Source organism: Lentzea cavernae (genome assembly GCF_014653695.1).
In the GTDB taxonomy this organism is placed as follows: domain Bacteria; phylum Actinomycetota; class Actinomycetes; order Mycobacteriales; family Pseudonocardiaceae; genus Lentzea; species Lentzea cavernae.
In genome coordinates this window covers 55,687-113,357 of record NZ_BNAR01000021.1, presented here as the reverse complement: position 1 = coordinate 113,357, position 57,671 = coordinate 55,687, and the positions used below count along the sequence as shown (strand labels likewise).

The window sequence follows — 57,671 nt, the reverse complement described above, 5'->3', positions numbered from 1 at the left end:
TCACGCTGGAGGTCAAGGGCGACCTCGCCGTGCCGGAGGGGATCGGGCTGTCCGCGTACCGGATCGTGCAGGAGGCACTGACGAACGTCGTGAAGCACGCCGCCCCCGCGTCGTGCGCGGTCCTGGTAGACGTGACACCGGAAGCCGTTCGCGTCGAGGTCGCCGACGACGGACCTGGGGTGAGGGAGCTCGGAGTGGGACACGGGTTGATCGGCATGCGCGAACGCGTGGCGGTGTACGGCGGCACGTTCAGCGCCGGACCGGGTGCCGGCGGCGGTTTCCGGGTCGTCGCGGAGCTGCCGCAGCGATGACCGGTGTGCTGATCGTCGACGACCAGGCGTTGCTGCGCGCCAGCTTCCGGCTGCTGGTCGACAACGAACCCGGCCTGACCGTGGTGGGCGAGGCCGGCACGGGCGCCGAAGCCGTGGCGCTGGCCGCCTCCCTGGAGCCCGACGTCGTGCTGATGGACATCCGCATGCCCGAGATGGACGGCATCGAGGCCACGCGGCTGCTGGACGGCCCGCGCGTGCTCGTGCTGACGACGTTCGACCTCGACGAGTACGTCTTCGGCGCGTTGCGGGCCGGAGCCTCGGGTTTCCTGCTCAAGGACACCCCGCCCGCCGACCTGCTCGCGGCGATCCGCGTGGTGGCGTCCGGGGAGTCGCTGCTCTCACCGACGGTCACGCGCAGGCTGATCTCGGAGTTCGTCCGGCAGCCCGCCTCGCCGGTGGTGCGGGGGCTGGAGCGGGTGACCGAGCGGGAGAAGGAGGTCTTGCTGCTGATCGCCCGCGGGCTGTCCAACGCGGAGATCATGGCCGAGCTGCACGTCAGCACCGGCACGGTGAAGACGCACATCGGGAACCTGCTGGCGAAGCTGCACGCCCGCGACCGGGCGCAGCTGGTGATCGCGGCCTACGAGTCCGGCCTGGTCCGCTAGATCACGGCGTCGCGCAGGAGACGACCGCCCGCGTCGTAGGCCCGGACGCGCACGAAGGTGATCTTCTCCGGAACGCGGCAGAGGTAGACGTCGCCGTGCAACTCGGCCTTCACGACCTTGCCGCTGGGCAGGACGAACTCGAGGACGGCGACCTCCGGGGCGACCCGCCCGGCCTCGACGCTCCCGTCGTCCCAGACCAGGCCCGTGCGGCCGTTGAAGTACTCGGCACCGGGCGCGCCGGCCTTGCCGGCCGAGGAGGTTCGTCCCCCGCCGTCGACGGTGCAGACGACGAACTCACCGGCGGTGACGCCCACCTCCAGGACGCTTCCGCGATGCATCTGGAGGGTGCCGGCGCGGTATCCGGGTGGCCGTTCGCAGGCGTCGTCCGCGATGGCGCGCATCGACTCGATCGACAGCGGTACGGGTGTTCCGGCGACGGCGACCGGGTCCGCCACGTCGCGGGCGTAGGCGAGCGCGGTGACGACCCCCAGCGCTCCCAGCACGTGCCAGATGCCTCTCATGTCTCCCCCCGAACGGGATCCTAGGCCGGTGCGCACCACCGTCGGGGCGGAAAAGCCGAACCGCCCCGGCCGTGGGAAACGACCGGGGCGGTTCGGTGAAGCGGTCCTACAGGTACGTGCCGGTGTTCGTGGCCGTGTCGATCGCGCGGCCCGCGTCCTGGTTCTTCCCGGTGACGAGCGTGCGGATGTAGACGATCCGCTCGCCCTTCTTGCCCGAGATGCGAGCCCAGTCGTCGGGGTTCGTCGTGTTCGGCAGGTCCTCGTTCTCGGCGAACTCGTCGAGGATGGCCGCCTGCAGGTGCCGGACGGAGAGTCCGGGCTGCTTGGTGTCGAGCAGCGACTTGATCGCCGCCTTCTTGGCCCTGTCGACGATGTTCTGGATCATGGCGCCGGAGTTGAAGTCCCTGAAGTACAGGACCTCCTTGTCACCGTTGGCGTAGGTGACCTCCAGGAACCGGTTGTCCTCGGACTCCTCGTACATGCGCTCCACGGTGTGCTGCACCATGCCCTCGATGCAGGCCTTCGGGTCCCCGCCGAACTCGGCGAGGTCGTCGGCGTGCAGCGGGAGGTTGGGCGTCAGGTACTTGTTGAAGATGTCCTTCGCGCCCTCGGCGTCCGGTCGCTCGATCTTGATCTTCACGTCGAGTCGGCCGGGGCGGAGGATCGCCGGGTCGATCATGTCCTCGCGGTTGGAGGCGCCGATGACGATGACGTTTTCCAGGCCCTCGACGCCGTCGATCTCGGCGAGGAGCTGGGGCACGATCGTCGTCTCGACGTCGGACGACACACCCGAACCACGGGTGCGGAAGATCGAGTCCATCTCGTCGAAGAACACGATCACGGGGGTGCCGTCGGACGCCTTCTCGCGAGCCCGCTGGAAGATCAGGCGGATGTGCCGCTCGGTCTCACCGACGAACTTGTTGAGGAGCTCGGGGCCCTTGATGTTGAGGAAGTACGACTTGGCCTGCTTGTCGGTCTCGCCGCGGATCTCCCGCACCTTCTTGGCCAGCGAGTTCGCCACCGCCTTGGCGATGAGCGTCTTGCCGCAGCCGGGAGGGCCGTAGAGCAGCACGCCCTTGGGCGGGCGCAGCTCGTACTCGCGGAACAGGTCGGCGTGCAGGAACGGCAGCTCCACGGCGTCGCGGATCTGCTCGATCTGCCGGGAGAGGCCACCGATGTCGTTGTAGTCGATGTCCGGGACCTCCTCGAGCACGAGGTCCTCGACCTCGGCCTTGGGGACCCGTTCGTAGGCGAAACCCGCCTTCGAGTCGACCAGCAACGAGTCGCCGGGCTTCAGCGGCGAGTCGAGCAGGGGCTGGGCGAGCCAGACCACCCTCTCCTCGTCCGCGTGGCCGACGACCAACGCCCGCGCGATGGTGTCGTCGTCGTCGGTGAGCACCTCGCGCAGTGCGCAGACCTCACCTGAACGCTCGAACCCACCGGCCTCGACGACCGTCAGCGCCTCGTTGAGACGGACGGACTGGCCGTAGGCGATCTTCTCCGGCTCGACCGCGGGGGACACGGCCACCCGCATCCTGCGGCCGGAGGTGAAGACGTCCACGGTGCCGTCGTCGAACCGCGCCATGAAGACGCCGTACCCGCTGGGCGGTTGCGCCAGCCGGTCGACTTCCTCACGCAGCGCGAGCAGCTGGCTTCGTGCTTCGCGGAGGGTGTCTATGAGCTTCGTGTTTCGCTCGGTCAGCTGGCTGACGCGCTCTGTCGCCTCAGCCAAGCGCTGCTCGAGCAACCGCGTGTGCCGCGGCGACTCGGTCAGCTTGCGACGCAACGACGCAATCTCGTCCTCGAGGAACCTGATCTGCGCTGTCAGCTCAGCAGAATTGTTGCCCTGGTTCAGCTCGCCACCCTCATCGGGTTGGCTGCCGGGATGACCGTGCTGCATGTCGGCACCCTCCTCCCGTGTTCGTACCGATTACGGTACCGGCGATCACCGACAAAATGGGGTACCCACAACATCATCTTCGCTCGTGTGACGCAACGGCACTGCCTCCAACAGAGGTCAACTGCTCCATCTCGGTGTCCGGTTCGCCCGCCCACCCGCTACGGTGCGTCTCAGAAACCACCACCGGCGTTTCGCACCACGACACGCCAAACTACCTGCGAGAAGCCCGAGGAGGGGATCATGGGCGCACCTGTGCGGGCACCCGGTCCCCACGGTCCGCGACCACCCGCGGGCGACCGCGGACACGCCTGGTGCGGCTCGCGAGCCGGTGACGGGCGGCAATCCGCCATCGTCCCACCAGGTGGACCAGCGATTGACCCGTTCGGTGGTCACGCACCGCAACTCACCCCGTTCGTACCCGTCCGAGGCCCCGTTCGAGCGGGCCTCCGGTGCGACCGGAAGGCCTGCGGCCAACCGGGTGGTTCCGCCGGCGCGACCGGCTCACCACACCGACAGCGCAGTGCATCGCACTCGATTCCCGGTGGAGTTGCCACAATCGTTATCAGACACGGCCTTCGCGCGCCCAGAACGCAACTCAGGGCGTGTGCATAACCACTCGTGCGTGTCGATAGGCACCATTCGCCCGCGAGTCACAGGGCGACGTACGACAATGTCCAGCGAAAGATCACCTCATCCACTTCGGGGGAGTTCCGATGACCTACCCGCCGCAGCAGCCCGGTCCCTACGGGCAGCAGCCGCCGCCCGGCGGGCCGTACGGGCAGCAGCCGCCGCAGCAGCCGGGTCACGGCCAGCAGCCGCAGCCCGGTTACGGCCAGCAGCCGCCCCCCGGCTACGGCCAGCAGCCCGGTCAGTACGGCCAGCCGCAGCAGGACCCGTTCGGCGGGCAGAACCCGCAGAGCGGCGGCTTCCCGCAGCAGGGCCAGCAGGGCCAGTACGGCCAGCAGCAGGGTCAGTACGGTCAGCCCGGCCCCTACGGCCAGCCCGGTCAGTACGGCCAGCAGCCCTACGGCCAGCCCGGCGGGTTCGGCGGCCCGCCGCCCAAGAAGAGCAACACCGGCCTGATCATCGGCGTCATCGTCGGCGTGCTGGTGCTCGTCGGCGGTGGCATCACCGCCGCGGTCCTGCTCACCGGCGGCGACTCGAGCAACTCCAGCAGCTCCGGCACCTCGGACTCCGGTTCGAGCGGTGGCGACGAGGCCGACCTCAAGAAGGTCGTCGACGAGTACATCGACGTGGCGGTCTCCAAGAACGAGAGCAAGGCCAAGTCGATGGCCTGCAAGGAGATGCTCGACGAGGCGGCCGAGGCCGAGAAGAGGCTGACCCCGGAGCAGCGGAAGCTGGCCGAGGAGGCCAAGAAGCTGCCGGTGCCGAAGATGACGTACAAGAGCTCGAAGATCTCCGGCGACGAGGCGACCGTCACGCTGACCATCACCGGCGAGTACGGCGGCCAGTCCCAGACCATCGACTCCGACGTGAAGTTCAAGAAGGTCTCGGGCGACTGGAAGGTCTGCATGCTGATGAAGGACATCAAGGTCCCGACGACCCGCTAGCCGGTCCGGTTCATCCATCTTCGGGGGAATTCCCATGACCTACCCGCCGCAGCAGCCAGGGCCCTACGGGCAGCAGCCGCCGCAGCAACCCGGCCACGGCCAGCAGCCGGGCCCGCTGCCCCAGCCCGGCTACGGCCAGCAGCCCCCGCCGGGGTACGGCCAGCAGCCCGGTCAGTACGGCCAGCCGCAGCAGGACCCGTTCGGCGGGCAGAACCCGCAGAGCGGCGGCTTCCCGCAGCAGGGTCCGCAGAGCGGTGGCTTCCCGCAGCAGGGCCAGTACGGCCAGCAGCAGGGTCCGTACGGCCAGCCCGGCCCCTACGGCCAGCAGCCGTACGGCCAGCCCGGCGGGTTCGGCGGTCCCCCGCCTCCCAAGAAGAGCAACACCGGCCTGATCATCGGCGTCGTCGTCGGCGTGCTGGTCCTGGTCGGCGGTGGCATCACCGCCGCGGTCCTGCTCACCGGCGGCGACTCGAACAGCACCACCGCCGCGCCGACGTCCACGAGCTCGAACTCGGACCCCTCGGACGGCAGCACGAAGCCGGCGCCGTCGTCGAAGAGCTCACCGAGCGGTGGCGACAGCGCCGCCGAGGACGTCGCGCAGGAGTTCACCGACAGGGTCCTGAAGGGCGTCCGCGCGGGCAGCAGCTCGCCGAACGACGTCAAGGACCTCGTGTGCACGGCGGAGTTCCCCAAGCTCAAGGCCCAGACCAGCACGCCGAACCCGAGCGTCAAGGCGACCGTGTCGGAGGTCAGGACGTCGGGCAGCACGGGCACGTTCCGGCAGAGCCTCACCGGGCTCGCCGATCCGGCCAACCCGGGCAAGACCGCCTCGGGCGCCATCATCTACAAGCTGTCCAAGGAGGGCGGCAAGTGGACGGTGTGCGGCATCGACAAGCTCGAGAGCAACTGATCTGACGCAGAAGGGCCTCGCACTTCCGTGAAGTGCGAGGCCCTTCGCGTCGGTGCGGTCAGCCCTTGCTGGGGCGGCGCTGCGGCCTCGGCGCCGTCACGCCCTCGGCGAGCCTGCGCGTGGTCAGCAGGAACGCGGTGTGCGCGATCATCCGGTGCTCCGGGCGCACGGCGAGGCCGACGACGTGCCACGGGCGCACGAGCGTCTCCCACGCGTGCGGCTCGGTGAAGCACGTCATCTCGCGCAGCGCCTCGGTGACGACGGAGAGCTGCGTGGTGGTGGCGACGTAGACGACGAGGACGCCGCCGGGGATGAGGTTCTTGGCGACCGTGGGCAGGACCTCCCACGGCGAGAGCATGTCGAGGATGACCCGGTCGACCTCGCCCTCGTGGTTCTTCACGTCGTCGACGGTGATCGACCAGTTGCCGGGGCGCTCGCCGAAGAACGTCTCCACGTTGCGGATGGCGTGGACCGCGTGGTCGTCGCGCACCTCGTAGGACTGGACGCTGCCCTTCTCCCCCACCGCGCGCAGCAGTGAGCACGACAACGCGCCGGAGCCCGCACCGGCCTCCAGGACGCGCGCGCCCGGGAAGATGTCGCCGTACATGCAGATCTGCGCGGCGTCCTTCGGGTAGATGACCTGCGCGCCGCGCGGCATCGACAGCACGTAGTCCGGCAGCAGCGGGCGCAGCGCCAGGAAGTTGGTGCCGCCGACCGACTGCACCACGGACCCCTCCGGCTGCCCGAGCAGCAGGTCGTGCGGGATGGCGCCGCGGTGGGTGTGGTACTCCTTGCCGGGCTCGAGGACGACCGTGTAGTGCCGGCCCTTGGGGTCGGTCAGCTGTACCCGGTCACCCGGCTGGAACGGTCCACTTGCGCTAATCACCGCGCAATGGTGTCAAACGCCCTTCTCAATGGCCGCACGCAGGTCCTCCCTGCGCAGCACACCGGCCGGGCGGCCTTCGAGATCGACGACGAGGAACTGCCACGCGGCGGTCTCCTGCACCTGCTTCACGATCTCCTCACCGGCCTCGCCGGCGAACAGCACGGTCTCCGGCCGGATCGGTTCCGCGGCCTGCTCGGCGGGTGCGAAAGGGCTTGCGGCGGCGAGCTTGCGCGCCAGTTCGGCGTCGAGCAGACCGGCGGCGACGCCGTCCGCCCGCACCAGCACCACGCCCCGCCCGGCCGACGTGCTCAGCGCGTCCGCGACGGGACTCTCCGCCGGGAGCTGGAGCACGGGGCGGATGAGGTCGTCGAGGGTCACCCCCGCGGGCCACGTGCGGCGGCGCTCGCTCGCGAGCTCACTCCTCGCACCGGCGACGACGCCCCACGCCGTGAGCACGCACACGCCGAAGCGCAGCCAACGGTCCTGTGCGCCTTCCGCGACGCCGTACAGCGCCCACACCACCAACGCGATGGCCACGGCGATACCACCGACCACGGCGACACGAGTGCCCGTCGCCCGTTGCCCGGTCATCGCCCACACGCCGGCCCGCACGATCCGGCCGCCGTCCAGCGGAAGGCCGGGCAGGAGGTTGAAGATCGCGACGGCGGCGTTGGCGGCGGCGAGCTGGAAGACCAGCACCCACAGGACGCCGTCCTGGTTCATCACCGTCGCGCCGATGCCGAAGGCGGCCGCCAGCGCGACGGACACGACGGGTCCCGCGCCCGCGACCACGCCCTCGTGGCTGGGTTTGCCGGGCGTGCGCAGGATCTCGGTCGACCCGCCCAGCAGGAACAGGTGCAGTCTTCTGACCGGCAGGCCCAGCCGGAGCGCGGCGACGCAGTGGCCCAGTTCGTGCGCGAGCACCGACAGGCCGAGGAACACGGCCAGCAGCACCGCCATCACCAGGCCGACGCCCGGCGGCGTGCCTGGGGCCAGGTCGTCGACGAACGGGGCGTAGAAGGCCACCACGATCGCCGAACCGATCCACCACGACGGCGCGAGCAACACGGGGATGCCCGCCACCCGGAACAGCAGCAGGCCACCCACTCGATCACTGGTCCGCGCGGCCACGGGAGCACTGTAGAGCGGTAGGTGTGATCTCGCGGTTCGGTGCCGTCTCCAGGATTGTCAGACCCCTGTCCTATGGTGCGAACCATGAGCACCACGTTGCGCAGGCCCGCGCTCTCGCCTTCCCGGGCAGGGGACTTCAAGCAGTGCCCGCTGCTCTACCGGTTCCGCGCCGTCGACCGGCTGCCGGAGAGGCCGACGAAGGCGCAGGTGCGCGGCACGGTGGTGCACGCGGTGCTCGAGGACCTGTTCGCCCTGCCCGCCGCCGAACGCGTGCCCGACCGAGCCCGTTCGATGATCACGCCGGCCTGGGAGCGCGTGAAGGCCGAACGCCCGGAGTTCGCCACCCTCTTCGAGGAGCCCGGCGGTGCCGAGGAAGCGGAGTGGCTCGAGTCCGCCACGAAACTCCTCGACGGCTACTTCGGCCTCGAGGACCCCCGCCGCCTCGAGCCGGAGTCCCGCGAGCTCCTCGTGGAGTCCGAACTGCCCTCCGGCGTGCTGCTGCGCGGCTACATCGACCGCGTCGACGTCGCCCCGACGGGCGAGATCCGCGTCGTGGACTACAAGACCGGCGCCGCGCCCCGCGAGATCGGCGAGGCGAAGGCGTTGTTCCAGATGAAGTTCTACGCCCTCGTCCTGTGGAAGCTGCGCGGCGTCGTCCCCCGCCAGCTGCGCCTGATGTACCTCGCCGACCGCCAGGCCCTCGCCTACACCCCCGACGAGTCCGAACTGGCCCGCTTCGAGCGCACCCTCGACGCGATCTGGCAGGCCATCATGCGCGCGGCCCCGACGGGCGACTTCCGCCCGAACCCCGGCCGCCTGTGCGACTACTGCGACCACAAGGCCTTCTGCCCGGCCTTCGACGGCACCCCGCCGCCCTACCCGGGCTGGCCGGAGCCCGACGACACCGAGCCCCTGCAGGACCGCGACTGATGCCGGCCTTCTACCTCCCGCTGGGCGGCGACACCTACCGCTCCACACCGCACACCGTCGGCCCGTGGGGCCCCGACAGCCAGCACCTCGGCCCACCCTCCGCGCTCCTGGTGCGCTCGCTGCTGGGCCTGGGCAACCCCTCGTCCGCCCTGGCCCGCGTCACGTTCGAGGTGCTGGGCCCGGTACCGGTGGCCGACCTGACCGTCTCCACCTCCGTCGAACGCCCCGGCCGCTCCGTCGAACTGCTGGCGGCCTCGCTGTCGCACGAAGGCCGCGCGGTGCTGACGGCCCGCGCCTGGCGCATCGTCACCTCCGACACCACCTCCGTGGCAGGAGGCGAGGTCCCCGCCCTGGCACCGCCGTCGTCGGCCGTCCCGATGGAGATCCCCGAGCACTGGGGCGGCGGCTACCTGGCCGCCGTGGAGTGGCTCTCCGTGTCGGGCGGCATCTTCACGCCGGGCGACGCCCAGGTGTGGGCGCGCCCGCGCGTGGCCGTGGTCGAGGGTTCCGAGCCCTCACCGGAGGAGCGGGTGTTCGCCGTCGTCGACTCGGCCAGCGGCGTTTCGTCCCGTGTGGACATTCGCAAGTGGTACGCCATCAACACGGATCTGACGGTCCACCTGCACCGCCGGCCCGTCGGCGAGTGGGTGGGGATGGACGCGCGGACGACCATCGGGCCGGACGGGGCCGGGCTCGCGACCAGCGTGGTGCACGACGTTCAGGGGCCGGTGGGGACGACGGCGCAGGCGCTGTTCGTCCGCGAACGCTGACACCACTCGTCTTACCGCTCGCGTCCGTCGACGGCGTGCGCGTAGCGTCAGCAGGACTGTGAAGAGGTTCGCGAACCGGCGGGAAGCGGGCCGCGCCCTGGCAGCGCGACTCGCCGATCTCCCGTGGCACGACCCGTTGGTCCTGGGCCTGCCCCGCGGCGGTGTCCCGGTCGCGAAGGAAGTGGCGAGCCACCTGGAAGCCGAACTCGACGTCGTCGTGGCCCGCAAGATAGGTGCCCCAGGCCACCCCGAGTACGGCGTGGGAGCGGTGACGGCGGACAGCGAGCCCATCTACGACCCGAGGGCGCTCAAAGCCCTGAACCTCACCGAAGAACAACTGGGCCGCACCTGCGACGAGGAACGAGCCGAAGCGAAGCGGCGCACGGTCCTCTACCGCGGCGACAAGCCGTTCGTCATCAGGGACCGCGACGTCATCCTCGTGGACGACGGCCTGGCCACCGGCGTCACAGCCCGCGCGGCACTGCTCTGGATCGCGAAACACGACCCGAGGAGCGTCACCCTCGCCGTCCCGGTGGCGGCCAGGGAATCGCTGAGCAGGTTCAAGACGCCGGTCATCGCCGTGCTCACGCCCAAGCACTTCGGAGCCGTGAGCCGGTGGTACGAGAGCTTCGCTCAGACCACGGACGACGAGGTGCTCAGCGCGCTCTCGAAGTGGGAGACCACCGGGAACGGCGAGTAGAAGCGGTGCAGCAACGAAGACCACCGCTCGTACGAAGGCCCCTGGCGGAACCCGATCGTGTGGTCTTCGAGGGTCTCCCAGCGCACGAGGAGCAGGTAGCGCGACGGCGTCTCCAGGCCGCGCAGCAGTTCGAGGCCGCGGAAGCCCGGCGAGGCGGAGATCAGCTCCCGCGCCTCGCCGAACGCCCACTCGAACTCCTCCGAGGAACCCGGAAGCACGTCGAGCAGGGCGTGCTCCGTGATCACAGGCGGCAGAACCTGATGTCCGAGGCCAGCACGGCCTTGGCGCCGATGGCGGCCAGCTCGTCCATCACCTTGTTCGCCTCCTTGCGCGACACCATCGCCCGCACGGCCGCCCAGTCGGGGTTGGCCAGCGGTGCGACGGTCGGCGACTCCAGGCCCGGGGTGAGGGCGATGGCGTCGTCGAGGATCGAACGCGGGCAGTCGTAGTCGAGCATCAGGTACTGCTGCGCGAACACGACGCCCTGCAGGCGGGCGGTCAGCTGTTTCTTGGCCGCCGTCAGCTCCGAGCCGTGGCGGTGGACGAGGACCGCCTCGGACTGGCAGATCGGGTCGCCGAACGGCACCAGGTCGTGCTGCTTGAGCGTGCGGCCGGAGCCCACGACGTCGGCGATCAGGTCGGCGACGCCGAGCTGGATCGAGATCTCCACGGCGCCGTCGAGGCGGATCACCTGGGCGGTGATGCCGCGGGCCTTGAGGTCGCGGTTCACGAGCTTCGGGTACGCGGTGGCGAGGCGCTTGCCCTCCAGGTCCTCGACCTTCCAGTCCGTGCCGCGGGGCCCGGCGTAGCGGAAGGTCGACGAGCCGAAGCCCAGCGCCAGCAGCTCCTGCACCGAGGAGCCGTTGTCGTCGGCGCCCGAGTCGGCGGCCAGGTCGCGGCCGGTGATGCCGAGGTCCAGGTCGCCGGACGCCACGTAGATCGCGATGTCCTTGGGGCGCAGGAAGAAGAACTCGACCTCGTTGTTGTTGTCGAGAACGGTCAGGTCACGCGGCTCGTGCCGCTGCCGGTAACCGGCCTCGGTGAGCATGGCGGAGGCGCGTTCGGCGAGCGCGCCCTTGTTCGGGACTGCTACGCGCAGCATGTGGAAGTCTTCCGTCAGAGGTACTTGTACACGTCTTCGAGGGTGAGCCCACGGCCCAGCATGAGCACCTGGAGGCGGTAGAGCAGCTGCGAGATCTCTTCGGAGAGCTTCTCGTCGGACTCGTACTCGGCGGCGATCCAGACCTCGCCCGCCTCCTCCAGGACCTTCTTCCCCTGCGCATGGACCCCGGCCTCGAGCGCGGCGACGGTGCCGGAACCTTCCGGCTTGGTGGCGGCTCGTTCGGTCAGTTCTGCGAACAGGGAGTCGAAGGTCTTCACGGCTCCACATCCTCCCATCCCACCGACCCCCGTCCACACCGCGGTCGCATCTGTCCCGGCCCGTGGACGTGATCTGTCCTGCATGGACACCCGGTAGCGTGAATTCCCGTGTCCGAATTCGCGGAGGTCCTCGCAGCGCTGCGCCGGGTGCGCGGAATCAACCCGTTCTTCGCCCTCGACGTGGGCCGCCCGGACGAGTCCTGGCTGCCGGGAACGGCGCTCCTGGACGGTCCGGCGCTCAAAATCACCATCGACGCCATCGCGAACCGGTACAAAGCCGACGAACCACGCGTAGCGGCCAGTCTGTTCTTCCTCAGCTACACCGCACGGCTGCTCAGCCCGCTCACCGCCGCGAACCTCCCGATCGACGTCCGCCCCCAGAACCTGTGGTGGCACCACCACCCGGCGAACGGCCTGAGCGTCCGCCTCGACGAGCCGCGGCTCGGTCCTCCGGCCGCGGAAGCGCTCGCGCCTGTGGTGGAGGCGATCCAGGCGGTCACCCCGGTGGCGCGCGGATTGTTGTGGGGCAACGCGATGTCGAACATCGCGGGCGCACTGAAAATGGTTGTGCGCGCACGCATGCTCACGGAGGAGGAAGCGGAAGAACGCGGCGAACGGCTCATGAGCGCACCGCCGTTCGAACAAGCGGGAGAATTTCTGAGTTTTCCCGGCGAGGTCACGTTCCGGCGTCGGAGCTGTTGTCTTTACTACCGCGTCGCCGCAGGTGGGAAGTGTGGTGACTGTCCACTCGTGAAGTGAGGAACGCAACAACTCTTATGGCCGGTTGTGCTTCACAGCCGCCTCAACTTACGGTGCACGCGCCGCAGTGACGGGAAGCCGGTGGAAATCCGGCGCGGTCCTCGCCACTGTGACCGGGAAGCGATCCCCGCCGAGCACGTCACTGGTCCCCCGGGACTGGGAAGACGCGGGGGCAGCGTTGATCCGGGAGTCAGGAGACCGGCTGCGGCGCCGCAAGGAGAGTTGACCTTCCACGAGGTATGGAGGAGCCCGTCATGACGAGCCCCGCAGCAAGCCTGTCCGCCGTCCGCGTGCCCAAATGGGCCTTCGCCGTCTCACTGCTCGGCCTGATCGTCACCTACCTGGTCCTGCAGGAGAACGGCCTCGCGCTCGGCGCGGGTTCCGAGTTGCTGCACGAGTTCTTCCACGACGGCCGCCACGCCCTCGGCGTCCCCTGCCACTGATCAGATCCCACCGGTCGAGCAGATGACGACGTACAAGTCCATTGCCCTGCGCGGAATCGCGGCCGGCGGCATCGCCGGCGTCGCGTCCGCCCTCGTGCAACTCCTGGTGACCGAGATCCCGATTCGTGCCGCGCTCGCGGTCGAGGAGGCTCGCGCACCCGCCGGCGAAGAGGCCGGCCACTCCCACGGCGGCGAGGACGAGCTGGTCACCCGCGGCGCCCAGGTCCTGGGCGGCATGCTCGGCGTGGTGATCGTCGGCATCGCGGTGGGCCTCGTGTTCGCCACGGCCTACGCGCTGTCGAAGCGCTGGTTCGCCGACAGCACGCCGTTCACCCGCAGCTTCACGTTCGGCGCCGCGGTGTTCGGTGCCGTGGCGCTGCTGCCGTGGATCAAGTACCCGGCCAACCCGCCCGCCGTGGGCGACCCGGAGACGGTGAACTACCGGACCGCGCTCTACCTCGGTGTGGTGGTGGCCGGTCTGGTGATCGTGTGGGCCGCCAGCTGGCTCGCCGCGCAGCTGCGCGCGCAGTCGCAGCCCGTGCGGACGACGGCCGTGCTGCTCGCGGTGGCCGCGGCCACCGCGGTGGTGCTGCTGGCGTTCCCCGCGCCGCCGGACACGATCCCCGCGGACATGCCGGTGAACGTGCTGTGGCAGTTCCGCCTCAGCTCGCTCGCCCAGCTCGCCACGCTCTACGTCGGCATCGGCGTGGTGTTCGGCCTGCTGGTCGACCCGGCCACCCGCAGGACCAGGGCAGTCGAGAAGGCTTCGGTCTAGAGGGCTTTCAGCACGTCGAGGTCGACGCCGGCGAGGGAGTCGCGGAACACCCGCCGCTCCCCCGCCGGCACCTCGACGTCACAGGGCACGACCAGCACGGTGCACCCGGCCGCGACGGCGGCCGAGACGCCGGTCGGCGAGTCCTCGATCGCGACGCAACGCCCGGCGTCCACGCCCAGCAGCCGCGCCGCCTTCAGATAGGGCTCGGGCAACGGCTTGTTCAACCCGTCGACCTCGTCGCCGCACACGGTCACGTCGAACAGCTCACGGCCGATCGTGTCCAGCGCGACCTCGGTCAGCCCCCGCTCGGTCGACGTCACCAACGCCATCGGCACGCCGGAAGCACGCACCGCGCGCAGGGCCTCCTGGGCGCCCGGACGCCACGGCAGGCCCGTCCGGAAGACCTCCTCGGTGCGGCGCAGGATCCACGCGGCGCCGTCGGCCATGTCGGCCTCGGTGGGCTCGATGCCGACGTCGCCGAACAGCAGGCGCATCGTCGTGGGGACGTTGCTGCCGACCATGCGCTCGCGGGTCTCCAGGGTGAGCACGCCGCCGAGCTTCTCCGCGTACTCGTAGAGCGGGATGTCCCACAGCTTCTCGGAGTCCAGCAGCGTTCCGTCCATGTCCCACAGCACGGCCTGCAAGTCAGACATTGAAGTACTTCGCCTCCGGGTGGTGCGCCACGAAGGCGTCGGTGGACTGTTCCGGGTGTAGCTGGAGTTCCTCGGACAGCGAGACCCCGATGCGCGCCGGGTCGAGCAGCTCGACCACGCGCCGGCGGTCCTCCATGTCGGGGCAGGCGCCGTAGCCGAACGAGTACCGCGCGCCGCGGTAGCCGAGCTTGAAGTACTCCTCGACGGCGGCGGGGTCTTCCGAGGCGACGGAGTCACCGCCCGGCCACACGAGCTCCTCGCGGACGCGCCGGTGCCAGTGCTCGGCCAGCGCTTCGGTGAGCTGGACCCCCAGTCCGTGGACTTCCAGGTACTCACGATACGCGTTCTTGCCGAACAGCTCGTTGGCGTGCTCGGCGATCGGCTGGCCCATCGTCACGAGGTGGAACGCGATGACGTCGACCTCGCCGGCCGAGCGAGGACGCCAGAAGTCGGACAGGCAGAGACGCCGATTCCTTTTCTGGCGCGGAAAACGGAACCGGAAGCGTTCAACTGAATCGGGCGACGGCTCTTCCAGGATGATCAGGTCGTCGCCGTCGGAGACGCACGGGAAGTAGCCGTAGACCACGGCGGCGTGGGCAAGAACACCTTCCGTGGCAAGACGTTCCATCCAGTACCGCAGGCGTGGACGGCCTTCGGTCTCGACCAGCTCCTCGTAGGTCGGTCCGTCGCCGCGAGCGCCCTTCAACCCCCACTGGCCCATGAAGGTGGCGCGCTCGTCCAGCAACGCGCTGTAGTCCGCGACCGGGATGCCCTTCACGACCCGGCTGCCCCAGAACGGCGGCGCCGGGATCGGGTTGTCCTGAGCCACGTCGGAGCGGCCGGACACGGGTTCTTCTTCCACCGCAACGGCTTTGCGGGCGGCGGCGATGCGCAGCGAACGTTCGCGGCGCGCCTTGCGTTCCGCGGCCTTGGCTTCGGCTTCCGGGTCCACGAGAGGTGCCTCGCCGCGTTTCGCCGCCATGATCGCGTCCATCAGCCGCAGGCCCTCGAAGGCGTCGCGGGCGTAGCGGACGTCGCCGAAGTACATCTCCGTCAGGTCGTTCTCGACGTACGCGCGCGTCAACGCCGCGCCGCCCAGCAGGACCGGCCACCGCGCCGCGACACCCCGGGAGTTCATCTCCTCGAGGTTCTCCTTCATGATCACGGTCGACTTGACCAGCAGGCCGGACATGCCGATCGCGTCCGCGCGGTGCTGCTCGGCGGCCTCCAGGATGGTGGTGATCGGCTGCTTGATGCCGATGTTCACGACCTCGTAGCCGTTGTTGGACAGGATGATGTCGACGAGGTTCTTGCCGATGTCGTGGACGTCGCCCTTCACGGTGGCGAGCACGATCCGGCCCTTGCCACCGTCGTCGGACCGTTCCATGTGCGGTTCGAGGTGCGCGACGGCGGTCTTCATGACCTCGGCGGACTGCAGCACGAACGGCAGCTGCATCTGCCCGGAGCCGAAGAGCTCGCCGACGGTCTTCATGCCCGCCAGCAACGTGTCGTTGATGATCTGCAACGCCGGGCGCTCGTCCAGGGCGAGGTCGAGGTCGGCCTCCAGGCCGGTGCGCTCGCCGTCGACGATCCGGCGCTGCAGGCGTTCGAACAACGGCAGCGCGGCCAGTTCCTGAGCACGCGTGGCGGAGTTCGACTTCGTCGTGACGCCCTCGAACAGCCCCATCAGCTTCTGCAACGGGTCGTAGCCCTCGCGGCGGCGGTCGTAGACCAGGTCCAGTGCCACGGCGCGCTGTTCGTCGGGGATGCGCGCCATCGGCACGATCTTGGACGCGTGCACGATCGCCGTGTCGAGACCGGCCTGCACGCATTCGTGCAGGAACACGGAGTTCAGCACCTGGCGCGCGGCCGGGTTCAGTCCGAAGGAGACGTTCGACAGCCCCAGAGTCGTTTGCACGTCCGGGAAGCGGCGCTTGAGCTCGCGGATCGCCTCGATCGTCTCGACGGCGTCGCGGCGCACCTCCTCCTGCCCGGTGGAGATCGGGAACGTCAGGCAGTCCACGATGATGTCGTCGACCCTCATGCCCCAGTTGGACGTGAGGTCCTCGATCAGCCGGGTCGCGACGCGCACCTTCCACTCGGCGGTGCGGGCCTGGCCCTCCTCGTCGATGCACAGCGCCACCACGGCCGCGCCGTGCTCGGAGGCGAGCCGCATGATCTTCTGGAACCGCGAGTCCGGGCCGTCGCCGTCCTCGTAGTTGACCGAGTTGACCGCGCTGCGCCCGCCGAGGCACTCCAGACCGGCCTGCAGCACGGCGGGTTCGGTGGAGTCGAGCACGATCGGCAACGTCGACGCGGTGGCCAGCCGCGACGCCAGCGCCCGCATGTCCGCCTCGCCGTCGCGGCCCACGTAGTCGACGCAGAGGTCGATGAGGTGGGCGCCCTCGCGCGTCTGGTCGCGGGCGATCTCGACGCAGTCCTCCCACTTCCGCGCGAGCATCGCCTCGCGGAAGGCCTTGGAGCCGTTGGCGTTCGTGCGCTCGCCGATCATCAGCACCGAGGTGTCCTGGGTGAACGGGACGGCCTGGTACAGAGAGGACACACCCGGTTCCGGACGCGGCCGGCGCGACGAGGGACCGAGGTCGCGCACCGCCTCGGCCACCTGGCGCAGGTGCTCGGACGTCGTGCCGCAGCAACCGCCGACGAGCCGGGCGCCGAACTCCGTCACGAACCCGGACAAGGCCTGCGCCAGTTCCTCCGGCGACAACGGGTAGACGGCGCCGTGGGGGCCGAGTTCGGGCAGACCGGCGTTCGGCATCACCGACAACGGGACGCGGGCGTGCTTCGAGAGCGTGCGCAGGTGCTCGCTCATCTCGGCGGGACCGGTGGCGCAGTTGAGGCCGATCAGGTCGATGCCCAGCGGTTCCAGCGCGGTCAGCGCCGCGCCGATCTCCGAGCCGAGCAGCATCGTGCCGGTCGTCTCGACGGTGACCTGCGCGATGATCGGGACGAACCGGCCCTCGGCGGTCATGGCGCGCTTCGCGCCGACGACGGACGCCTTGGTCTGCAGCAGGTCCTGCGAGGTCTCGACGATGATCGCGTCCACGCCGCCGGCGAGCAGTCCCTGGCACTGCTGATGGTAGGCGTCGCGCAACGTCGCATAAGGAGCGTGGCCGAGCGTGGGCAGCTTCGTGCCGGGACCGACGGAGCCGAGCACGAACCGCGGCTGCCCGGACGTGCCGAACTCGTCCGCGACCTCCCGCGCCAGCGCCGCACCGCGTTCGGACAGGTGGAAGATCTGGTCCGGAATGTCGTACTCGGCCAGGTTCGCGAGGTTCGCGCCGAACGTGTTCGTCTCCACGGCGTCGCACCCGGCCTCGAGATAACCGCGGTGAACGGCCTTCACGACGTCCGGGCGGGTGACGTTCAAGATCTCGTTGCAGCCCTCGAGACCGCGGAAGTCGTCGAGGGAGAGGTCGGCTGCCTGGAGCATGGTGCCCATGGCACCGTCAGCGACGACAACACGGTTCACCAGCGCTTCCAGCAACGGCGACTCTCCGCGATCACGCATGGGCCAAGCCTACGATGAGTTGACCGGCGGAACCCGTAGTCTGGCGCCGTGAACGATCCGTCCCAGGAATCCCCGACCCCCTCGAACCCGCGCATCCCGCTCACGGCTCCGATCATGGTCTGCGCGTTCGAAGGCTGGAACGACGCAGGCGACGCCGCCAGCACCGCGATCGAGCACCTCCAACTCACCTGGGACGCCACCCCGCTCGCCGAGATCGACCCGGACGACTACTACGACTTCCAGGTGACGCGCCCGTCCGTGCGCCTGGTCGACGGTGTCACGCGCAGGGTCGACTGGCCGACGACGCGGCTGTCGGTGTGCCGCCCTCCCGGTTCCGACGTGGACGTGATCCTCGTGCACGGCATCGAACCGAACATGAGGTGGCGCAAGTTCGCCGCCGAACTGCTGGGCCACATCGACGCCCTCGGGGTGACGACGGTGGTGACGCTGGGCGCTCTGCTGATGGACACGCCCCACACGCGCCCGGTCCCGGTCACCGGCACGGCCTACGACGCGGACGCCGCCGAGAAGTTCGGCCTGGAGCACTCGAAGTACGAGGGCCCGACCGGCATCGTCGGCGTGTTCCAGGACGCGTGCGTGCAGGTGGGCATCCCGGCGATCTCGTTCTGGGCCGCCGTGCCGCACTACGTCTCGCAGCCGCCCTCGCCCAAGGCCACGCTCGCGCTGCTGCACCGGGTCGAGGAGGTCCTCGACATCGAGGTCCCGCTCGGCGCGCTGCCGGAGCAGGCCGAGGAGTGGGAGCGCACGGTCTCCGAGATGGCCGACGAGGACGAGGACGTGCGCAACTACGTCCGTGCCCTCGAGGAGCGCGGCGACGCGGCCATGCAGATCACCGAGGCATCAGGTGACGACATCGCCGCGGAGTTCGAGCGCTACCTGCGCCGTCGCGGGCGTGGTCCCGGCTGGCCCTCGACCGGCCCGCGCCAGTAGCCAGAAGGCCCCCGCCAGGGGGCCTTCTTCGTTTTCCGGGTGTGACAGCCACGGCCCTGCCGGACAGGTAGGAGGTGAAGGGTCACGACCGAGAGGACGACATGAGCGAATCCCCACCGGGCAGCAGGGAGGACCGGTTCCGGGACCTGCACCGCCGGACGTACCCGGACCTGTTGCGGTTCGTGGAACGGCGGGTGCCTCCCGCCGAGGCCGAGGACGTCGTCTCCACCGTCTACCTGACCGCGTGGCGGCGGTTCGGCGACGTGCCGGACGACGCCCGGCCGTGGCTGTTCGCGGTGGCGCGCAGGACCATGGCGAACCAGACCCGCGGCCTGCGGCGCAGACGAGCGCTGGACGTGCGGGTGGCGTCGTCGTTCGACGAGCTCACGCCGGACGGGTCGGCCGGGGTCGCGGCACGTCTCGACCTGGTCCGCGCCTGGCGGACGTTGAGCGCCGCCGACCGCGAGGTGCTGGCGCTGGTGGCGTTCGACGGCCTCACCGCCGACCAGGCCGCCACGGTGCTCCGGTGCCGGCGCACGACCTTCGCGATGCGGCTCACACGCGCCCGGCGGCGACTGGAGCAGGCCTTGAACCCCATGCCCGAACGAGCAGGAGCGCGCGCGTGATGACCGAACTGAAGGACCTGGACCCCGCCCGCGACCGCGAGCCGAACCAGGTGGAGTGGATCCGCTCCACCGCCCACGTCGAGCGCGTCATCAGCGGCACGCACGCCTCCCGGCGCTCCGCCTGGCCGCGGCGGACGCTCGTCGGACTCGCCGGGGCCGCGGTCGCCGCGGGGGTGCTGGCGGGGATCGCCCTCGTTCCCGGTGCCACCGACGAGGCGTTCGCGAAGTGGACACCCACCCCCGGACAGCCCGGCTCCGACCTGGTGCTCCCCCAGGCCCGCGCGTGCGCCTCGGAGTGGGGGGCGAGCGCGCCGGCGGCATCGGACGTCGTGCTGGCCGAACAGCGCGGGACCGCGACGATCCTGGTCCTGAAGAAGGGCGCCGGCCTCGCCGAGTGCATGGCCATCGGCGAGGAGGTCTTCAACTACCAGGTGCTCGCGGACGGACCGGTCGAGCCTCTCGCAGGAGCCCGGGCGAAGACCGAGACGTGGAGCTCGAGCGGCAGCGGCGACGAGCAGTACTCCCGGGTCGTCGGCCGGATGGGACCCGACGTCACCAAGGTCGAGATCCGGCTGGCCGGCGGTCAGGTGATCACGGCGGGGACCGGCGCCGGGTGGTGGACCGCGTGGTGGCCGGGTCCTGAGGGCGGCGAGGTCGGCACGTTCGAGGTCGTGGTGCACACCGCGCGGGGCAGCAGCAGCCACGATCCGATCGACCTCACCCGCTGACGGTCCTCCGCGCTGGTCAAGAGCCGTCTCGGTCATTTGGATCGGGACGGCTTTTTCACGCTTCCGAGTGATCGAGTTGAGGTTTCCACACGCCGAGGAATGGGTAGCAAGATCCATCTCAAGACAGGAACCTCCGTGTCTCTCGTGCGCAAGATCGCTGTCGGTCTCGCTGCGGGTGGCGGCGTGCTGTTGGCCGTGTCCCCCGCCAGTGCAGCTCCTCTCTCCTCCGTCGACTCCGTCGGGGAGAACGGTCCCCACACGGCCATGAACGACGTCCGGGAGTCGTTCCAGGACAACTTCTTCGACGTGCAGGACCAGACGCGGAAGTTCACCACCGGGCTCGGTGGTTAAAAACTTAGCGACACTAACCACTTTCGGGGATCACCGCCGCTCATCCGTCCTAGGGTGGGCGGCGGAGGTGTCCGTTGGGACGGTTGGCACGCGCCGGGTTGTACGCGGGCGCATTGATCGGGCCGTTCGGCGGTGCCGTGACGACGTCGATCCTGCCCGAGATCGGCGACAGCTTCGGCCGGTCGGCGGGTTCGGCGGCCTCGACGCTGACGTACTACCTCGTGCCGTTCGCCGTGCTGATGCTGGCCTCCGGCACGCTCGCGCAGCGCTGGGGTCCACAACGGACTGTCCGGATCGCTTACGTCGCCTACGCGCTGACGTCCCTGCTGGCCGCCTCCTCGTGGACGTTCGAGGTGCTGCTGGCCTCCCGCACCCTGCAGGGCGCGGCGAACTCGTTCACCACCCCGGTGCTGCTGGCGGTCATCGCCGCGTCGACGCCGAAGGAGAAGCTCGGGCGCGCGCTCGGGCTGTTCGGGTCGATGCAGGCGGCCGGGCAGACCTCCGCCCCGCTCGTCGGCGGGCTCACCGCCGAGATCGACTGGCGGCTGGCGTTCGTGGTGATCGCCGTCGTGGCCGTCGGGCTGGCGGTGCTGGGGGTGCCCGCGACGGAGGCCGAGCCGGAGCGGGACGCGAGCCTGCGCAGCGCTTTCGTGCCGAGCACGCTGCGGCCCGCGATCATCGCGTTCGTCTGCTGGGGGTGCCTGGGCGGGTTGTCGTTCCTCGTGGCGTTCCGGCTCGACGACGTGTTCGGCCTCGGCGCCGGTGAACGCGGGCTGCTGCTCACCGGCTTCGGCATCGTCGGGTTCCTGACGGCCCGGCAGATCGGCAAGGCGATCGACAGGTTCGGCGCGGCGACCACCGTGGTCGTCGGCGCGACGCTGGGCGCGGGGCTCGTCGCGGCGGTGGGCACGGCGCCGGTCGCGGCGGTCGCGGTCATCGCGTGGGCGTTGACCGGAGCCGCCGCGCAGGGCGTGCTGGTGAGCCTGAACGCCCTGGTGCTGCAGAGCGACAACGCCAACAGGGGCGGCAGCGTCAGTGTCGTGCAGTCACTGCGCTTCATGGGCGCCGCCGCGGCCCCGCTGGCGTTCGTGCCGCTCTACCAGTCCCATCCGCTGCTGGGGTTCCTCGTCCCGGCCGCGCTGCTGATCACCGTGCCCGCGGTGGTCACGTGGTCAGGTCGCGCCGGCGGAACCCGGCGAACCCCGCCGCCAGGAGCACCACCGCCACCGCTGTGAGCCACGCCAGCGGCCCGAAGGTGATGTCCGGGTACTTCGGGACGTGCGTGAACGGCGAGACGTCGACGAGCCACTGGTCGAGCTGCAGGGCCGGGCCGAGCAGCGTGATCACCAGCGACACCGACACCACCGCCCAGCTCACCCCCGTGAGCTGCGGGAACAGCCCGAACAGCACCAACGCCACGCCCGCGATCACCCACGCGGCGGGGAGCTGGACCAGTGCGGCGCCGAGCAGCTTCGGCAGGACGGTGCCCACGTCGTCGATCTGCAGGCCGTAGACCAGGCCCAGCCCGAGTCCGGACGCGGCGAGCACGACCGCGCCGCCGACCAGGGCGAACACCGCGTGCGACGCGACCCAGCCCCAGCGCGAGACCGGGGTGGCGAGGATCGGCTCCGCGCGGAACGAGGTCTCCTCCGAGCGCAGCCGCAGGATCGCCTGCACCAGGTAGATCGACGTGATCAGGCCCAGGACCTGCGTGATGGTCGCGAAGAACGCGTCGACCATCGCGTCGGCCCCGCCGATCTTGCTGACGATCTGCCCGAGCGTCGGGTTGTCCTGCACCATCTGCCCCACGGCCTGCGCGACGCTGCCGTAGATCACGCCCACCGCGAACAACGCGACGGACCAGCCGATCAGCGAGCCCTTCTGCAACCTCCAAGCCAGCCCGAACGGCGTGCCGATGGTGCTGTTCGGCGGCCCGAGCCGGGCCGCGAGCAGGCCGAGGCCCACGTCGCGGCGGCTCACGACGGCCGACGAGACGCCCACCAGCAGGACGAACGCGGCCAGCGGGAGCAGCAGCACCCAGAACCTGTTGTCCGCGAACGACCGCACGTGCTCGGTCCAGCCGATCGGCGAGAACCAGGTCAGCCACTGCGGCCCCGACTCGCCCGCCGCGTCACCCGCCGCGCGCAGCAGGTAGACGACGCCGAGGAACCCGCCCGCGAGCGCGTTGGACACGCGCGAGTTCTCCGAGAGCTGCGCGGTGAGCGCGCTGACCCCGGTGAACACGAGCCCGACCGACGCCGTGGACAGGCCGAACGCGAACGAACCTCCCGCGTCGAGGCCCTTGCCGACCAACGCCAGCGCCTGGAGCAGGCCGATCAGCAGGCTCGTGCCACCCGCGACGACCACCGCGGCGGCGAGCGGCGCGTGCCGTCCGACGACCGTGGCGGCGATCAGCTCCGTGCGGCCCGCCTCTTCTTCTGCGCGCGTGTGCCGGGTGACGACGAGCATGGCCATGATCGCGACGAACAGACCGGAGAAGACGCCCCAGCGCCACACCACCAGGCCGCCGAGCGACGACCAGTCGTGCAGCGGGCCGAGCATGGCGAGGAAGGCGGAGTTGGCGTTCGCGGTGACACCGAGCAGTGCGCGCGACTCGGCCGTCGCGTACAGCTCCTCGAGCGCGGTCGTCGTCGAGTACGTGATGCCGACCAGGAACAGGACCCACACGGGCAGCAGGATCCGGTCGCGGCGCAGTGCCAGCCGCACGAGGTTCCCGGTGCCGATCATTTCGCGTCCTCGTAGTGGCGCAGGAACAGCTCCTCCAGCGTGGGCGGCTGGGAGGTCAGCGTGCGCACACCTGTCGACACGAGCTGCTTGAGCACGGGGTCGAGTTTGTCCGAGTCGACCTCGAACTTGACCCGGTTGCCCTCGGCGACCAGGTCGTGCACGCCGGCGAGGTTCGCGAGGCCGTTGGGCGGGGCCGCGAGCTCCGCCGAGATCGACGTGCGGGTGAGGTGCCGCAGGTCGGCGAGCGTGCCGGTCTCGACGACGTGGCCGCTGCGGATGATGCTGACCCGGTCGCACAGCGCCTCGACCTCGGCGAGGATGTGGCTCGACAGCAGCACGGTGCGGCCGCGCCGGCGTTCGTCGTTGATGCAGTCCTGGAAGACGGCCTCCATCAACGGGTCGAGGCCCGAGGTCGGCTCGTCGAGGATCAGCAGTTCGACGTCGCTCGACAGGGCGGCGACCAGCGCGACCTTCTGCCGGTTGCCCTTGGAGTAGGTGCGGCCCTTCTTGCGCGGGTCGAGCTCGAAGCGCTCGAGGAGCTCCGCTCGGCGGGCGGGGTTCAGGCCGCCGCGGAGCCGTCCGAGCAGGTCGATGACCTCGCCGCCGGTCAGGTTGGGCCAGAGGTTCACGTCGCCGGGGACGTAGGCGAGCCGGCGGTGCAGAGCCGCGGTGTCCTTCCACGGGTCGCCGCCGAGCAGCCGCGCGGTGCCGGAGTCGGCACGCAGCAGGCCGAGGAGGATCCGGATCGTCGTCGACTTGCCGGAGCCGTTCGGCCCCAGGAAGCCGTGCACCTCACCGGTCTGGACGTCCAGGTCTAGATCGTCCAGTGCACGCGTCGGGCCGAAGGTCTTCACCAGGCCCGACACGGATATCGCAGATGTCATGGCCGGTAAGCTACGCTTGTTTCACAACTTCGTGAAGCATGTAAATTTTGCCCGATCGGCTGACGAAAGGGATGATGCCGCCGTGACGAGTGCTACGGAGCGTGACACGCAGGCGGTGAGCCAGTTCGTCGAGAGGTTCGGCGGAATCCTGGCGGACACCGGCGTGCCCCGCATGCCGGCTCGCATCCTCGCGGCACTGCTGACGACGGACTCGGGACGGCTCACCGCGGCCGAGATCGCCGAGCTCCTGCAGATCTCCCCGGCGGCGGTGTCGGGCGCGGTGCGCTACCTGACCACCGTGCAGATCGTCAGCCGTGAGCGCGAGCCGGGGTCACGCCGCGACGTCTTCCGGATGCGCGACAACGTCTGGTACGAGACGACGTTCCGCAAGGACCAGATGCTCGGCATGATCGACGAGGTGCTCGGCGAGGGCGTCTCGGCGCTCGGGTCCGACTCCGCGGCGGGGGCACGGCTGGACGAGACGCGCGAGTTCTTCCGGTTCGTGCACGGCGAGCTCGGCACGTTGCTGGACCGGTGGCGCGTGCACCGCGAGAAGTGGCTCGACGAGCGGACTTCCTGACACGACGGCGAAGGGGGAGCTTCCACAGTGAAAGCTCCCCCTCGTCATCTATCGCGTCAGCCCGTGGTGAGCGTCAGCCCGTAAGCGTCGAGGATCTCGTTGACCGGCTGGTAGTAGGTCGTGCCGCCGCTGGTGCAGTCGCCGGAGCCACCCGAGGTGACGCCCTGCGCCTGCGTGCCGCTGACCCACGAGCCACCCGAGTCACCGGGCTCCGCGCACACGTTCGTGCGCGTGAGGCCGCTGACGGAGCCCTCCTGGTAGTTCACGGTCTGGCTCTTGGCCTGGACCTCGCCGCAGTGCCAGCCCGTGGTGGAGCCGGAACGGCAGATCGAGGCGCCGACAGCGGACTCGGTGTTGCCCGAGACCACGACGTCAGCGCCGCCGTAGTGGTTCACCTTCGGCGTGGAGGTCCACGACGAGTTGGTGCGCACGAACGAGTAGTCGTTGCCCGGGAAGGACGACTTCTCGAACTCGCCCATCGCGGTCTTGTCGACGCCGGTCACCGCGTCGCCCGGCGACCCGCAGTGGCCGGCGGAGACGAATCCGCCCTGCACCGCGAAGCCGACGGAGCATCGTCCGGCGTTGTTGATGTAGTAGGCGTCGCCGCCGCGGGTGTCCTTGAACAACCTCGGCGCCTCGTCGGTCTCGACGACCTTCGCGACCGCGCCCGCCTTCTCCACCAGCGACTGCGCCGCCTGGGTCTGGCCGCGCTTCACGGTGATGGTGACCGCGTTCGCCTTCGTGTCGACGTACCAGCCGGTGACCTCGGCCGGGGCCGGTGACGCGTCCAGCTTCGCCTTGGCCGCGTCCAGGTCACTCGCCTTGTGCACGACCGTGCGGGGCTCCGCGCCGAGCCCGCGCAGCCCGTTGGTCTTGGCCGCGTCGGTCACGCCCACGACGAGCTTGCCGGTGAACGCGTCGAACCACGCGCCCCCGTAGCTCTCGCCGGCGAACCCCTCCGCGACACGCTGCAGGACCGCGGCCGCGCTCTCCTGGCGCAGCCTCTCCGCCGCCTGCCGGGCGTCCAGTCCGAGGTCGCGCTGCATCGCGGCGAGCAGGTCCGCTGACGGTTGCGGTGCGGCGACGGCGACAGGGGATGCCGTGGCCGCGAGTGCGCCCGTCAGTACGGCCACAGCCGCGACAGCCATGCGCTTCATAGGCACTTCTCCTTGATCTTCGGTTTTTTCTGCAGGGCCGGTGTAACGCCGGACCGGGCAACCGCGATGAGGAGATCAGCTGTGCTGCAACACAGCTCGCACGACACCGGATGACAGGCGTCCCCAGGCGGTCGAACTGCCCGATCAGTTCGTTCCTCCGTCTGGGCGACGCTACTTCGGCGTGCTTACCGGACGGTAGGGTCGATCGAGGGGTGGACCTCGCGGCGTCCGAGTTGATATAGGGAAAACAAATGCGTTCTACCGGGCTATTCCCGTGACGCAGAGCGACCATTCTCCTTGACACGAAATGTCAAATCTGTCAACAGTTCGCACTCGACGGCGTATCCCTCTGACCTGCGGTTCAGGGCTAGCGTGCAGATCACCCTGTTCCCTGCACGAGGGAGAACCCTGCCATGCGAAGAGTCTTGGGTACGGGACTCGCAGCCGCCGCCACCCTGTGTCTGGCCGCCGCTGTCGTTCCTGCTGCTTCAGCTCAAGAAAACGTGGGGACGATTCTCGGCGCGGACCGCGCCGACGTCGTGAAGGACAGCTACATCGTCTCGCTGAAGGCCGACACGGCGTCGAGGGCCGCCGCGCCGGGCTTGGCGAGCAAGTACGGCGGCCAGGTCGGTCAGGTCTGGCAGCACGCGCTCAACGGCTTCTCGGTGAAGATGACGGCCCAGCAGGCCGCCAGGCTCGCCGCGGACCCGAAGGTCGCGTTCGTCCAGCAGGACGCCGAGGTGCACGCGCTCGACGTCCAGCAGAACCCGCCGTCCTGGGGCCAGGACCGCGTCGACCAGCGCGACCTGCCGCTGAGCAACAGCTACCAGTACGACACCACGGCGTCGAACGTGACGGCGTACGTCATCGACACCGGTGTGCGCACCACGCACTCCACGTTCGGCGGCCGCGCGACGTGGGGCACCAACACCTCCGGTGACGGCAACAACAGCGACTGCAACGGTCACGGCACGCACGTCGCCGGCACCATCGCGGGCTCGCAGTACGGCCTCGCGAAGGCCGCCAAGATCGTCGCCGTCAAGGTGCTGACCTGTGCCGGCTCCGGCACGACCGCCGGCGTCGTCGGCGGCATCGACTGGGTCACGGCGAACGCGGTCAAGCCCGCTGTCGCCAACATGTCGCTCGGCGGCGGCGCGGACGCCACCCTCGACGCGGCCGTGCGCCGTTCCATCGCGTCCGGCGTGACCTACGCGATCGCCTCCGGCAACTCGAACACCGACGCCTGCAGCACCTCGCCCGCACGCGTCACCGAGGCCATCACGGTCAACTCCTCGACGAACACCGACGCGCGTTCGTCGTTCTCGAACTACGGTTCCTGCACGGACATCTACGCTCCGGGCTCCAACATCGTGTCGGCGTGGAACACCAACGACACGGCGACCAACAACATCTCCGGCACGTCGATGGCCACCCCGCACGTCGCGGGCGCGGCAGCCCTCTGGCTCGCCACGCACCCCACCGACTCCCCCGCCGCCGTGTGGAACGGCATCAACGCCGCCTCCACGCCCAACAAGATCACGAACGTCGGCGCCAACACGCCGAACAAGCTGCTCTACACGCTCTTCGGCGGCGACCCGCAGCCGGGCAACCCCTCGGTGACGAACCCCGGCACGCAGACCTCCACGGTCGGCACCGCGGCCTCGTTGCAGCTCGCGGCCTCCGGCGGCACCGCGCCGTACTCGTGGTCCGTGTCCGGCCTCCCGGCCGGCCTGTCGGCGAACTCCGCCGGCGCCATCTCCGGCACCCCGACCGCGGCGGGCACCTCCACGGTGACCGCGACCGTGACCGACGCCGCCGGCAAGTCCGGCTCGGCCACGTTCTCCTGGGTCGTCAACGCGGTCGGCGGCAGCTGTGACGCCAAGACCAACTCAACCCCGGTCGCCATCGGTGACCTCTCCACCGTGACCAGCACGATCGTCGTCTCCGGCTGCGCGGGCAACGCGTCGGCCTCCGCCACGATCGCTGTCTCGATCACGCACTCCTACAAGGGTGACCTCGTGGTCGACCTGGTCGCGCCCGACGGCACGGTCGTGAACCTGCACAACCGCACCGGCGGCTCGGCCGACAACATCAACGAGACCTTCACCAAGAACCTCTCGGGTGAGGCGGCCAACGGCACCTGGACGCTGCGCGTGCGTGACGCGGCGTTCCTGGACACCGGCACGTTGAACAGCTGGACGCTCGACGTCTGATCGGCTTTGCGCTGAACGAACCGCCCCCGGTGCTTCCGCCTCGGGGGCGGTTCCACGTTCAAGTGCCGGACCGGTGGTGGCGCTGCGGCGAGCAGCGCCACCGGACCAGTGTTAGAGCTCCACGCCCAGCAACGCGTCCACCGCGGTGCGGATCTGCGACGGCCCGTGCCGATCCGACCCACCGTGCGCCAAAGCCTCATCGGCCCAAGCATCAACAGCGGCCAACGCCTTCGGCGTGTCGAGGTCGTTCCCGAGGTGGTCCCGCAACCGCGTCACGGTGTCCACACCGGACGGTGCGCTGTCGAGCGCGACAGCCCGCCGCCACTTGTCCACGCGAGCCAGCGCCTCGTCGAGCAGCGCCTGGCTCCACGGCCGGTCCTCGCGGTAGTGGCCGGCCAGCAACGCGAGCCGGACGGCGTTCGGATCCACCTTCTCCGCGCGCAGCTTCGAGACGAAGACCAGGTTGCCGCGCGACTTCGACATCTTCTCGCCGTCGAGGCCGATCATGCCCGCGTGCACGTAGTGGCGGGCGAACGGGTGCTGGCCGGTCTGGGCCTCGGCGTGCGCGGCCGAGTACTCGTGGTGCGGGTAGATCAGGTCGGAGCCGCCGCCCTGCACGTCGAAGCCGGTGCCGAGGCGGTTGTGGGCGATGGCGCTGCACTCGATGTGCCAGCCGGGGCGGCCCTCGCCCAGTTCGGACGGCCAGGAGGGCTCGCCGTCGCGCTTCATGCGCCACAGCAGGGCGTCGAGGGGGTGCTTCTTGCCGGGGCGGTCGGGGTCGCCGCCCCGTTCGGCGAAGAGCTTCAGCATCGTCTCCTCCGAGTAGTTCGACTCGTAGCCGAACCGTCCGGTGGCGTTGTGCTCGAAGTAGATGTCGGGGTGTTCGGCGTCGTCCACGCGGTAGGCGTGGCCGTCGGCCACGAGCTTCGCGACGACCTCGACGATCTCGGGGATCGCCTCGACGATGCCGACGTAGTCCTGCGGAGGCAGGACGCGCAGGGCCTCCATGTCCTCGCGGAACAGGGCGGTCTCGCGCATGGCGAGCACGACCCAGTCGTCCTTGTCGCGCAGAGCGCGCTCCAGCAGGGGGTCGTCGACGTCGGTGACGTTCTGGACGTAGTGCACGTTGTGGCCGTTGTCGAGCCACACGCGGTGCACGAGGTCGAACGCGAGGTAGGTGGCGGCGTGGCCTAGGTGCGTCGCGTCGTACGGCGTGATCCCGCAGACGTACAACCTGGCGGTGTCTCCTGGAGCCGTAGGACGCACTTCGCCCGTAGCCGTGTCGAACAGCCGCAGCGGGCGGGGGTCCCCCGGAACCCGCGGCACAGGAATCGATGACCAGGTCTGCATGCATCCGACACTAACGCGTGCCGCCGGGTGGAGCGTGATTTCCGGGTGTTGGGACGCCCACGCCCGGATCCGTTCGGACAGAAAGGCAGGACATTCGTTGACGGCCCGGGCAGCGCGCCCCTAGCTTCCGAAGGCATGCTTCGTGTCGTCGTAGCCACGGTGGTAGCGCTCTCACTGTCCCCGGCCACAGCACAGGCCGAGCCCCTGGACGCCTTGGCATATCTGGAGAACCCCAGAATGACAGGCGAGCACCAGGAGCCTCCGCACCCGGATCTCGGGCCCGAACGCAGGCTCAGCCTCAACGGCGAGTGGCGCCTGAGGATGTTCGACAAGCCGCAGGACGTCAGGGAGACGACGGACGGCTGGCGCACGGTCAAGGTCCCCCACACGTGGCAGACCGACTTCCTCGACCACCCGATGTTCCGCAACATCCCCACGGAGATGTACCCGGACGACCCGCCCCACGTCCCGCACGACGTCAACCCCACGGGCGTCTACGAGAAGACGTTCGACCTTCCCGCGAACTGGGACCGCACGCTGGTCCGCTTCGAGGGCGTGACCAGCGGTTACTTCGTGTGGGTCAACGGCGCGTACGTCGGCTACGACCAGGGCGGCTACACGCCGGCCGAGTGGGACGTCACCAGCAAGCTCAAGCCCGGCCGCAACACCCTCAAACTCCAGGTGCACCGCTGGGGCTCCGGCTCCCACCTCGAGGACTTCGACCAGTGGCGGTTCTCCGGCATCTTCCGCGAGGTGTGGCTCTACTCGACGCCGAAGACGTACCTGCGAGACGTCACGATCAAGACCGACCTCGACGCCGAGTACCGCGACGCGACGATCACCGCGGACGTCGAGATCGGCGGACCGGTCGAGGGGCACACCGTCCGCACCAGACTCCTCGACCCGGACGGCCGTGAGGTCCCGATCAGGGACGGCGAGGTCGCGAACCCGCTGAAGTGGACCGACGAGACCCCGAACGTGTACGAGCTCAAGATCGAACTGCTGAAGGACGGCCGGGTGATCCAGACCGGCAGGCAGCCCGTCGGGTTCCGCGAGATCGAGATCGCCGACCGGCAGTTCAAGATCAACGGCAAGCGCGTCCTGTTCCGCGGCACGAACCGGGCCGAGACGTCCACGCACGGCAGCAGGTACGTCACCCGCGCCGACCAGGAAAAAGACGTCCAGCTGATGAAGCGGTTCAACATCAACGCTGTGCGCACCTCGCACTACCCGAGCGACCCGTACTTCTACGAGCTCGCTGACCGCAACGGCCTGATGATCGCCGACGAGGTGGACACCGAGACCCACCACCACGACGGCTGCCCGAACAACTGCCTCGCCGAACGCCCTGAGTGGCAGGACGCGTTCCAGGACAGGTTTGTCGCGATGATGCAGCGCGACAAGAACCACCCGAGCGTGGTCATGTGGGACACGGGCAACGAGGCGGGCCTCGGCAAAGCGCATCACACGATGGCCGAGTACGCGAAGGCCAACGACACCCGCCCGCTCTACCACCAGCCCAACGTGCCGGACGGCGACGCGCCGTTCGCGGACGTGGCCGGGCCGCGCTACCCGTCGCCCGCGAGCCTCGAGGCCAAGGCGAGGACCACGACCAAGCCGATCATCATGGGCGAGTACGCGCACGCGATGGGCAACAGCCTCGGCAACTTCAAGGAGTTCTGGGACGTCGTGCGCGCCTACCCGCAGGTGCAGGGCGGCTTCATCTGGGACTGGGCCGAGCAGAACATCGCGCTACCGCTCTACACGACCCCGGACGACGCCAGCGGCATCCTCTCCTACCTGTCCGGCAAACCATCCCATGTGGACGGAAAGCACGGCAAGGCGTTGCAGCTCAGCGGACTCGACGACTTCGTGGAGGTCTACCGCGACCGCAAGCTCGACGAGGTCACCAACGCCCTCACGCTCGACGCGTGGGTGAAACCGGACACGTGGACCGGTGACTTTACGGTCATCTCCAAGGGCGACCACCAGTACGCGTTGAAGATGTCCAACGCCACGACACTGGAGTTCTTCGTTCACAGCGGTACCTGGCGCACGGTCCGTGCGACGGTCCCGGCGGACTTCTACGGCAACTGGCACCGCGTGACCGGCACGTTCGACGGCTCGAAGCTCCGGCTGCTGATCGACGGCCGCGAGGCCGCGACGGAGGACTACAGCGGCACGATCGACTGGTCGCACTGGCCGGTCAACATCGGCCGCAACGCGGAGACCATGCAGGAGAACGTCGGCACGCGCATGGCGCACGGGAGCGTCGACCAGGTCCGGATCTACCACCGCGCCCTGACCGACGCCGAACTCGCGCAGGACCCGAAGAGGACGGCCGTCCTGGCGCTCGATTTCGAGAAGCTGGAGGACAAGGGCCGCAAGGAGTCCTACGGCGCGGGCACCGGCGGTGTCGACGGCGTGGTGTGGGCCGACCGCAGGCCGCAGCCGGAGACCACCGAGCTGATGGCGGTGCACTCCCCCATCCGGTTCTCCTTCGCCGGCAACGAGCTCACGACCGTCAGCGAACGCCAGTTCACCGGCACCGACGACCTCGAGTTGCGCTGGGAGGTGCGGGACAACGGCCGCACGGTGGCCCAGCACCGCGGCAGGCTGCGGCCGGGCACGGTCACGCTGCCCGACTTCACCGCCGAGACCGACCGCCACCTGACCGTCCGGGCGGTCGACCGGCAGGGCTACGACGTCGGCATCGCCCAGTTCCCGCTGGGCGGCACGCAGATCGCCGGGCTGCACACCAGGGCGCCTGCGGGCAAGCTCACGACCACCCAGAACGACGACGAGGTCGTGGTGTCCGGCAAGGACTTCCGGTACGTCGTCAGCAAGAGGTCCGGCACGCTCACGTCGATGCGCGTGCGCGGCACCGAGCTGCTCAAGACCGGCCCGGAGCTGGACGCGTGGCGCGCGCCGCTGTCCAACGAGTTCATGAGCGAGGACGGTTCCTGGTACCGCAACGGCCTCGACCGGCTCAGGACCACTCCGTCTAACGTCACGGTCGCGCAGAACGCCGCCGACACGACGATCACGGTGAAGTCCACCGCGCAGGCCGTGCAGGACGCGTCGTTCGCGCAGACCTTCACCTACCGGATCACCGGGGACGGCGAGGTCAACGTCGGCCACCGGGTCGCGGCCCAGGACCGCATGCGCGACCTGAGCTACCTGCCCGGCATCGGCTTCACGATCAAGGTCCCCGACAGGTACAAGAAGTTCACCTGGTACGGCCGCGGTCCCGGTGAGAACTACGACGACCGCAAGTCCGGCAATCCCATCGGCGTCTACCAGTCCACTGTGGACAAGGAGTTCAACGACTACTACAAGCCGCAGGACTACGGCAACCACGCCGACACGCGCTGGGCGACGCTGTCCGACGGCCGCGCGGGCCTGCTCGTCGCGGGTGACCTGGACGTCCGGGTGTCGCGCTACGACGACCTCGACCGCGCCGCGCACCCGTTCGCGCTCAAGAAGAACGACGGCTGGACGACGCTGCACGCCGCACACCGCGTTACAGGCGTCAGCGAGACGTTCCACGAGCCGTTGCCGCAGTATCAGGTGGAAGCGGGCAACGAGTACGCGTACTCCGTGCTGCTGCGCCCGCTCACGCCCGTGGAGGCGGCAACGGGCAAGCTCGGCCGTCAGATCGACTGCGCGCCCACGGCGGAACTGCGGGCCACCGACACCGTCCTCGAACCGGGTGAGCAGGTCGAGGCCGACCTGGTCGTGACGAAGCCCTGCCCCGGCAGGACCACGGCCCGCCTGACCGCACCGGACGGCTGGTCCGTCTCGCCGGAGACCGTCGACCTCTCCGGCGGCGCGGCGAAGGTGACGATCAAGCGCGAGGGCGGGGACACCGGCACCCGCCCGGTCTTCGCAGAGATCACCACGGGCAAGGCGACCACCACCCTGACGCACGACTTCACCGCCACCCCGCGCCCGCCCCGGGGCGAGACGGAGGTGTCCTCTCTGGAGTTCCTCGGCGAGCGCAACGGCTGGGGCCCGATCGAGCGCGACCGCAGCAACGGCGAGAACGCGGGCGGTGACGGCAACCCGATGAGCATCCGGGGCGCGAAGTTCGACAAGGGCGTCGGCGCGCACGCCGACTCCGAGTTCCAGGTCTACACCGGCGGCAAGTGCGGCACCCTGACCGCCACGATCGGTGTCGACGACGAGACGAACGGCGGCGGCAGCGTCCGGTTCGAAGTCCTGAAGGACAACCGGTCGGTCTACCAGAGCCCTGTGCTGACAGGACAGAGCGCAGCCGTTCCCGTCACCGTGGACACGAGTGGAGCAACGGTGCTGACGTTCCGGGTGACGGACGGAGGTGACGGCAACGCCCACGACCACGCCGACTGGGCCGCCCCCGTCCTGCGCTGCTGAGAATTGTCGGACCCCAGGCGTACCGTTGGAGATCAAGGGCATTCGCCGATGAAGGGCGGGGTCTCATGGTCTTCTTCGAAATCCTCGGCGGGCTGGTCGCGCTCGGAGGCATCGGCCTCGCGATGAGCGCCAGAGTGATCAAGCAGTTCGAACAGGGGCTGGTGTTCCGGTTCGGCAGACTGCAGCAGGGCGTGCGCGGGCCGGGTCTGACGATGCTGATCCCGGGGGTCGACCAGCTCCGGAAGGTCAACCTCCAGATCGTCACCCTGCCCGTGCCGGCGCAGGACGGCATCACGCGCGACAACGTCACCGTGCGCGTCGATGCCGTCGTGTACTTCAAGGTGCAGGACGCGGCGAAGGCCGTCATCAACGTCGAGGACTACCGGTTCGCGATGTTGCAGGTGGCGCAGACGTCGTTGCGGTCGATCATCGGCAAGAGCGAGCTCGACGACCTGCTGTCCAACCGCGAACGCCTCAACCAGGGGCTGGAGCTGATGATCGACACGCCCGCGCTGGAGTGGGGCATCGACATAGACCGCGTGGAGATCAAGGACGTGGCGCTGCCGGAGAGCATGAAGCGCTCCATGTCGCGTCAGGCCGAGGCCGAACGCGAACGCCGTGCGCGCATCATCACCGCGGACGGCGAGCTGCAGGCGTCCAAGAAGCTCTCGGAGGCCGCCGGGACCATGGAGTCCACACCCGGCGCGCTCCAGTTGAGGCTGCTGCAGACCATCGTGGAGGTGGCGGCGGAGAAGAACTCGACGCTGGTGCTGCCGTTCCCCGTGGAGCTGCTGAGGTTCCTGGAGAAGAACACGAACGCCGAGTTACCGCCCCAGCCGAAGGACGGGGACTCGGCGGAGTAGTCCATGTGAGTTACCCCGAGTAACACCCCTTGCCCCTGAACGACGTCTGGACAGGGGGTAGTGACGCATGCACGAGAGGGTCAGGGACAGGTTCGTCGGCATCGGCGTCGGCTCCTACGAGCTGGTGCAGCCGCTGCAGCACGCCGTGAGCGACGTGCGGGAGCTGCGCGCGCTGCTCAAGGGCTACGCCGGCGACCCGCTCGCCGACCCGACCGAGCCCGAGATCCGCGCGCACATGAAAGGGCTCAAGAAGACGCAGGACGGCGGCGCGCTGGTGGCGCTGTGGAGCGGGCACGCCGTCCCCGTCGCGGGCAACCTCAGGCTTCTCGCCAAGGACAACGCCGGTGACGGCGACGGCGTCATGCTGCACGAGTTCGCGCTGTGGTGCGCCGCGTCGGGCGCGCACCAGGTGCTGATCATCATCGACGCCTGCTACTCGGGCGCCCAGCTCGACGAGGCCGTCCGCACGGTCGCCGCCGTCCAGGAGGAGCTGCTGGCGGGCCAGGTGCACTGGGCGGGCGTGCTGGTGTCGTGTTCGAGCGTCGAAACGGCCCGTGACGGCCTGTTCGGCGGGAAGCTCCGCAAGCTGCTGCGTGCCGGTCCCACGGCCGATGAGGACGCACGGCGGTGGAGTGACCGCATCGCCCTGGTCGACGGTGGCGCGGTCGGCACGGCACTGCTGAACGCGTGGGACAGCGACGTCCAACGGCCGCGCTTCATGCAGTACGGCTCCGCACAGCCGATGCTGCCGAACCCCCTCTACGCCGCGAACACGGTCGTGAAGCACCTCCTGCTCGCGGCCCGCGGCGGCGACTCCACGTCCGGCCGGTCGTGGTTCACCGGCCGGACCGCCCAGGTCGACGAGGTCGTGAGCTGGGTGAAGTCCGGGGTGGCCGGTCTGCGGGTGGTCACCGGGTCACCGGGCACCGGCAAGTCCGCGGTCGTCGGCCGGGTCGTCAGCCTGTCCAACTCGGCCGAGCGCGACCTGCTGCTGACCGCCGGGCCGCCGTTCCGGCACGCCGACCCCGGCCCCGGCTCGGTCGACGCGGCCGTGCACGCCCGTGCGATGGACGCCGACCGCGTGGCCGACCTGCTCAGCCGCCAGCTCGTCGCCTCGGGCCTGATCCCCGCGCCCGAGGGGCCCCGGCGCGGAGCGGCCGAGCTGGTGGGCGTGGTCAGCGCTCTGAGCACACCTCCGGTGCTGGTGGTCGACGGTCTGGACGAGGCGCGCGGTGAGTCGTTCTCGATCGCCGGCTCGCTGCTGACGAAGCTCGCGAACCACGCCGTCGTGATCGTCTCGACCCGGCAGGCGCACCGGGTCGCGGGCGGCGCTCCCCTGCTGACCGAGCTGTCCCCCGTCGACGTGCTCGACCTCGACGACGCCGACAGCGAGACCGACGTCCGCGAGTACGTCGTGGCGCGCCTAGGTCCCGGCGCGGCGCAGTCCACTGTGGACGAGCTGGCGGGACTGCCGTTCCTGACGGCGTGGATGATCACCGACCAGGTGCTGGCCGACGGCGGCGCCGACCTCAAGCTGTCGCTGGACGCGGCCTTCGATCGCGAGCTCGCGAAGGTGCCATCCGCTCGTGCGTTGCTCACGGCGTTGACGTGGAGCTACGGCGCGGGATTCCCCGAGGAGGAATGGCGAGCAGCCGCCGAAGCGTTGTCCGGAGAGAAGTTCAGCCGTGAGGACATCACGGCCGTGCTCACCGAACTGGGCCGTCACATCGTGCAGGACGGTGAGGAGGGCACGGCGGTCTTCAAGCTCACGCACCAGACGTTCGCGGACCACCTGAGGCCACCGTTCGCACCGAGCCGGGACGAGGTGTTCGCGCCGGACGCCGAGAAGGTGGCGTGCGCGCTCATCGGGTTGTACCGGCAGCGCATGGAGGCGGGCGTGCCGCCGAACGTGCCGGGTTACCTGTGGAAGTACGCGTGGCGGCACTGCGGGCATGCGGGCACACGGGCGTTGGACGGGCTGCGCGCTCTCGCGGTGATGAACCGGATGTTGTTGCCCGACATCGCACTCGCGGCCACGACGGCGGCGAACGAGCTGATGCACTGGGGCCGCGGCGACGAGGCGATCGCGCCTCTAGAAGAAGCGGCCGAGCACTTCCGCGCGCTGGTGCCGAAGTTGCGGATGTACCTGGCGGATCTGGCGTTCGTGCTGAACAAGCTCGGCAGGCGGTTCCGCGACGCCGGACGCCTGCAGCAGGCCGTGGCGCCTGCCGAAGAGGCCGCCGTGCGCTACCGCGAGCTGGTGGCGTCGACTCCGACGACGGCGGAAAGCCTTACGCACAAAAGGCTGGCGCAACGCATCGCGAAGACGTCGGCGCACGGCGGTGACAATCCGACGTACGCGGCGCACCTCAGCGGCGCGCTGGTGGACCTGAGTGAGGTCTACGCGATGTTGGGGCGCAGACGGGATGCGCTGTCCACGGCACGTGACGCCGTTGCGGCCGTTGATGCCGGTGCAGCGCTTGCGCGCGCGATGATCTGCCTTGCCGCGCGGTGCAGCGATTCCGGTTTGCGCTATGAGGCCATGCAACGGTCGAAGCAGGCCGTGGAGCTGTACTACGAGCTCGCGCAGACGAACCCCGTGTTCCTCGCGGACCTGGTCAGCGCGCTGGTCGAACTGAGCCGCGACTACCTGGCGCTGAGCAGGCTGTCCGACGCCGCGAGCACGACCCAGCAGGCCGCGGACATCAGCGGCACGCTCGGCCGGCACGCCGCGTTCCGCCCCCAGCTCGCGGACGCGGCGCTGAGCCTGAGCGTCGCGTACAGCATGGTCGACCGCACGGAAGCCGCCCTGAACGCCGCCCGTCAGGCCGCCGACCTCGCCGACGGCCTGCCGGTGCACGGCCAGGCGCTGCACAACCTGATGCGCCGCCAGCGCGACGCGGACAAGCCGCGCGAGGCCCTGGCCACCGGTCTGCGGACCGTCGAGGTCTGCCTGCTGCCGGAGAACTCGGACCGGCTGTCGACGCTGGCCGCCGCGTTGTTCACGCTCGACACCACTTGCGCGCGGCTCAAGCAGCCCGAGATCGTCGAGGAGACCTGGGAGAGGGTGACCGCGCGGTTCACCGGCCCGCACCTCGCCACGCTGCTGATGCTGCGGGCGGCGGCCACGAAGGCCGGTGATCCCGCGGCGGCGAAGTGGCTGTGCCAGGCCCTCACCCACGTCGGCCAGTCGCGGCAGGCGATCCACGACGTGCACGACATCGCGCGCCGCCACTACGACTCCGGTCCGTGGCCCTGGGACACCACGCCGGACTGGCTGTCGGTCGACCGGGCGTTGCTGCGGACCGCGCGCTCGTGGGTGTTCGCGCGGTCGTACCTCGACGAGCGCGACATCCTGCTCCAGCACCCGGAGTTGTTGTCGGCGGACGCGGACGTGGCCGTCACGGAGGCGTTGTACGGCACGAGCCTGATCGAGGCGCAGGTCATCCAGTCGCGCCGGACGACCGCGCAGCAGCAGGGTGTCGCGCTCGCCTACCGGCCGTGGCTGCTCGCGAGTCTCGCGGACGAGTTCGTGGACGCCACACCCGCACGCCGTCGCGAACTGCTCGCCTCACGGCGTGAGGAGTTGCTGGACAAGGAAGTGCTGAAGAACGTGCGTGACAACCGGCCCGTGCACGCGTTGCTGCTGCTGGCCGACGAGGACGCCGATGTGCTCGACCTCGTGCTGGACGCCGTGGAAGACCCCGCGCGCGTGACGGAGATCCTGCGCGGGCTCGCCACCGGTGCGTCGCCTCAAGCCCTCACTCAGGCCGTGACGGCGTTGGAGCCGCACGCGCTGGCGGCGTTGTACAAGGTGGTCGCGCGCGCTCGTGCCGGCGACCAGCGCCTGGCGTTGCCCGAGGCGAGCCGGCGCATGGCGTGGATCCACGAGCTGACCTACCTGGTGCCCGCGAACTTCGCTTTGCTGTCCCTCATCCGCAAGCTCGCCGAGGAGTCCTAGATGACTGATCTCGTGGTGGTCCTGCCCGGCATCCTCGGCAGCACGCTGCGCGACTCCGGCGGCATGGTCTGGGAGGTGTCCGGCAGGGCCGCGTTGCGCGCCGTGCTGACGCTGGGGCGGAGCCTCAAGCAGCTCAAGCTCCCCGACGGCATCGGCGACGAGCACCCCGGGGACGGCGTCGAGCCCGTCGCGCTGATGTCGGACCTGCACGTCGTCCCGGGCATCTGGACGCCGTTGAAGGGCTACGACCGGGTCACGCGCCGGATGAACTCGCTCGGCTACACGGTCGAGAAGGGCAACCTGATGCTCTTCGCCTACGACTGGCGGCTGTCGAACCGCTACAACGGCGCGCTGCTGGCACGGCGGGTGGACGAGGCGCTCGACCGGATCGGACCGGACGCCAAGGTCAGCTTCGTGTGCCACTCGATGGGCGGGCTGGTGGCGCGGTGGTGCGTCGAGCAGTGCGGGATGGCCGAGCGCACCGACAAGCTGATCACGATGGGCACGCCCTACCGCGGGGCAGCCGCCGCGTTGGACCAGCTGGTCAACGGCGTGCGCAAGGGGCTCGGACCGTTGGCGGTCGACCTGACGGAGTTCTCGCGGTCGATGCCGTCGCTGCACCAGCTGCTGCCCGAGTACGCGTGCATCGAGTCCGCGGGCGGCCTCCTCAAGACCACTGAGGTCTCGTTGCCCGAACTCGACACGAAGATGGTGTCGGACGCGATGGCGTTCCACGGCGCGTTGACAGACTCGTTCGCTGATCAGACGTACGCGATCCTCGGCGGTAAGCAGCCCACGGCGACGACGGCGCGCCTCGCCGACGGCAAAGTCATCTGCTCTCGGACCTACGAGGGCGACGAGTTGTACGGCGACGCGACCGTGCCGATGGTCGGCGCCGCACGGCGTGGGCTCGCACTGTCGTCGAACACGCTGCACCGCGTGACGGAGCAGCACACGTCGTTGCAGGACAACGCCGCTGTACTGGACGCCGTGGAGTCGTTCCTGACCGCCAAGGCCATCGTCCCGCGCAACGTGACGGTGACGGAGCCCCAGGTCGTCGTGCCCGACCTCGTGCTGGCCGGGGAGGACCTGGAGGTCACCGTCGAGCTCAGGGACACGGCCCCGCGGGCGCTGAAGGTGGCGTTGGTCGACGAGAACGGCAAACAGGTCGAATCGCGCAGTCCGGCGATCTCCGAGAGGATGGCCATCAGATTCGGCGATGTGGCCCCCGGCGCCTACTACGTACAGGTCAGCGGTATTTCGGTAGGCGCTCCGGTGGTTCCGGTGACCAGTGCGGTGCTCGTCATGGATTGCCCCTCGGGCTGACCGGGAGGACGATTCTGGTCTGCACGGAGGAGGCGCGATGACCACGATCAAGCCAACGCCCGTAGTGCCCCACCCCGGGGCGGCGCGCGCACGGCCGAAGGGCTCGTACTTCCTGCAGCTGTTCAAGACGACGGATCCCAAGCAGATCGGGATCATGTACCTCACGACGTCGTTCGTGTTCTTCCTGATCGGCGGCGTGATGGCGCTGCTGATGCGCGCCGAGCTGGGGCGGCCGGGCCTGCAGTTCCTGTCGAACGAGCAGTACAACCAGCTGTTCACCATGCACGGCACGATCATGCTGCTGCTGTACGCGACGCCGATCCTGTTCGGGTTCGCGAACTACATCCTGCCGCTGCAGATCGGCTCGCCGGACGTCGCGTTCCCGCGCCTGAACGCCTTCTCGTACTGGCTGTACCTGTTCGGTGCCATCATCACCGTCTCGGGGTTCCTGACGCCCGGCGGTGCGGCGGACTTCGGCTGGTTCGCCTACACGCCGCTGTCGTCGGCCGTGCACTCGCCGGGCATCGGCGCGGACCTGTGGATCATGGGTCTGGCGATCTCCGGCCTGGGCACGATCCTCGGCGCGGTCAACATGACGACCACCGTGATCTGCCTGCGGGCGCCGGGCATGACGATGTTCCGGATGCCGATCTTCACCTGGAACATCCTGGTGACGTCCGTGCTGATCCTGCTGGCGTTCCCGATCCTGACCGCCGCCCTGATGGGCCTGGCCGCCGACCGGCACCTCGGGGCGCACGTGTTCGACCCGGCCAACGGCGGCGTGATCCTGTGGCAGCACCTGTTCTGGTTCTTCGGCCACCCCGAGGTGTACATCGTCGCGTTGCCGTTCTTCGGGATCGTGACGGAGATCTTCCCGGTGTTCAGCCGCAAACCGCTGTTCGGCTACAAGGGCCTGGTGTTCGCCACCCTCGCGATCGCGATGCTGTCCGTGGCCGTGTGGGCGCACCACATGTACGCCACGGGTGCGGTGCTGCTGCCGTTCTTCGCGCTGATGACGTTCCTCATCGCGGTGCCGACGGGCATCAAGTTCTTCAACTGGACCGGCACGATGTGGAAGGGCCAGCTCACCTTCGAGTCGCCGATGCTGTTCGGCATCGGGTTCCTCGTGACGTTCCTGTTCGGCGGCCTGACCGGCGTGCTGCTGGCGTCGCCCCCGGTGGACTTCCACGTGTCCGACACCTACTTCGTCGTGGCGCACTTCCACTACGTGCTGTTCGGCACGATCGTGTTCGCCACCTACGCGGGCATCTACTTCTGGTTCCCGAAGATGACCGGGCGGATGCTCAACGAGCCGCTGGGCAAGCTGCACTTCTGGACGACGTTCCTGGGCTTCCACGGCACGTTCCTCGTGCAGCACTGGCTGGGCAACGAGGGCATGCCGCGCCGGTACGCCGACTACCTGCCCTCCGACGGCTTCACGTTCCTCAACACGTTCTCCACCATCAGCTCGTTCCTGCTCGGCGCGTCCGTGCTGCCGTTCGTGTGGAACGTCTTCCGCTCCTACCGCTACGGCGACCCGGCCGCGCACGACGACCCGTGGGGCTACGGCAACTCGCTCGAGTGGGCCACGACGTCACCCCCGCCGCGGCACAACTTCAAGGAGCTGCCGCGCATCCGCTCGGAGCGCCCGGCGTTCGAGCTGCACTACCCGCACATGGTCGAGCGGATGCGCGACGAGGCGCACTTCTCCCTGACCCACCCCGGCAAGCACAGGGTGGGCAAGGACGAGACCACGGAGAAGGCGCTCGCCTCGACGGAACGCGACGAGTAGCTATTTCCTGCCCGGGAGCAGGCCGCCCTGCACGACGGCCTTGCTCAGCGGCGCGGCGAGCTCGACGAACCGCTGCTTCTCCTGGTCGGTGAGCACGTCATAGGCCGGCGCGGCCATGCGGTCCGTGTCGTCCTCGATGCCGTCGCGCAGCTTGCGCCCCTTGTCGGTGAGCAACTGGTCCTCGCCGACGAGCCCGCGGTGCTGCAAGTCCTGGAGTGTCGCGTCCCACTGCTCTCGCGACCACGCACGCGTCTTGCGCAGCGCGTCGGCCGGGTAGTCACCCGTCGCGACGTGCAGCACCAACGCCTCGATGCCGCTGATGTTGTGCCTCAGCAGGGCAGCGAGGTGGCCGTCGCCGCGGAACTCGCGCAGCAGCGTCTGGGCGTGGAAGAGCTGCAGGAGCGTGTCGTCCGGCCACGGCAGGGCGGCGTGCGCGGCGAACAACGTGCGGCCCTGGGGCATGTCCTTGGCCCGCTCGGCGGCGCGCTTCGCGAGCTCGGTGATCTCCTTGAGATCGTCCGGCAGCACCTTGCGCAGCGCCTCGTCCGCCGCCTCCCAGCGCAGCTCGAGCATGCGCTGCGGCGTCACCTTCTCCCAGGCCTGCGGGATGCGCGCCCGCACGATCTCGGGGTTGAAGTTGTAGAACGTCGCGATCACGACCTCGGCCCCGACCGCCCCCATCGCCGCGGCCCGCGACGCGAAGTACCCGCCGGGCCGGTCGAGGCCGACGCTCGCGTACCGGGAGTCCGCCTCGGGGGCGAAGTAGATCATTCCGTGCACGGCCTCGAGTGAGCGAAACAGAGTCCTGATCATGTCTACAACCTAGAACGTCGCGGCTCGTAAGTCAGGCGCCGAAATTGTCAGACCCCTCTGTCACGCTCTGTCTTGTGGACACGAACACCTTCTGGAAGCTCATCGCCGACGCTCGCGCCAGCGTGGCCGACCCGTCCGACGGCTACGCCGTCGCGGCCGCGGCTGTCGAGTTGCTCGCCGAACGGCCGCCCGCCGAGATCGTCGCGACCCAGCAGGTCCTGTGGGACGTGCTGACGGTCTCGTACCAGAACCCGCTGTGGGCGGCGGCGTACGTCATCAACGGCGGCTGCTCGGACGACGGCTTCGACTACTTCCGCGGCTGGCTCGTGACCCAGGGCGAGGAGGTCTACACGGCCGTCCTCGCCGACCCGGACTCGCTGGCGGGCTTACCGGCGGTGGTGGCCGCCGCCGAGTCCGGCGACGAGTTCGAGTGCGAGGAAGCCCTGTCGATCGCCTGGAACGCCCACATCAAGGCCACCGGCATGCAGCTGCCGCAGGACGCGTTCCGGATCAGCTACCCGGAGCTCGACCCGGAGTGGGACTTCGACTTCGACGACAGCGCCCGGCTGGCGCCCCGCCTTCCGCGCCTGGCCGCGCTCTACGACCTCTGACGGCGGTGGACGACTTCTGGCAGCTGATCTCCTCCGCCCGTGCCGAAGCCGGCACCTGCTGTGAGGTGGCCTCCCGCGCCACCTCACTCGCCGCTGCGCTTCCCTGCCGTGGATCCTCGCTCTGGACGAGTCGTTCGAACGACTGATGCACGACTCACACCGCCCTGACTGACCCGGACACCTTGGCGGAGGCGCTACGCCCGTCGCGGCCGCTCTACGAGTGCGAAGACGCCACACACATCACGTCCGCCGCCTGTAAAGGGGCAACGGGCTCGTTGCCCCGCCGTCGGCAGCGCACAGGCGCCAGCCGAAGATCGCCTGGGAGTTCGCGTTCGACGACGAAGCCGCGCGGCGGCATCACTTCCCGCGACTGACAGCCTTCTGCCTGCCCTGAACCGGCCGCCGCTTCACCGCCGCCGGCGCCGGGACTTCAGGTAGTCGCTGACCACCGCGGCCCCGAGCCCCTCCTCGTCCGCCGACACCACACGCCCACCACCCCTCCGGGCCACGATGTCGACGAACGCGGCCAGCCGGGGGTCGTCCCCGAGCTTGAACACCGAGATCGTCGCCCCGAGCCGCGCCAAGGCGTCGACCTCGTTCAGCGTCTTGCTCAACGTCCGGGGCAGCGGCGGGTAGTTGAACTCCGCGTCGCCGTCGGGCTCCAGGTGGGCGGTGGGTTCGCCGTCGGTCACGACCAGCACCACGGGCTGCGCGTCGGGGTGGCGTCGCACGTGACGCCCCGCCAGCAGCAACGCGTGGTGCAGGTTCGTGCCCTGCTCCCACACGCCTTCCAGCGCCGTCAGCTGACCGATGTCCACGGCCTCGGCATAACGCCCGAACGTCACGAGTTGCAGAGCGTCCGTGCGGAAACGGGTGCGCACGAGGTGATGCAACGCCAGGGCCGTGCGCTTCATCGGTACCCAACGGCCGTCCTGCACCATCGACCAGGAGGTGTCCACGCACAGAGCGACAGCCGCACGTGTCCGGTGTTCGGTCTCGGAGACCTCGAGATCCACGACGTCCAGGGACATCGAGCCGGAGCGCAGCACGGAGTTGCGCAGGGTGCGCGGCACGTCCCAGGGTTCGGTGTCGCCGAACTGCCACGGCCGTGTCGAGCCGATCAGCTCGCCCGCGGCGCCGGCCGAGGTGGTCTCCCGCGAGCCCTGCGACGAGCGGAGCTGGTCGACGACGCCGCGCAGCGCCGTCTCTCCCAGGCGGCGCAACGCCTTCGGCGTCAGCTTCAGGGAGCCGTCGGGGGCGCGTTCCACGATGTTCTGGGAGCGCAGCGCCTTCTCGAGCTCCGCCAGGCGGCGGGCGTCGACCGAGGCCGACTCGCCCAGCTGGCGTTCCAGCGCCTCCAGGTCGATGTCCTCCAGGCGCGCGCCCGGATACGACTGGGAGAGCTGTTCGGCGAGTGCGTCGAGTTCGGCGAGGTCCGCCATCGCCTGCGCGCCCTCGCCCAGGCCCAGCGGGTCCTGCCCGCGGAAGCGCGCGGACGACGTCCAGTCCTCGCCCGGCCGCAGCTGCTGCAGCAGGGAGTCCAGAGTGGACAGCTGCGAGCCGATGCCGCCGAAGGCCTGCTGGGACAGCGCGGAGAGTTCGGCGCGCTGGGCGTCCGTCATCGAGTTCATCATGCGTTGCGCGGCGGCCGAACGGGCTGCCAGCGCGTCGATGAGCTCGTCGACGTTGCGGGGGTTCTCGGGGAAGAACTCGCCGTGCTTGCGCATGAAGTCGTCGAACAGGCGCGGTGTGTCCGGGGAGCGGGAGGCGTGGGCCTCCAGCAACGAGTTGAGGTCGCGCAGCATGCGCTGGATGCGCTCGACGTCGCGCGAGTCCACGTTGGACATCGCTTCCTTCATGCCCTGGAAGCGCTGGTCCAGCAGTTCGCGGCCGAGCAGTTCGCGGATCTGCTCGAACGCCTCGCGCGCCTCCTGGGAGCGCCAGTCGTACGAGGACAGCTCCTGCACGGCCGCGGCCGTGCCCGGCGGCAGGGCGTCGAGCTGGGCCTCGCGGAAGCGCGCGTCGTCGGACGGGTCCGGGAACAGCGCGCGCCGCTCGGCCTCGACGGCCTTGTCGAGCAGCTGCTTGACCTCGGTGAGCGTGCCGTCGAGGCGGTGCCGGCGCTGGATCGACGCGCGGCGCTGCCACAGGCGCGAGGTCAGGTCGTCGAGGCCGCGGGTGCCGTCGACGCCGCGGCGCAGCAGTTCGCGCAGCGCCGACGACGGGGAGGCGCCCTCCATGATCTCGCGGCCGAGCTCGTCCACGGCCGCGCGGAGGTCCACCGGGGGCGCCAGCGGATCGGCGCCGCCGCCCCAGCGTCCGTAGCGGTATCTCATCCGTACACCGATCGGTCGTCGTCGGAGGAGTTGTCCTTCGACAGGTGGCGGGTCAGGTACAGCGACTCCAGGGCCAGCTCGACGGCGGAGGCGATGCGGCCGACGGGGTCCTTCGGGCCCGCGCCCAGCCGTGCCGCCACCTCGTGCAGGACCGGGAGCTCCGGCAGTGCCGCCAGCAGGTCGCCCGCGTGCACCCGGTCACCGGTCGCGACGGGGTGGCCGTCCGAGACGACCTCGGCCAGCGCGCGGAGGTTCACCCCGGCCAGGCGGGCACGAGCCGTGTCGGCGATCGAGCGGCGCAGCAGGTGGACGAGGACCTCCTCCTCGCGACCGTCCTCCCCCGCCTCGAACTCGAGCTTGCCGCGCAGCACGTCCGGCACCGACTCGAGGTCGACCGGGCGCGCGATGGCCGGCGTCTCGCCGATCAGCGCGGACCGGCGCAGTGCCGACGCCGCAACGGTTTCCGCCGCCGCGACCGCGAACCGCGCGGAGACGCCGGAGCGCTGGTCGATCGAGGACGACTCGCGCAGGTGCCGGACGAACCGGGCGATGATCTCCAGCAGGTGGTCGCCCACCTCCGCGACCAGGTCGGCCTCCTGGCGGACCAGGTCCACCTCGGCGTCGACCTCCAGCGGGTAGTGCGTGCGCACCTCGGCGCCGAAGCGGTCCTTGAGCGGCGTGATGATGCGGCCGCGGTTCGTGTAGTCCTCGGGGTTCGCGGTCGCCACGAGCAGCACGTCCAGCGGCAGCCGCAGCGTGTAGCCGCGGACCTGGATGTCGCGCTCCTCCATGACGTTGAGCAGCGACACCTGGATGCGTTCGGCCAGGTCGGGAAGCTCGTTGATGGCGATGATGCCGCGGTGAGCGCGCGGGAGCATGCCGTAGTGGATCGTCTCCGGGTCGCCGAGCGAACGGCCCTGCGCGACCTTCACCGGGTCGACGTCGCCGACCAGGTCGCCCACGGACGTGTCGGGCGTCGCGAGCTTCTCCGCGTAGCGCTCGTCGCGGTGCCGCCACACCACCGGCAGGTCGTCACCGAGCTCGGCGGCACGGCGCTTCGACTCCGGCGTGATCGGGTCGAGCGGGTGTTCGCCCAGCTCGGAGCCCTCGATCACGGGCGTCCACTCGTCGAGCAGCGAGATCAGCGTGCGCAGCAGGCGGGTCTTGCCCTGCCCCCGCTCACCGAGCAGGACGACGTCGTGGCCGGCCAGCAGCGCGCGTTCCAGCTGCGGGAGCACCGTGCGGTCGAAACCGACGATGCCGGGCCACGGGTTGCGTCCTTCGCGCAGGGCCGCGAGGAGGTTCTCCCTGATCTCGGTCTTGACGCCGCGCGGCAGGTGCCCGGCGGCGCGCAGCTCGCCCGCCGTGCGGGCCAGGTTCTGGGTCACGCAGACGACGCTACGCACCTAATCCGGACCCGTCGATGTGGAGCAACTCCAGGCGCGGGCACGGCCCGTGCGCCAGAATGCGGGGCGACATGACTGACAGCGTTGATTTCAGATGGGCCCCCTCCCCCGCGGACTGGCGGGCCAGCCTGCGGGCGATGGTGCCGATGTTCAGATGGGCACCGTGGTTCGCCCTCGCGTTCGCGGTGATCTCGCTCGTGCAGCTGTTCGCCTTGGACGGCCCCGTGTTCGTGGGGCTCTTCGGGCTGGCGTGCGCGCTGGTCATCGGGTTCATGGAGCCGGTGGCGGTGTGGTGGCGGTTCTCGTCCGACGAGATGATCAGCCGGACCGTGGTGGGAAGCGCCGACGCCCAGTCGTTCCGGATGGCCGTGGGCAGGGCGGTGCGCGAGGAGATCGGCTGGCAGGAGCTGCCGGGCTGGACCGAGACGCGGCAGGGCTTCGTGCTGGAGACGCTGGACGAGGGCGCGGCGTCGCTCTCGGTGCCGCACCGGGCCTTCGCGTCCGATGAGGACCTGACGTCGTTCCGTTCGCTGCTCGAGAACAACATCGGTCCGGCCAAGTAGACGTCTCGGATCGGGCACACCGGGTAGGACTGGCCCGGCCGGGCCACGTAATCTCGTCGGGTGTCCTGTGCGAGTGCCACGCTGGTCGTGTGGACGTCGGGCTGGCTGCACGGTCTAGCCGCTGCCGACGACGTCCTCGACGCCCTGCACACGTGGGCCGAGCAGCACGAGGTGGTGGCCGACGACGACGGCACCGCCACGGCGCTCGACCTCCCCGGTCCCGACGAGGCCCCCGTGGGTCCCGCCCTGCTGCTGGCCGCCCTGCGGCGCGCGGGCGCGACATCGGCGCGGCTGGTGCTGCCAGTACCGGGCGACGTGCGAGGCCTGGGCGGCAAGGGCACCCTCGCGACGTGCGCGCTGCGCTCCGGTGAGGCGCTCGTGGTGCCGTCGGTGCACATCGGGCTCGTGCCGAAGATCGTGGCCGACGGCGTGATGCGCTGGACGGTGTTCGACCTGCCGTCGTCCAACGGCCTCGAGCACATCCCGATCGGCGAGGCCGAGCACGGCCTGGGCGCCGCCCTGCGCGAGGCGACGGCGGCCCTGGCGGCGCTCGACGTGGCCAAGCACCGCCCGAACGTGCGCAAGGAGATCGCCGACCTCGCGGCAGAGAACTCCACGCTGCCGTGGCCCGACGCCATGCCGCCGCGCTCGCTGCGGGTGCTGCAACGGGCCGCCGAGGTCGCCGCGATCGTGTCGGTGGCCAGTTCCGACTCCCCCGGCGGGGCTCTGTCGGCGTCGGCGATGGCCGCGCGCACCGAGGCACTGCGCCCTGTGTCGGAAGCCGTGCGCCGCGCACGGTGCGCGGCGGTCGACGAGGCCGTGCGCGTGCTCGCGGACAGCGGCGCCGGAAGGCACTGACCCAAACGAGTGGTTCTCCTCCGGTAACCCCCTCTGACCGGCCAACTCCCCCAGAACTGTCGGTGCCCCCGCATAGGGTGCCTGGTGGGGAGGACGCCGAATGGAGGACGTCGACCAGCGCCGGTCGAGCACCGCACCCCGGTACGCGGGCGCTCTCATGCTGGCCGCGGTCGCCGGGCACCTGTTGTCGGAGACGGCCACCGGATCGCTCGCGACCTGGCAGTCGTGGGTGCTCTACGGCCTCGGCGCGGGGCTGCTCGTGCTGTCGGCGTCCGCGATCGACCGGCTGAACCAGCTCGTCAAGCGCATCCGGTTGCGCTGGGTGGTGTTCACGGCCGTGCTGGCCGTCGTGGCGGTGCTGGTGGCGCTCGCGGGGCCGCCGGTCGTGGCGTACGGACGGGTGCTGCTGCTCGGCTGTCCTCAGCCGACGGAGGTGCGGGTGCTGACGTCGCAGGACGCCGCGCCCGCGATCGGTGAGGTGGCGCGCAAGTTCGAGTTGCACACGGCGGCGCGGAACCACGGGTGCCGCTCGGCGCGGCTGTACGTGTTCTCGGCGCCGGGCGACAGGGGTGCGATCGCGCTGCGGTCCTCCTGGTCGTCGCAGGAGCTGCGGGAGGTCGGGCCGCACCCGGACGTGTGGCTGCCCGACTCGACCGCGGAGACGAACGAGGTGGTGCGCCGCACGAGCGGCATCGGGTCGGCGGTGCGCGTCGTTCCTGGCCCGTCGGTCGCCTTCTCGCCCGTCGTGCTCGGCGTGCCCCCGCAGGTGGCGGAGGACGTCGTCTCGAGCGGCTCGGAGAAGTGGGGCGAGCTGCTGACGAAGGTCGGCGGGGCCGGGATCGCGATCGGCAGGCCGAACCCTCTGCTGACGGCCGGTGGCAGGCTCGCCACGGCGGCGCTGTACGAGTCGCTCGACCCGGCCGTCGTGGAGCGCAGGGTCGAGGAGGCCGACCGGCCGCGCCCCGGTACCGCCATGATCACGACCGAGCAGGTGTTGTTGCGGCACAACAAGACCGGCTGCGCGCGCAAGCCGTGCCTCACCGCGCTGTACCCGTCGGACACCTACCGCGCCGACTACCCGCTGAACCTCGTCGAGTGGGACGTCGCCGACGTGTCGAACCACGCCGCCCGCGAACCGGCGAGGGCGTTCCAGGCGTGGCTCGGCACGCAGGAGGGCATGACGGCGCTCAACGCCGCCGGGCTGCGTCCCGCCGCGCAGGCCGCGGGGGCCGAGTTCCGCGAGGAGTTCGGGGTGCGGGCGGGGCTGGCGCTCGACCGCGCCGAGGCCGCGCCCGACGAGCAGGCGCAGGCGGAGTTCCAGAAGAAGTACGAGCAGGCCAAGAGGAACGGGCGCGTATGGCTCACGCTCGACGCGTCCGGCTCGATGGCCGAGCCGGCGCCGAGCGGGGAGACGCGGTTCGCCGTCGCGGTCAACGGTGTCGGCAAGGCCCTCACGCAGATGGGCCCCAAGGACACCTACGGCCTGTCGGTGTTCAGCGACGACGCGGTCCGGCCGATCGTCCCTCTCGGCAGGCGGGACAAGGAGGCCGCGGCCGTCGCCCTGAGCACGGTCGCGCCATCCGGTGGCACACCGCTGCACCAGGCGATCATCGACAGCCTCGACCGGGTCGGCACCGACGACGCGGACCACGTCAGCGCGGTGATCGCGCTGACCGACGGCGAGGACACGACGAGCGTCCAGACCCGGCAGGACGTCGTGGACGCGGTGCGGAGCAAGGGGATCCGCGTGTTCGTGATCGCCGTCGGCGGCGCGAGCTGCTCGACGCACGCGCTGACCACGATCACGGACGCGGCGGGCGGCGAGTGCCGCGACTCGACGACGGACACGCTCGGGGACGACCTCGCGGAGCTGTTCCGCCGGGTGTGGGGAGGATCCGCATGAGGTGGTTGCGGCGCACGTGGGCGGCCCTGCCCAGACTGGGTCCGCCCGGTGTGGTGTGGGCGAACCGCTCGTGGCTCGCGATGGGCGTGGCCGTCGGCATCGTGCTGACGATCCTGTTCACGAACGGCGTCCAGCCCCTGTTCCGCGAGTCGACGGAGTGGGAGAAGGGCAAGCTCCTCGTGCTCAGCGGCCGCGACCAGAGCGAGGGCGGCCAGCGCAAGGCGCTGATCGACCAGTGGAACGCCGAGCACCCCGAGCAGCCGGCGGAGATCGTCGAACTGCCGCCGGAGGCCGACGGCCAGCGCAGCGAGATGGTCGCGCGCGCCAAGGAGAAGGCCGACAACGTCGACGTCTTCAACCTCGACGTCACGTGGACCGCCGAGTTCGCCCAGTCGGGCCACTTACGTCCTCTGTCCGGTGTGGACACGAGCGGGTTCCTGCGCCGACCGCTGGAGAGCTGCCGCTACCAGGACAAGCTGTGGGCGCTGCCGTTCAACACCGACGCGGGCCTGCTCTTCTACCGCAAGGACCTGGTGAAGGAGGACCCGCTCGAGCTCGACGACATCACCACCACCTCGACCCGCGTCCTGCGCGCCGCGCAGGACGCCCGCCTGACCGCCGGGTACGCGGGCCAGTTCGCCGACTACGAGGGCCTGACCGTGAACGCCCTGGAGCTGATCTGGGCGGAGAAGGGCGACGTCGTCGACGAGTCCGGCGAGGTCGTGATCGACTCCGAGCGCACCCGCCGCGCCCTGCGCTGGCTCGCCGACGGCCTCAAGGGCGAGAAACCCGTGGTGCTGCCCGGCTCCCGCGCCCAGACCGAAACGCTCACCACCCAGGCGTTCCGCGACGGCGAGATCGCCTTCATGCGCAACTGGCCGGTGGCCCACCGCACCCTGCAGGGCAACCAGGACGAGTCGGCGGGCCGTCCCCGCATCGACTTCGGGGTGACCCAGTTACCCGGACCGAGCGTTCTGGGCGGCCAGAACCTCGCGATCTCCGCCAAGTCCACGAAACCCCGTGCCGCCCAGGCGCTGATCGAGTTCCTCACCGGCCCCCGCAGCCAGCAGCTCCTCTTCGAACGGGGAGGCCTCGCCGCCACCCGCGGCATCGTCTACCAGGATGGCCGGGTCGCCACCCAGCACCCGTACTCGGGCACCCTGCTGGACGCGATCGAGGACGCCAGGCTGCGGCCGGTCACCCCGTACTACTCACGGTTCAGCGACGAGTTCCGTGCCGTGATCCGGTACGCCCTCGATCACGACGGCGAGTTGCCGGCGAACGCGGAGAAGTCGCTGACCGACGCACTTCAAGGCCGTTGATCCGGGCGCAGCACGAAGTCGTGGGTGAGCGTGCGACAGTCGTCGTGCCGTGTGGTGGTTCTGACGGCACCGGCCGGAATCGCCCCTTCCACCGCGCTGTCGACCAGCGGATCGCCGTCGAAGTAGATCTGGGTCGTCAGCGGCAGGCACCCGTCGGCGGTGACGGCGGCGTGGACGTGCAGTGGCCGCTTCCCCTCGAACCGCAGGGCGTCGAGCAGACCGCCGAGCGGACCGTCCCCGGCCAGTCCCAGGGTCTCCACGCCGGGCATGACCGTGCGGAACTCGTAGCGGCCCTCACCGTCGGCGACGACCGTGGCGCGGAGGTTGTGCTCCGGAACCCCGGTGGAGTCGTTGGGGATGTTCAGCGGCAGGAAGTCGCTGGTGTCGATGCCGGAGTAGACGTTGTTCGCGTCGATCTGCCAGATCTCCAGCACCGCGCCGGGAAGCGGTTCCCCGGTCGTGGTGCGCACGGTGCCGGACACGACGAGGGGCTCGCCGGGTTCGTCCGGTCGCATCGGCAGCACGGCGGGACTGTGCAGCACAGGCGCGCCGGGCCGGTAGGCGGAGCCCCGCATCTCCCAGTGGCTCGCGCCGTCGGCCTCGGGGTGGGCGTACGGCGCGCCCTCGGTTCCTTTGAGGACGGTCTTGAAGAAGAACACGCGCAGCAACGCCAACTCCCCGGCGTCGGCGGCACTGGTCAGCCAGTCGAGGACGGCGGTCATCTCCTCGCGGGTGACCTGGTGCCGCAGAATGACGTCGTCGACCGCGTGGCGCAGGTCGCCGAACACGACCTGCAACCGGCTCGGTGATCCGCTCGTGGTCACCACGGTCAGCGCCGGACGGTCTTCAGGGCGCCGGCCCAGGACTCGAGCTGGTCGAACAGCGCGGTGGCGGCGCCGTCGTGCCTCTCGGAGGGCTTGAACACCGAGAAGTTCTCGAAGTCGGTCTGCAGCGAGAACGACAGCTGCTGCCGGACGTGGGCGATCTGCAGTTCGCTCGCGATCGCGCGCAGGTGCTCGATCGCACGCGCGCCGCCGAGAGAGCCGTAGGAGACGAAGCCCGCGGCCTTGTTGTTCCACTCGGCGTACAGGAAGTCGATCGCGTTCTTCAACACTCCCGAGGTGGAGTGGTTGTACTCCGGGGTGACGAAGACGAAGCCGTCGAACTCGCTGATCCTCGCGGCCCACGCCTTCGTGTGCTCACCGGCGTACCTGCCCGCGCTCGCCGGCACGGCCTCGTCGAGGTGCGGCAGCGGGTGGTCGAGCAGGTCGACCAGCTCGTAGGTGGCGCCGGTGCGCTCCTTCGCCCTGGTCAGCACCCAGTCCGCCACGGCGGCGCCGTTGCGGCCGGGCCGGGTGCTGCCGAGGATGATCGCCAGCTTGAGATCACTCATGGTCTTCTCCACTCCGTCGTTGACTTGAATCTTCAAGTCAACCTACCGACTCTCACTTGAACTTTCAAGTGATCTAGGGCGGACCTACACTGCGTCCATGTCCGCCCGAGAACAGTCCGAAGTGGTCGAGCCGAGGTGGCTCACCGAAGACCAGCTGGCGGTGTGGCGCGGGTTCATGAGGCTCGTCCAGCGGCTGCCCGCCGCGTTGGACGCGCAGCTCCAGCAGGACTCGGCGCTCAGCTTCATCGAGTACCACGTGCTCGCGCACCTGTCGGAGCAGCCCGCGCGGCGCATCCGGATGAGCGAGCTGGCGGACCTCGCGAACACGGAGCTGTCCCGGCTCTCGCACATGGTCGGCCGGCTCGAGAAGCGCGGGTTCGTGTACCGCGAGACCGATCCGGCGAACGGGCGCTACACGCTCGCCGTGCTGACCGACGCGGGCCAGGCCCACCTCGCGGACGCGGCGCCCGCGCACGTGGCCCGCGTGCTCGACCTGTTCGTCGGCGCCCTGTCCCCGGACGACCTGCGGGCGCTGCGCCGGATCTCCGACACGGCGCTCGCCCGCATCGACGGTCTGTGAATCAGGTGCGAGCGGGCCTCTTGGCCGGTTCGCAGCACAGCGGCGCGCACGGCGCACCGTTCACCGTGCACCCCGCCGCCACGAACGACGACAACTTCCGCACCGGGGCACCGGAAGTGTGCTCGGCGACAAGTTCGGTGACGAGCTCGGCGAAGCGCGGGTCGGCGTTCGGCGTGGCCGCGCGGGCGAACTCCATGCCGAGCTCCGCAGCGCGGTCGCGGGCCTCGGTGTCGAGGTCCCACACCACCTCGAGGTGGTCGGACACGAAGCCGATCGGGCACAGGACGACCCCGGTGACACCCTTGGCGTGCAGGGCGTCGATGTGGTCGACGACGTCCGGCTCCAGCCACGGGATCTGCGGCGGGCCGGACCGCGACTGCCACACGACGTCGTACTCGGTCACGCCGAGTTCCGCGGCCACGAGCCGGGACGCCTCGACGATCTGGCGCGAGTAGCGGTAGCCGCCTTCAGAGGGCGGACCGGCGGCCTTGTCGGCGGACACCGGCACCGAGTGCGCGGTGAACACGATCCGGTAGGGGCCGTTCAGGGACGCCGAGGCCGCGCGGATGGCGTCGGCGAACGAGGAGATGAAGAGCGGGTGGTCGAAGAACTGGCGCAGCTTCACCAGTTCCGGGCCGTCGGGCACGGCCTGCAGCGCGCGGACGATGTCCTCGTCGTACTGGCGGCACGCGGAGTAGCCGCCGTACGCGCTCGTCGGGAACACCAGCGCGCGCTTCACGCCGTCGGCCTTCATCTGCGCGACGGTGTCTTCGACCATCGGGTGCCAGTTGCGGTTGCCGAAGTAGATCGGCAGGTCAAAACCGCGGGCCTTGACGGCCTCGATGGCTTCGAGGTTCAGGCGGTTGATCGGCGACACGCCGCCGAAGTGCTGGTAGTGGGCCTCGACCTCGTCCAGCCGCTCCGGCGGCACGCCACGTCCGCGAACCACGTTCTCGAGGAAGGGACGGACGTCTTCAGGACCTTCCGGTCCTCCGAAGGACAGCCAGAGCAGCGCGTCGAAACTCACCACTCCATCCAATCAGACGTCCGATCGCCTCACACGACGAACAGATGTGACCTCAGAGACCGAGGAAGTGCACGCCACCGTCGACGAACACCATCGAACCCGTGGTGGCCGGGAACCAGTCGGACAGCAGGCCGCAGACGGACTTCGCGACCGGCGTGGGGTCGTCGACGTCCCACGACAGCGGGGCCTTCTCGCCCCACATCTTCTCCAGCTCGCCGAAGCCGGGGATGGACTTCGCGGCCATGGTGCGCACCGGGCCGGCCGAGATGAGGTTCACGCGGATGCCGTCCGGGCCGAGGTCGCGCGCCATGTAGCGGTTGATCGACTCGAACGCCGCCTTCGCCGCGCCCATCCAGTTGTAGGCGGGCCACGCCTGACGGGCGTCGAAGTCGAGGCCGACGACCGACGAACCGTGCGACAGCAACGGGCGGGTGGCCTGCACGAGCGCCTTGTACGAGTACGCGGAGACGTGCATCGCGACGGAGACGTCCTCCCACGGCGCGTCCATGAACGGGGCGCCGAGGCAGCTCTGCGGGGCGAAGCCGATGGCGTGCACGACGCCGTCGAGGCCGTCGACGTGCTCGCGCACGCGGTCGGCGAGCGTGTCGAGGTGCTCCTGGTTCTGCACGTCGAGCTCGACGACGGGCGCGGGCTTGGGCAGGCGCTGGGCGATGCGCGTCACGAGGCTCATCCGGCCGAACCCGGTCAGCACGACCTCGGCGCCCTGTTCCTGGGCGACGCGTGCGACGTGGAAGGCGATCGACGCGTCGGTGATCACACCGGTGATCAGCAGTCGCTTGCCTTCGAGCAGTCCGGTCACTTGATCCAACCCTTTCGCAGTAAGGAAGTTCAGAAAATCAGTGGCCCATGCCGAGGCCGCCGTCGACCGGCAGCACGGCGCCGTTGACGTAGCCGGACTCGTTCGCCGCGAGGAACGTGACGGCGCGCGCGATCTCCTCGGCCGCGCCGTAGCGGGCGGCGGGGATCTGCTTGAGCGCGGCGTCGCGGACGGCCTCGGGCAGTTCGGCGGTCATGTCCGTGGTGATGAAGCCCGGCGCGACGACGTTCGCGGTGATGTTGCGCGAGCCCAGTTCCAGCGCGATCGAGCGCGCCATGCCGACCATGCCCGCCTTGGACGCCGCGTAGTTGACCTGACCGGCACCGCCGGTGAGGCCCACGACCGACGAGATGAACACGATGCGGCCGAACTTCTTGCGCAGCATGCCGCGGGAGGCGCGCTGGGCGAACCGGAACGCACCGGTCAGGTTCGCGTCGACGACCGACGTGAACTGCTCCTCGCTCATGCGCAGCAGCAGCGTGTCCTGCGTCATGCCCGCGTTGCAGACGAGGACCTCGACGGGACCGTGCGCGGCCTCGACCTCGGTGAACGCGGCGTCGATCTCCTCCGAGTTCGTCACGTCGCACTTCACGCCGAGCAGGCCTTCGGGAGCGCCGGACCCGCGGTGCGTCACCGCGACCTTGTCGCCCTGCGCCGCGAACGCCTGCGCGATGGCGAGGCCGATGCCGCGGTTGCCTCCGGTGACCAGAACGGACCGACTCACTAGCTCTCCCTGCAATCGCCGCTGGTTGACCGGGTGAGGTTATCGGCTACCGGCAGGTAGACCGGCATCGGCGGAGCCATGTCACATCCATCCGGGCATGATCGGGTGATGCGGGCCTTTCTCGATCAGCTCCGGCGCGATGTGGACGGGGACGTCCTGGACGACCCGGCGAGCCGCGCGCTGTACTCGGCGGACGCGTCGAACTACCGGCACGTGCCGCGTGTGGTCGTCCGTCCACGCACGACGGACGCCGTGGTCGCGGCCGTCGGGCTGGCCGCCGAGCACCGCGTGCCGATCACCAGTCGCGGCGCGGGAACGTCCATCGCGGGCAACGCGTGCGGCACCGGCCTGGTGATCGACTTCAGCCGGTACCTGAACGGGTTCGAGATCTCCGGCGACCGGGCGTTCGCCCAGCCCGGCGCCGTGCTCGACAAGATCAACGCCCAGGCCGGCGAGTACCTCTTCGGCCCCGACCCGTCCACGCACTCGCGTTGCACGATCGGCGGGATGATCGGCAACAACGCGTGTGGCGCGCACTCGGTGAAGTGGGGCAAGACCAGTGAGAACGTCACGAACCTGAGCGTGCTCACGGCCGATGGCCGCACGTTCGACACCACCAGTCCCCCGCCCCTGGACCTCCCGTCGTACGACCCGGCGTGGTTCCCGCAGCTCGCGCGCCGGGTCAGCGGGTACGCGCTGGACGCCCCGACGCTGACCCAGCAGCTCGTCGGCACCGAGGGCACGTGCGTGGTGCTGCTGGGCGCGGAGCTGAAGCTGGTGCGCAGGCCGGAGCGCCGCGTCCTGGTCGTGCTCGGCTTCGCGGACACCTACGAGGCCGCCGACCAGGTCACCCAGATCGAGGACGCGCTCGCGATCGAGGGCCTGAACGAGGCGCTGGTGCACAGCGTCAAGACCCGTCCCGACCTGCCTGAAGGCCGCAGCTGGCTGTTCGTCGAGGTCGAGGACCACCCCGAACGCGTCGCCCGGCTCTCGAAGAACTCGATGATCATCCACGACCCCGTGCACCAGCGGGCGCTGTGGCGGATCCGCGAGGACGGCGCCGGCCTGGCCACCCGCATGGCCGACGGCAGCGAGGCCTGGTCGGGCTGGGAGGACTCGGCCGTCCCGCCGGAGCGCCTCGGCACGTACCTGCGCGAGTTCGACCAGTTGCTGACCCGCTACGGCCGCCGCGGCATCACCTACGGCCACTACGGCGAGGGGTGCATCCACGTCCGCATCGACTTCGACCTGGCGAACGGCTACCGCGAGTTCCTGCAGGACGCCGCCGACCTGGTCGTGGGCCACGGCGGCAGCCTCTCCGGCGAGCACGGCGACGGCCAGGCGCGGTCCGAGCTGCTCAGCCGCATGTACCCGCCCGAGGCCATCAGGGCGTTCGGTGAGTTCAAGCGCGCCTTCGACCCCGGCAACCTGCTCAACCCGGGCCGGATCGTGCAACCGCTGAAGCTCGACGACGACCTGCGCGTCCTCGTGGCGCCACCGAAGATCCCGACCCGCGCGGAGTTCGCGAGCGACACGCGGCGGTGCGTGGGCGTCGGCAAGTGCCTGAACACGCA

Annotated in this window: 50 protein-coding genes and 1 riboswitch (2 of these 51 only partly in view); of the genes, 29 read left to right on the top strand and 21 right to left on the bottom strand. The window is 70.0% G+C overall.

Annotated elements, in window-relative coordinates; genetic code table 11:
- Both IE307_RS40890 and IE307_RS40885 read left to right on the top strand, forming a co-directional pair.
- On the top strand, positions 1-311 hold the 3' end of the coding sequence (locus IE307_RS40890; protein WP_191304862.1) for a sensor histidine kinase. The gene continues 757 nt to the left of window position 1, outside the view; only the last 311 of its 1,068 coding nucleotides appear in the window; its start codon lies beyond the left edge, outside the window; its stop codon occupies positions 309-311.
- A complete protein-coding gene (locus IE307_RS40885; RefSeq protein WP_191304861.1) occupies positions 308-937 on the top strand; it encodes a response regulator in 630 nt (209 codons plus the stop codon). The genes IE307_RS40890 and IE307_RS40885 overlap by 4 nt, the downstream gene beginning before the upstream one ends.
- On the opposite strand, the gene IE307_RS40880 is transcribed toward IE307_RS40885, so the two are convergent.
- Positions 934-1,458: a hypothetical protein gene (locus IE307_RS40880; RefSeq protein ID WP_191304860.1), complete on the bottom strand. Its 525-nt coding sequence runs from the start codon at positions 1,456-1,458 to the stop codon at positions 934-936. The genes IE307_RS40885 and IE307_RS40880 overlap by 4 nt on opposite strands.
- Positions 1,459-1,564: 106 nt before the next feature.
- On the bottom strand, positions 1,565-3,358 hold the full coding sequence (gene arc, locus IE307_RS40875; RefSeq protein ID WP_191304859.1) for a proteasome ATPase: 1,794 nt from the start codon (positions 3,356-3,358) through the stop codon (positions 1,565-1,567).
- 713 nt (positions 3,359-4,071) lie between these two features.
- Between arc and IE307_RS40870 the strand changes: the two genes are divergently transcribed.
- Positions 4,072-4,929, top strand: coding sequence for an Rv0361 family membrane protein (locus IE307_RS40870; protein ID WP_191304858.1), 858 nt, complete (start codon positions 4,072-4,074; stop codon positions 4,927-4,929).
- Positions 4,930-4,963: 34 nt separating this feature from the next.
- The gene (locus IE307_RS40865) at positions 4,964-5,839 is read left to right on the top strand and encodes a hypothetical protein (RefSeq protein WP_191304857.1); all 876 of its coding nucleotides are present in this window, start codon (positions 4,964-4,966) and stop codon (positions 5,837-5,839) included.
- Positions 5,840-5,897: 58 nt separating this feature from the next.
- Here the strand turns inward: IE307_RS40865 and IE307_RS40860 are convergent, their stop codons facing one another.
- A complete protein-coding gene (locus IE307_RS40860; RefSeq protein ID WP_191304881.1) occupies positions 5,898-6,722 on the bottom strand; it encodes a tRNA (adenine-N1)-methyltransferase in 825 nt (274 codons plus the stop codon).
- A gap of 15 nt (positions 6,723-6,737) precedes the next feature.
- A complete protein-coding gene (locus IE307_RS40855; protein WP_229905552.1) occupies positions 6,738-7,856 on the bottom strand; it encodes a site-2 protease family protein in 1,119 nt (372 codons plus the stop codon).
- 72 nt (positions 7,857-7,928) lie between these two features.
- Here IE307_RS40855 and IE307_RS40850 point away from each other — a divergent pair, with 72 nt between their 5' ends.
- The 3 genes from IE307_RS40850 to IE307_RS40840 are packed head-to-tail and all read left to right on the top strand — an operon-like array spanning position 7,929 to position 10,256.
- Positions 7,929-8,786 (top strand): RecB family exonuclease, encoded by an 858-nt coding sequence (locus IE307_RS40850; protein WP_191304856.1) that lies wholly within the window; start codon positions 7,929-7,931, stop codon positions 8,784-8,786.
- Positions 8,786-9,556, top strand: a complete 771-nt coding sequence (locus IE307_RS40845; RefSeq protein ID WP_191304855.1) for a thioesterase family protein — start codon at positions 8,786-8,788, stop codon at positions 9,554-9,556. The genes IE307_RS40850 and IE307_RS40845 overlap by 1 nt, the downstream gene beginning before the upstream one ends.
- 58 nt (positions 9,557-9,614) lie before the next feature.
- Positions 9,615-10,256 (top strand): phosphoribosyltransferase, encoded by a 642-nt coding sequence (locus IE307_RS40840; protein ID WP_191304854.1) that lies wholly within the window; start codon positions 9,615-9,617, stop codon positions 10,254-10,256.
- Here IE307_RS40840 and IE307_RS40835 read toward each other — a convergent pair.
- The 3 genes from IE307_RS40835 to IE307_RS40825 are packed head-to-tail and all read right to left on the bottom strand — an operon-like array spanning position 10,190 to position 11,636.
- Positions 10,190-10,501, bottom strand: coding sequence for an antibiotic biosynthesis monooxygenase family protein (locus IE307_RS40835; protein WP_191304853.1), 312 nt, complete (start codon positions 10,499-10,501; stop codon positions 10,190-10,192). The two genes, IE307_RS40840 and IE307_RS40835, sit on opposite strands and share 67 nt — an antisense overlap.
- Positions 10,498-11,358, bottom strand: a complete 861-nt coding sequence (hisG, locus tag IE307_RS40830) for an ATP phosphoribosyltransferase (RefSeq protein WP_191304852.1) — start codon at positions 11,356-11,358, stop codon at positions 10,498-10,500. The genes IE307_RS40835 and hisG overlap by 4 nt, the downstream gene beginning before the upstream one ends.
- A gap of 14 nt (positions 11,359-11,372) precedes the next feature.
- Complete coding sequence (locus IE307_RS40825) at positions 11,373-11,636, bottom strand: phosphoribosyl-ATP diphosphatase (protein ID WP_089912086.1); 264 nt, start codon at positions 11,634-11,636, stop codon at positions 11,373-11,375.
- Between the two features lie 108 nt (positions 11,637-11,744).
- Here IE307_RS40825 and IE307_RS40820 point away from each other — a divergent pair, with 108 nt between their 5' ends.
- The 3 genes from IE307_RS40820 to IE307_RS40810 all read left to right on the top strand — a co-directional run bounded on the left by IE307_RS40820 (position 11,745) and on the right by IE307_RS40810 (position 13,613).
- Entirely contained in the window at positions 11,745-12,395 is a 651-nt protein-coding gene (locus IE307_RS40820; RefSeq protein ID WP_191304851.1) for a (2Fe-2S)-binding protein, read from the top strand.
- Between the two features lie 48 nt (positions 12,396-12,443).
- A riboswitch (cobalamin riboswitch) is annotated at positions 12,444-12,616 on the top strand.
- Between the two features lie 33 nt (positions 12,617-12,649).
- The gene (locus tag IE307_RS40815) at positions 12,650-12,838 is read left to right on the top strand and encodes a CbtB domain-containing protein (protein WP_177229632.1); all 189 of its coding nucleotides are present in this window, start codon (positions 12,650-12,652) and stop codon (positions 12,836-12,838) included.
- Positions 12,839-12,860: 22 nt separating this feature from the next.
- Entirely contained in the window at positions 12,861-13,613 is a 753-nt protein-coding gene (locus IE307_RS40810; protein WP_191304850.1) for a CbtA family protein, read from the top strand.
- Here the strand turns inward: IE307_RS40810 and IE307_RS40805 are convergent.
- A complete protein-coding gene (locus IE307_RS40805) occupies positions 13,610-14,266 on the bottom strand; it encodes an HAD family hydrolase (protein ID WP_191304849.1) in 657 nt (218 codons plus the stop codon). The genes IE307_RS40810 and IE307_RS40805 overlap by 4 nt on opposite strands.
- Positions 14,259-17,798 carry a methionine synthase gene (gene metH, locus IE307_RS40800; RefSeq protein ID WP_191304848.1) on the bottom strand — a complete coding sequence of 1,180 codons (3,540 nt, stop codon included), beginning with the start codon at positions 17,796-17,798 and terminating at the stop codon, positions 14,259-14,261. The genes IE307_RS40805 and metH overlap by 8 nt, the downstream gene beginning before the upstream one ends.
- Before the next feature lie 48 nt (positions 17,799-17,846).
- On the opposite strand from metH, the gene IE307_RS40795 reads away from it, so the two are divergent.
- From IE307_RS40795 to IE307_RS40775, 5 genes are all read left to right on the top strand, one after another.
- Positions 17,847-18,749, top strand: a complete 903-nt coding sequence (locus IE307_RS40795; RefSeq protein ID WP_191304847.1) for a PAC2 family protein — start codon at positions 17,847-17,849, stop codon at positions 18,747-18,749.
- Positions 18,750-18,850: 101 nt separating this feature from the next.
- Positions 18,851-19,375: an RNA polymerase sigma factor gene (locus IE307_RS40790; protein ID WP_191304846.1), complete on the top strand. Its 525-nt coding sequence runs from the start codon at positions 18,851-18,853 to the stop codon at positions 19,373-19,375.
- Entirely contained in the window at positions 19,375-20,103 is a 729-nt protein-coding gene (locus tag IE307_RS40785; RefSeq protein WP_191304845.1) for a hypothetical protein, read from the top strand. The genes IE307_RS40790 and IE307_RS40785 overlap by 1 nt, the downstream gene beginning before the upstream one ends.
- Positions 20,104-20,247: 144 nt before the next feature.
- Entirely contained in the window at positions 20,248-20,454 is a 207-nt protein-coding gene (locus IE307_RS40780) for a hypothetical protein (protein WP_191304844.1), read from the top strand.
- A gap of 74 nt (positions 20,455-20,528) precedes the next feature.
- Positions 20,529-21,689, top strand: coding sequence for an MFS transporter (locus IE307_RS40775; RefSeq protein WP_191304843.1), 1,161 nt, complete (start codon positions 20,529-20,531; stop codon positions 21,687-21,689).
- On the opposite strand, the gene IE307_RS40770 is transcribed toward IE307_RS40775, so the two are convergent.
- A complete protein-coding gene (locus tag IE307_RS40770; protein ID WP_191304842.1) occupies positions 21,619-23,202 on the bottom strand; it encodes an ABC transporter permease in 1,584 nt (527 codons plus the stop codon). The genes IE307_RS40775 and IE307_RS40770 overlap by 71 nt on opposite strands.
- On the bottom strand, positions 23,199-24,086 hold the full coding sequence (locus IE307_RS40765; protein WP_191304841.1) for an ABC transporter ATP-binding protein: 888 nt from the start codon (positions 24,084-24,086) through the stop codon (positions 23,199-23,201). The genes IE307_RS40770 and IE307_RS40765 overlap by 4 nt, the downstream gene beginning before the upstream one ends.
- Positions 24,087-24,168: 82 nt before the next feature.
- On the opposite strand from IE307_RS40765, the gene IE307_RS40760 reads away from it, so the two are divergent.
- A complete protein-coding gene (locus tag IE307_RS40760; RefSeq protein ID WP_229905551.1) occupies positions 24,169-24,666 on the top strand; it encodes a GbsR/MarR family transcriptional regulator in 498 nt (165 codons plus the stop codon).
- Between the two features lie 56 nt (positions 24,667-24,722).
- On the opposite strand, the gene IE307_RS40755 is transcribed toward IE307_RS40760, so the two are convergent.
- On the bottom strand, positions 24,723-25,823 hold the full coding sequence (locus IE307_RS40755) for a S1 family peptidase (protein ID WP_191304839.1): 1,101 nt from the start codon (positions 25,821-25,823) through the stop codon (positions 24,723-24,725).
- Between the two features lie 503 nt (positions 25,824-26,326).
- Between IE307_RS40755 and IE307_RS40750 the strand changes: the two genes are divergently transcribed.
- Positions 26,327-28,036, top strand: a complete 1,710-nt coding sequence (locus IE307_RS40750; RefSeq protein WP_308436437.1) for a S8 family peptidase — start codon at positions 26,327-26,329, stop codon at positions 28,034-28,036.
- A 111-nt stretch (positions 28,037-28,147) separates the two neighbouring features.
- Here IE307_RS40750 and mshC read toward each other — a convergent pair whose 3' ends face one another.
- Complete coding sequence (gene mshC, locus IE307_RS40745; protein WP_191304837.1) at positions 28,148-29,386, bottom strand: cysteine--1-D-myo-inosityl 2-amino-2-deoxy-alpha-D-glucopyranoside ligase; 1,239 nt, start codon at positions 29,384-29,386, stop codon at positions 28,148-28,150.
- A 237-nt stretch (positions 29,387-29,623) separates the two neighbouring features.
- Between mshC and IE307_RS40740 the strand changes: the two genes are divergently transcribed.
- The 5 genes from IE307_RS40740 (at position 29,624) to ctaD (ending at position 41,723) form a co-directional block, all read left to right on the top strand.
- Positions 29,624-33,781 (top strand): glycoside hydrolase family 2 TIM barrel-domain containing protein, encoded by a 4,158-nt coding sequence (locus tag IE307_RS40740; protein ID WP_229905550.1) that lies wholly within the window; start codon positions 29,624-29,626, stop codon positions 33,779-33,781.
- 65 nt (positions 33,782-33,846) lie between these two features.
- Positions 33,847-34,644, top strand: coding sequence for a slipin family protein (locus IE307_RS40735; RefSeq protein ID WP_191304835.1), 798 nt, complete (start codon positions 33,847-33,849; stop codon positions 34,642-34,644).
- A gap of 67 nt (positions 34,645-34,711) precedes the next feature.
- The gene (locus IE307_RS40730) at positions 34,712-38,605 is read left to right on the top strand and encodes an ATP-binding protein (protein ID WP_191304834.1); all 3,894 of its coding nucleotides are present in this window, start codon (positions 34,712-34,714) and stop codon (positions 38,603-38,605) included.
- Positions 38,606-39,931 carry an esterase/lipase family protein gene (locus tag IE307_RS40725; protein WP_191304833.1) on the top strand — a complete coding sequence of 442 codons (1,326 nt, stop codon included), beginning with the start codon at positions 38,606-38,608 and terminating at the stop codon, positions 39,929-39,931.
- Positions 39,932-39,968: 37 nt separating this feature from the next.
- Positions 39,969-41,723, top strand: coding sequence for an aa3-type cytochrome oxidase subunit I (ctaD, locus tag IE307_RS40720; protein ID WP_191304832.1), 1,755 nt, complete (start codon positions 39,969-39,971; stop codon positions 41,721-41,723).
- Here the strand turns inward: ctaD and IE307_RS40715 are convergent, their stop codons facing one another.
- Positions 41,724-42,536, bottom strand: coding sequence for an SCO6745 family protein (locus IE307_RS40715; protein WP_191304831.1), 813 nt, complete (start codon positions 42,534-42,536; stop codon positions 41,724-41,726). It abuts the gene before it with no gap.
- Positions 42,537-42,610: 74 nt separating this feature from the next.
- Here IE307_RS40715 and IE307_RS40710 point away from each other — a divergent pair, with 74 nt between their 5' ends.
- Positions 42,611-43,147 carry a DUF4240 domain-containing protein gene (locus tag IE307_RS40710; RefSeq protein WP_191304830.1) on the top strand — a complete coding sequence of 179 codons (537 nt, stop codon included), beginning with the start codon at positions 42,611-42,613 and terminating at the stop codon, positions 43,145-43,147.
- Between the two features lie 407 nt (positions 43,148-43,554).
- On the opposite strand, the gene IE307_RS40705 is transcribed toward IE307_RS40710, so the two are convergent.
- Both IE307_RS40705 and IE307_RS40700 read right to left on the bottom strand, forming a co-directional pair.
- Positions 43,555-45,483: a vWA domain-containing protein gene (locus IE307_RS40705; RefSeq protein ID WP_191304829.1), complete on the bottom strand. Its 1,929-nt coding sequence runs from the start codon at positions 45,481-45,483 to the stop codon at positions 43,555-43,557.
- A complete protein-coding gene (locus IE307_RS40700) occupies positions 45,480-46,871 on the bottom strand; it encodes a sigma 54-interacting transcriptional regulator (RefSeq protein WP_191304828.1) in 1,392 nt (463 codons plus the stop codon). The genes IE307_RS40705 and IE307_RS40700 overlap by 4 nt, the downstream gene beginning before the upstream one ends.
- Positions 46,872-47,035: 164 nt before the next feature.
- Here IE307_RS40700 and IE307_RS40695 point away from each other — a divergent pair, with 164 nt between their 5' ends.
- The 4 genes from IE307_RS40695 (at position 47,036) to IE307_RS40680 (ending at position 51,535) form a co-directional block, all read left to right on the top strand.
- Complete coding sequence (locus IE307_RS40695; RefSeq protein WP_191304827.1) at positions 47,036-47,452, top strand: YcxB family protein; 417 nt, start codon at positions 47,036-47,038, stop codon at positions 47,450-47,452.
- Between the two features lie 60 nt (positions 47,453-47,512).
- On the top strand, positions 47,513-48,310 hold the full coding sequence (locus IE307_RS40690; RefSeq protein ID WP_191304826.1) for an Rv1486c family protein: 798 nt from the start codon (positions 47,513-47,515) through the stop codon (positions 48,308-48,310).
- Between the two features lie 100 nt (positions 48,311-48,410).
- Positions 48,411-50,213 carry a vWA domain-containing protein gene (locus tag IE307_RS40685; protein WP_191304825.1) on the top strand — a complete coding sequence of 601 codons (1,803 nt, stop codon included), beginning with the start codon at positions 48,411-48,413 and terminating at the stop codon, positions 50,211-50,213.
- Positions 50,210-51,535 carry an extracellular solute-binding protein gene (locus IE307_RS40680; protein ID WP_191304824.1) on the top strand — a complete coding sequence of 442 codons (1,326 nt, stop codon included), beginning with the start codon at positions 50,210-50,212 and terminating at the stop codon, positions 51,533-51,535. The genes IE307_RS40685 and IE307_RS40680 overlap by 4 nt, the downstream gene beginning before the upstream one ends.
- Here IE307_RS40680 and IE307_RS40675 read toward each other — a convergent pair.
- Together IE307_RS40675 and IE307_RS40670 are read right to left on the bottom strand one after the other, a co-directional pair.
- Positions 51,523-52,359: a dioxygenase family protein gene (locus IE307_RS40675; RefSeq protein ID WP_229905549.1), complete on the bottom strand. Its 837-nt coding sequence runs from the start codon at positions 52,357-52,359 to the stop codon at positions 51,523-51,525. The genes IE307_RS40680 and IE307_RS40675 overlap by 13 nt on opposite strands.
- 5 nt (positions 52,360-52,364) lie before the next feature.
- Positions 52,365-52,928: an NADPH-dependent FMN reductase gene (locus IE307_RS40670; protein WP_191304823.1), complete on the bottom strand. Its 564-nt coding sequence runs from the start codon at positions 52,926-52,928 to the stop codon at positions 52,365-52,367.
- Between the two features lie 97 nt (positions 52,929-53,025).
- Between IE307_RS40670 and IE307_RS40665 the strand changes: the two genes are divergently transcribed.
- Complete coding sequence (locus IE307_RS40665) at positions 53,026-53,508, top strand: MarR family winged helix-turn-helix transcriptional regulator (RefSeq protein WP_191304822.1); 483 nt, start codon at positions 53,026-53,028, stop codon at positions 53,506-53,508.
- 1 nt (position 53,509) lies between these two features.
- Here the strand turns inward: IE307_RS40665 and IE307_RS40660 are convergent, their stop codons facing one another.
- From IE307_RS40660 to fabG, 3 genes are read right to left on the bottom strand one after another with little or no spacing between them, the layout of a single operon-like run.
- On the bottom strand, positions 53,510-54,535 hold the full coding sequence (locus IE307_RS40660; protein WP_191304821.1) for a ferrochelatase: 1,026 nt from the start codon (positions 54,533-54,535) through the stop codon (positions 53,510-53,512).
- Positions 54,536-54,587: 52 nt separating this feature from the next.
- On the bottom strand, positions 54,588-55,355 hold the full coding sequence (gene fabI, locus IE307_RS40655; RefSeq protein WP_030481837.1) for an enoyl-ACP reductase FabI: 768 nt from the start codon (positions 55,353-55,355) through the stop codon (positions 54,588-54,590).
- A 37-nt stretch (positions 55,356-55,392) separates the two neighbouring features.
- Positions 55,393-56,097, bottom strand: coding sequence for a beta-ketoacyl-ACP reductase (gene fabG, locus IE307_RS40650; RefSeq protein WP_191304820.1), 705 nt, complete (start codon positions 56,095-56,097; stop codon positions 55,393-55,395).
- 108 nt (positions 56,098-56,205) lie between these two features.
- Between fabG and IE307_RS40645 the strand changes: the two genes are divergently transcribed.
- Positions 56,206-57,671 carry the 5' portion of an FAD-binding and (Fe-S)-binding domain-containing protein gene (locus IE307_RS40645; protein WP_191304819.1) on the top strand. 1,108 nt of this gene lie beyond the right edge of the window, so 1,466 of the gene's 2,574 nt are visible here — the first part of the coding sequence; it begins with the start codon at positions 56,206-56,208; its stop codon lies off the right edge, out of view.

Coding starts and splice junctions, on each gene's coding strand:
- IE307_RS40885 (WP_191304861.1), top strand. CDS start 308: ATGACCGGTGTGCTGATCGTCGACGACCAGGCGTTGCTGCGCGCCAGC.
- IE307_RS40880 (WP_191304860.1), bottom strand. CDS start 1,458: ATGAGAGGCATCTGGCACGTGCTGGGAGCGCTGGGGGTCGTCACCGCG.
- arc (WP_191304859.1), bottom strand. CDS start 3,358: ATGCAGCACGGTCATCCCGGCAGCCAACCCGATGAGGGTGGCGAGCTG.
- IE307_RS40870 (WP_191304858.1), top strand. CDS start 4,072: ATGACCTACCCGCCGCAGCAGCCCGGTCCCTACGGGCAGCAGCCGCCG.
- IE307_RS40865 (WP_191304857.1), top strand. CDS start 4,964: ATGACCTACCCGCCGCAGCAGCCAGGGCCCTACGGGCAGCAGCCGCCG.
- IE307_RS40850 (WP_191304856.1), top strand. CDS start 7,929: ATGGTGCGAACCATGAGCACCACGTTGCGCAGGCCCGCGCTCTCGCCT.
- IE307_RS40845 (WP_191304855.1), top strand. CDS start 8,786: ATGCCGGCCTTCTACCTCCCGCTGGGCGGCGACACCTACCGCTCCACA.
- hisG (WP_191304852.1), bottom strand. CDS start 11,358: ATGCTGCGCGTAGCAGTCCCGAACAAGGGCGCGCTCGCCGAACGCGCC.
- IE307_RS40815 (WP_177229632.1), top strand. CDS start 12,650: ATGACGAGCCCCGCAGCAAGCCTGTCCGCCGTCCGCGTGCCCAAATGG.
- IE307_RS40810 (WP_191304850.1), top strand. CDS start 12,861: ATGACGACGTACAAGTCCATTGCCCTGCGCGGAATCGCGGCCGGCGGC.
- IE307_RS40805 (WP_191304849.1), bottom strand. CDS start 14,266: ATGTCTGACTTGCAGGCCGTGCTGTGGGACATGGACGGAACGCTGCTG.
- metH (WP_191304848.1), bottom strand. CDS start 17,798: ATGCGTGATCGCGGAGAGTCGCCGTTGCTGGAAGCGCTGGTGAACCGT.
- IE307_RS40790 (WP_191304846.1), top strand. CDS start 18,851: ATGAGCGAATCCCCACCGGGCAGCAGGGAGGACCGGTTCCGGGACCTG.
- IE307_RS40785 (WP_191304845.1), top strand. CDS start 19,375: ATGACCGAACTGAAGGACCTGGACCCCGCCCGCGACCGCGAGCCGAAC.
- IE307_RS40770 (WP_191304842.1), bottom strand. CDS start 23,202: ATGATCGGCACCGGGAACCTCGTGCGGCTGGCACTGCGCCGCGACCGG.
- IE307_RS40765 (WP_191304841.1), bottom strand. CDS start 24,086: ATGACATCTGCGATATCCGTGTCGGGCCTGGTGAAGACCTTCGGCCCG.
- IE307_RS40755 (WP_191304839.1), bottom strand. CDS start 25,823: ATGAAGCGCATGGCTGTCGCGGCTGTGGCCGTACTGACGGGCGCACTC.
- mshC (WP_191304837.1), bottom strand. CDS start 29,386: ATGCAGACCTGGTCATCGATTCCTGTGCCGCGGGTTCCGGGGGACCCC.
- IE307_RS40740 (WP_229905550.1), top strand. CDS start 29,624: ATGACAGGCGAGCACCAGGAGCCTCCGCACCCGGATCTCGGGCCCGAA.
- IE307_RS40735 (WP_191304835.1), top strand. CDS start 33,847: ATGGTCTTCTTCGAAATCCTCGGCGGGCTGGTCGCGCTCGGAGGCATC.
- IE307_RS40730 (WP_191304834.1), top strand. CDS start 34,712: ATGCACGAGAGGGTCAGGGACAGGTTCGTCGGCATCGGCGTCGGCTCC.
- IE307_RS40725 (WP_191304833.1), top strand. CDS start 38,606: ATGACTGATCTCGTGGTGGTCCTGCCCGGCATCCTCGGCAGCACGCTG.
- ctaD (WP_191304832.1), top strand. CDS start 39,969: ATGACCACGATCAAGCCAACGCCCGTAGTGCCCCACCCCGGGGCGGCG.
- IE307_RS40715 (WP_191304831.1), bottom strand. CDS start 42,536: ATGATCAGGACTCTGTTTCGCTCACTCGAGGCCGTGCACGGAATGATC.
- IE307_RS40705 (WP_191304829.1), bottom strand. CDS start 45,483: ATGAGATACCGCTACGGACGCTGGGGCGGCGGCGCCGATCCGCTGGCG.
- IE307_RS40695 (WP_191304827.1), top strand. CDS start 47,036: ATGTTCAGATGGGCACCGTGGTTCGCCCTCGCGTTCGCGGTGATCTCG.
- IE307_RS40685 (WP_191304825.1), top strand. CDS start 48,411: ATGGAGGACGTCGACCAGCGCCGGTCGAGCACCGCACCCCGGTACGCG.
- IE307_RS40680 (WP_191304824.1), top strand. CDS start 50,210: ATGAGGTGGTTGCGGCGCACGTGGGCGGCCCTGCCCAGACTGGGTCCG.
- IE307_RS40670 (WP_191304823.1), bottom strand. CDS start 52,928: ATGAGTGATCTCAAGCTGGCGATCATCCTCGGCAGCACCCGGCCCGGC.
- IE307_RS40665 (WP_191304822.1), top strand. CDS start 53,026: ATGTCCGCCCGAGAACAGTCCGAAGTGGTCGAGCCGAGGTGGCTCACC.